General features: G+C 59.3%; 54 protein-coding genes and 1 pseudogene (1 of these 55 running past the window's edge). 22 read left to right on the forward strand and 33 right to left on the reverse strand.

Annotated features, from left to right (window positions below):
• Window positions 1-146 precede the first annotated feature (146 nt).
• The 13 genes from tolB to CFE47_RS25140 form a co-directional block, all read right to left on the reverse strand.
• The gene (tolB, locus tag CFE47_RS25080; RefSeq protein WP_185708067.1) at window positions 147-1427 is read right to left on the reverse strand and encodes a Tol-Pal system beta propeller repeat protein TolB; all 1281 of its coding nucleotides are present in this window, start codon (window positions 1425-1427) and stop codon (window positions 147-149) included.
• Between the two features lie 17 nt (window positions 1428-1444).
• Window positions 1445-2518 (reverse strand): cell envelope integrity protein TolA, encoded by a 1074-nt coding sequence (gene tolA, locus CFE47_RS25085; RefSeq protein WP_185708069.1) that lies wholly within the window; start codon window positions 2516-2518, stop codon window positions 1445-1447.
• Window positions 2518-2970, reverse strand: coding sequence for a protein TolR (tolR, locus tag CFE47_RS25090; RefSeq protein ID WP_161634127.1), 453 nt, complete (start codon window positions 2968-2970; stop codon window positions 2518-2520). The genes tolA and tolR overlap by 1 nt, the downstream gene beginning before the upstream one ends.
• Before the next feature lie 23 nt (window positions 2971-2993).
• Window positions 2994-3689 (reverse strand): protein TolQ, encoded by a 696-nt coding sequence (gene tolQ / locus CFE47_RS25095; RefSeq protein ID WP_010208111.1) that lies wholly within the window; start codon window positions 3687-3689, stop codon window positions 2994-2996.
• A gap of 1 nt (window position 3690) precedes the next feature.
• The gene (gene ybgC, locus CFE47_RS25100) at window positions 3691-4146 is read right to left on the reverse strand and encodes a tol-pal system-associated acyl-CoA thioesterase (RefSeq protein WP_025854760.1); all 456 of its coding nucleotides are present in this window, start codon (window positions 4144-4146) and stop codon (window positions 3691-3693) included.
• 138 nt (window positions 4147-4284) lie between these two features.
• Entirely contained in the window at window positions 4285-5343 is a 1059-nt protein-coding gene (gene ruvB, locus CFE47_RS25105; protein WP_003193867.1) for a Holliday junction branch migration DNA helicase RuvB, read from the reverse strand.
• Window positions 5344-5955 carry a Holliday junction branch migration protein RuvA gene (ruvA, locus tag CFE47_RS25110; protein ID WP_003175802.1) on the reverse strand — a complete coding sequence of 204 codons (612 nt, stop codon included), beginning with the start codon at window positions 5953-5955 and terminating at the stop codon, window positions 5344-5346.
• A gap of 68 nt (window positions 5956-6023) precedes the next feature.
• Window positions 6024-6548 (reverse strand): crossover junction endodeoxyribonuclease RuvC, encoded by a 525-nt coding sequence (ruvC, locus tag CFE47_RS25115; RefSeq protein ID WP_005790910.1) that lies wholly within the window; start codon window positions 6546-6548, stop codon window positions 6024-6026.
• Between the two features lie 141 nt (window positions 6549-6689).
• Window positions 6690-7436, reverse strand: a complete 747-nt coding sequence (locus CFE47_RS25120; RefSeq protein ID WP_286841163.1) for a YebC/PmpR family DNA-binding transcriptional regulator — start codon at window positions 7434-7436, stop codon at window positions 6690-6692.
• Between the two features lie 135 nt (window positions 7437-7571).
• Window positions 7572-9347: an aspartate--tRNA ligase gene (aspS, locus tag CFE47_RS25125; RefSeq protein WP_105524020.1), complete on the reverse strand. Its 1776-nt coding sequence runs from the start codon at window positions 9345-9347 to the stop codon at window positions 7572-7574.
• 107 nt (window positions 9348-9454) lie between these two features.
• A complete protein-coding gene (locus CFE47_RS25130) occupies window positions 9455-9676 on the reverse strand; it encodes an FmdB family zinc ribbon protein (RefSeq protein ID WP_010208103.1) in 222 nt (73 codons plus the stop codon).
• A gap of 171 nt (window positions 9677-9847) precedes the next feature.
• The gene (locus tag CFE47_RS25135) at window positions 9848-10177 is read right to left on the reverse strand and encodes a ribbon-helix-helix domain-containing protein (protein ID WP_286841166.1); all 330 of its coding nucleotides are present in this window, start codon (window positions 10175-10177) and stop codon (window positions 9848-9850) included.
• A gap of 180 nt (window positions 10178-10357) precedes the next feature.
• Window positions 10358-10831 carry a Dps family protein gene (locus CFE47_RS25140; RefSeq protein ID WP_286841168.1) on the reverse strand — a complete coding sequence of 158 codons (474 nt, stop codon included), beginning with the start codon at window positions 10829-10831 and terminating at the stop codon, window positions 10358-10360.
• Window positions 10832-11258: 427 nt separating this feature from the next.
• Between CFE47_RS25140 and CFE47_RS25145 the strand changes: the two genes are divergently transcribed.
• Window positions 11259-11861 (forward strand): cold-shock protein, encoded by a 603-nt coding sequence (locus tag CFE47_RS25145; protein WP_025854767.1) that lies wholly within the window; start codon window positions 11259-11261, stop codon window positions 11859-11861.
• 74 nt (window positions 11862-11935) lie between these two features.
• Here CFE47_RS25145 and CFE47_RS25150 read toward each other — a convergent pair whose 3' ends face one another.
• Both CFE47_RS25150 and CFE47_RS25155 read right to left on the reverse strand, forming a co-directional pair.
• Window positions 11936-12142 carry a SlyX family protein gene (locus CFE47_RS25150; protein ID WP_027605535.1) on the reverse strand — a complete coding sequence of 69 codons (207 nt, stop codon included), beginning with the start codon at window positions 12140-12142 and terminating at the stop codon, window positions 11936-11938.
• Between the two features lie 3 nt (window positions 12143-12145).
• Window positions 12146-12571 (reverse strand): HIT domain-containing protein, encoded by a 426-nt coding sequence (locus CFE47_RS25155; RefSeq protein ID WP_185708075.1) that lies wholly within the window; start codon window positions 12569-12571, stop codon window positions 12146-12148.
• Between the two features lie 873 nt (window positions 12572-13444).
• On the opposite strand from CFE47_RS25155, the gene CFE47_RS25160 reads away from it, so the two are divergent.
• Window positions 13445-14770 carry an OprD family porin gene (locus tag CFE47_RS25160; RefSeq protein WP_286841172.1) on the forward strand — a complete coding sequence of 442 codons (1326 nt, stop codon included), beginning with the start codon at window positions 13445-13447 and terminating at the stop codon, window positions 14768-14770.
• 191 nt (window positions 14771-14961) lie between these two features.
• Here CFE47_RS25160 and CFE47_RS25165 read toward each other — a convergent pair whose 3' ends face one another.
• Both CFE47_RS25165 and CFE47_RS25170 read right to left on the reverse strand, forming a co-directional pair.
• The gene (locus CFE47_RS25165) at window positions 14962-15804 is read right to left on the reverse strand and encodes a mechanosensitive ion channel family protein (RefSeq protein WP_185708078.1); all 843 of its coding nucleotides are present in this window, start codon (window positions 15802-15804) and stop codon (window positions 14962-14964) included.
• Between the two features lie 136 nt (window positions 15805-15940).
• Window positions 15941-16426 (reverse strand): YajQ family cyclic di-GMP-binding protein, encoded by a 486-nt coding sequence (locus CFE47_RS25170; protein WP_003175814.1) that lies wholly within the window; start codon window positions 16424-16426, stop codon window positions 15941-15943.
• Between the two features lie 123 nt (window positions 16427-16549).
• On the opposite strand from CFE47_RS25170, the gene CFE47_RS25175 reads away from it, so the two are divergent.
• From CFE47_RS25175 to CFE47_RS25185, 3 genes are read left to right on the forward strand one after another with little or no spacing between them, the layout of a single operon-like run.
• Window positions 16550-17467 carry a putative 2-dehydropantoate 2-reductase gene (locus tag CFE47_RS25175; protein ID WP_286841175.1) on the forward strand — a complete coding sequence of 306 codons (918 nt, stop codon included), beginning with the start codon at window positions 16550-16552 and terminating at the stop codon, window positions 17465-17467.
• A 46-nt stretch (window positions 17468-17513) separates the two neighbouring features.
• Window positions 17514-19550 (forward strand): sensor histidine kinase, encoded by a 2037-nt coding sequence (locus tag CFE47_RS25180; protein ID WP_286841177.1) that lies wholly within the window; start codon window positions 17514-17516, stop codon window positions 19548-19550.
• Between the two features lie 2 nt (window positions 19551-19552).
• Window positions 19553-20131: a cob(I)yrinic acid a,c-diamide adenosyltransferase gene (locus CFE47_RS25185; protein ID WP_185708081.1), complete on the forward strand. Its 579-nt coding sequence runs from the start codon at window positions 19553-19555 to the stop codon at window positions 20129-20131.
• Between the two features lie 116 nt (window positions 20132-20247).
• Here CFE47_RS25185 and CFE47_RS25190 read toward each other — a convergent pair whose 3' ends face one another.
• From CFE47_RS25190 to secA, 3 genes are all read right to left on the reverse strand, one after another.
• Window positions 20248-21192, reverse strand: a complete 945-nt coding sequence (locus tag CFE47_RS25190; RefSeq protein WP_286841179.1) for a Nudix family hydrolase — start codon at window positions 21190-21192, stop codon at window positions 20248-20250.
• A 20-nt stretch (window positions 21193-21212) separates the two neighbouring features.
• The gene (gene argJ, locus CFE47_RS25195; RefSeq protein WP_185708083.1) at window positions 21213-22430 is read right to left on the reverse strand and encodes a bifunctional glutamate N-acetyltransferase/amino-acid acetyltransferase ArgJ; all 1218 of its coding nucleotides are present in this window, start codon (window positions 22428-22430) and stop codon (window positions 21213-21215) included.
• A 124-nt stretch (window positions 22431-22554) separates the two neighbouring features.
• Window positions 22555-25290, reverse strand: a complete 2736-nt coding sequence (secA, locus tag CFE47_RS25200; protein ID WP_185708084.1) for a preprotein translocase subunit SecA — start codon at window positions 25288-25290, stop codon at window positions 22555-22557.
• Window positions 25291-25595: 305 nt separating this feature from the next.
• Between secA and CFE47_RS25205 the strand changes: the two genes are divergently transcribed.
• A complete protein-coding gene (locus tag CFE47_RS25205; RefSeq protein WP_185708085.1) occupies window positions 25596-26051 on the forward strand; it encodes a DUF721 domain-containing protein in 456 nt (151 codons plus the stop codon).
• 4 nt (window positions 26052-26055) lie between these two features.
• Here CFE47_RS25205 and CFE47_RS25210 read toward each other — a convergent pair whose 3' ends face one another.
• Window positions 26056-27534, reverse strand: coding sequence for a helicase HerA-like domain-containing protein (locus CFE47_RS25210; protein ID WP_286841250.1), 1479 nt, complete (start codon window positions 27532-27534; stop codon window positions 26056-26058).
• Between the two features lie 203 nt (window positions 27535-27737).
• Between CFE47_RS25210 and CFE47_RS31870 the strand changes: the two are divergent.
• Window positions 27738-28769, forward strand: a pseudogene (locus CFE47_RS31870) (HAMP domain-containing protein); the annotation flags it as partial.
• A gap of 93 nt (window positions 28770-28862) precedes the next feature.
• Window positions 28863-29627: a methyl-accepting chemotaxis protein gene (locus tag CFE47_RS31875; protein ID WP_376750111.1), complete on the forward strand. Its 765-nt coding sequence runs from the start codon at window positions 28863-28865 to the stop codon at window positions 29625-29627.
• A gap of 13 nt (window positions 29628-29640) precedes the next feature.
• Here the strand turns inward: CFE47_RS31875 and CFE47_RS25220 are convergent, their stop codons facing one another.
• Both CFE47_RS25220 and purU read right to left on the reverse strand, forming a co-directional pair.
• Window positions 29641-29811, reverse strand: coding sequence for a hypothetical protein (locus CFE47_RS25220; protein ID WP_185708087.1), 171 nt, complete (start codon window positions 29809-29811; stop codon window positions 29641-29643).
• An 86-nt stretch (window positions 29812-29897) separates the two neighbouring features.
• Window positions 29898-30746, reverse strand: coding sequence for a formyltetrahydrofolate deformylase (gene purU, locus CFE47_RS25225; RefSeq protein WP_015885632.1), 849 nt, complete (start codon window positions 30744-30746; stop codon window positions 29898-29900).
• Window positions 30747-31096: 350 nt separating this feature from the next.
• On the opposite strand from purU, the gene mvaT reads away from it, so the two are divergent.
• Window positions 31097-31471, forward strand: coding sequence for a histone-like nucleoid-structuring protein MvaT (gene mvaT, locus CFE47_RS25230; RefSeq protein WP_005790963.1), 375 nt, complete (start codon window positions 31097-31099; stop codon window positions 31469-31471).
• A gap of 91 nt (window positions 31472-31562) precedes the next feature.
• Here the strand turns inward: mvaT and sbcB are convergent, their stop codons facing one another.
• Window positions 31563-32990: an exodeoxyribonuclease I gene (gene sbcB, locus CFE47_RS25235; protein ID WP_286841191.1), complete on the reverse strand. Its 1428-nt coding sequence runs from the start codon at window positions 32988-32990 to the stop codon at window positions 31563-31565.
• Between the two features lie 167 nt (window positions 32991-33157).
• Here sbcB and CFE47_RS25240 point away from each other — a divergent pair, with 167 nt between their 5' ends.
• From CFE47_RS25240 to CFE47_RS25265, 6 genes are read left to right on the forward strand one after another with little or no spacing between them, the layout of a single operon-like run.
• The gene (locus tag CFE47_RS25240) at window positions 33158-33850 is read left to right on the forward strand and encodes an RDD family protein (RefSeq protein WP_286841193.1); all 693 of its coding nucleotides are present in this window, start codon (window positions 33158-33160) and stop codon (window positions 33848-33850) included.
• Entirely contained in the window at window positions 33847-34827 is a 981-nt protein-coding gene (locus CFE47_RS25245) for a stage II sporulation protein M (protein ID WP_286841195.1), read from the forward strand. Before CFE47_RS25240 ends, CFE47_RS25245 begins: the two co-directional genes overlap by 4 nt.
• On the forward strand, window positions 34814-36328 hold the full coding sequence (locus CFE47_RS25250; RefSeq protein ID WP_286841197.1) for a DUF4129 domain-containing protein: 1515 nt from the start codon (window positions 34814-34816) through the stop codon (window positions 36326-36328). The genes CFE47_RS25245 and CFE47_RS25250 overlap by 14 nt, the downstream gene beginning before the upstream one ends.
• Complete coding sequence (locus CFE47_RS25255) at window positions 36328-37485, forward strand: DUF4350 domain-containing protein (RefSeq protein WP_286841199.1); 1158 nt, start codon at window positions 36328-36330, stop codon at window positions 37483-37485. The genes CFE47_RS25250 and CFE47_RS25255 overlap by 1 nt, the downstream gene beginning before the upstream one ends.
• Window positions 37482-38477, forward strand: a complete 996-nt coding sequence (locus tag CFE47_RS25260) for an AAA family ATPase (RefSeq protein ID WP_286841200.1) — start codon at window positions 37482-37484, stop codon at window positions 38475-38477. The genes CFE47_RS25255 and CFE47_RS25260 overlap by 4 nt, the downstream gene beginning before the upstream one ends.
• A gap of 7 nt (window positions 38478-38484) precedes the next feature.
• Window positions 38485-39816, forward strand: a complete 1332-nt coding sequence (locus tag CFE47_RS25265; RefSeq protein ID WP_286841201.1) for a DUF58 domain-containing protein — start codon at window positions 38485-38487, stop codon at window positions 39814-39816.
• A 63-nt stretch (window positions 39817-39879) separates the two neighbouring features.
• On the opposite strand, the gene CFE47_RS25270 is transcribed toward CFE47_RS25265, so the two are convergent.
• Both CFE47_RS25270 and CFE47_RS25275 read right to left on the reverse strand, forming a co-directional pair.
• Entirely contained in the window at window positions 39880-40239 is a 360-nt protein-coding gene (locus CFE47_RS25270; RefSeq protein ID WP_286841202.1) for a PilZ domain-containing protein, read from the reverse strand.
• Window positions 40240-40466: 227 nt separating this feature from the next.
• Window positions 40467-40841 (reverse strand): tol-pal system YbgF family protein, encoded by a 375-nt coding sequence (locus CFE47_RS25275; RefSeq protein ID WP_071496513.1) that lies wholly within the window; start codon window positions 40839-40841, stop codon window positions 40467-40469.
• 173 nt (window positions 40842-41014) lie between these two features.
• Here CFE47_RS25275 and pyk point away from each other — a divergent pair, with 173 nt between their 5' ends.
• On the forward strand, window positions 41015-42466 hold the full coding sequence (gene pyk / locus CFE47_RS25280; protein WP_185708095.1) for a pyruvate kinase: 1452 nt from the start codon (window positions 41015-41017) through the stop codon (window positions 42464-42466).
• Between the two features lie 168 nt (window positions 42467-42634).
• Here the strand turns inward: pyk and CFE47_RS25285 are convergent, their stop codons facing one another.
• Window positions 42635-43384, reverse strand: coding sequence for an enoyl-CoA hydratase-related protein (locus CFE47_RS25285; RefSeq protein ID WP_286841203.1), 750 nt, complete (start codon window positions 43382-43384; stop codon window positions 42635-42637).
• Window positions 43385-43414: 30 nt separating this feature from the next.
• Window positions 43415-44347, reverse strand: a complete 933-nt coding sequence (locus CFE47_RS25290; protein ID WP_286841204.1) for an iron-sulfur-binding ferredoxin reductase — start codon at window positions 44345-44347, stop codon at window positions 43415-43417.
• Window positions 44348-44564: 217 nt separating this feature from the next.
• On the opposite strand from CFE47_RS25290, the gene CFE47_RS25295 reads away from it, so the two are divergent.
• The 4 genes from CFE47_RS25295 to CFE47_RS25310 all read left to right on the forward strand — a co-directional run bounded on the left by CFE47_RS25295 (window position 44565) and on the right by CFE47_RS25310 (window position 50946).
• Window positions 44565-46088 carry a fumarate hydratase gene (locus CFE47_RS25295; protein WP_016971118.1) on the forward strand — a complete coding sequence of 508 codons (1524 nt, stop codon included), beginning with the start codon at window positions 44565-44567 and terminating at the stop codon, window positions 46086-46088.
• Between the two features lie 168 nt (window positions 46089-46256).
• On the forward strand, window positions 46257-48023 hold the full coding sequence (locus CFE47_RS25300; protein ID WP_286841205.1) for a sensor histidine kinase: 1767 nt from the start codon (window positions 46257-46259) through the stop codon (window positions 48021-48023).
• The gene (mifR, locus tag CFE47_RS25305) at window positions 48017-49342 is read left to right on the forward strand and encodes a two-component system response regulator MifR (RefSeq protein ID WP_286841206.1); all 1326 of its coding nucleotides are present in this window, start codon (window positions 48017-48019) and stop codon (window positions 49340-49342) included. Before CFE47_RS25300 ends, mifR begins: the two co-directional genes overlap by 7 nt.
• 284 nt (window positions 49343-49626) lie before the next feature.
• Window positions 49627-50946, forward strand: a complete 1320-nt coding sequence (locus CFE47_RS25310; protein ID WP_185708100.1) for an MFS transporter — start codon at window positions 49627-49629, stop codon at window positions 50944-50946.
• A gap of 111 nt (window positions 50947-51057) precedes the next feature.
• On the opposite strand, the gene CFE47_RS25315 is transcribed toward CFE47_RS25310, so the two are convergent.
• The gene (locus CFE47_RS25315) at window positions 51058-51813 is read right to left on the reverse strand and encodes a COG4705 family protein (protein ID WP_286841207.1); all 756 of its coding nucleotides are present in this window, start codon (window positions 51811-51813) and stop codon (window positions 51058-51060) included.
• A 194-nt stretch (window positions 51814-52007) separates the two neighbouring features.
• On the opposite strand from CFE47_RS25315, the gene CFE47_RS25320 reads away from it, so the two are divergent.
• Complete coding sequence (locus CFE47_RS25320) at window positions 52008-52640, forward strand: flavin reductase family protein (protein ID WP_286841208.1); 633 nt, start codon at window positions 52008-52010, stop codon at window positions 52638-52640.
• 125 nt (window positions 52641-52765) lie between these two features.
• Here the strand turns inward: CFE47_RS25320 and CFE47_RS25325 are convergent, their stop codons facing one another.
• Window positions 52766-53044 (reverse strand): hypothetical protein, encoded by a 279-nt coding sequence (locus tag CFE47_RS25325; protein WP_286841209.1) that lies wholly within the window; start codon window positions 53042-53044, stop codon window positions 52766-52768.
• Window positions 53045-53054: 10 nt separating this feature from the next.
• On the reverse strand, window positions 53055-53396 hold the full coding sequence (locus CFE47_RS25330; RefSeq protein ID WP_071484314.1) for an antibiotic biosynthesis monooxygenase family protein: 342 nt from the start codon (window positions 53394-53396) through the stop codon (window positions 53055-53057).
• 328 nt (window positions 53397-53724) lie between these two features.
• Here CFE47_RS25330 and CFE47_RS25335 point away from each other — a divergent pair, with 328 nt between their 5' ends.
• On the forward strand, window positions 53725-54654 hold the full coding sequence (locus CFE47_RS25335; RefSeq protein ID WP_185708104.1) for an AraC family transcriptional regulator: 930 nt from the start codon (window positions 53725-53727) through the stop codon (window positions 54652-54654).
• Between the two features lie 25 nt (window positions 54655-54679).
• Here the strand turns inward: CFE47_RS25335 and CFE47_RS25340 are convergent, their stop codons facing one another.
• Window positions 54680-56149 carry an ATP-binding protein gene (locus CFE47_RS25340; protein ID WP_286841210.1) on the reverse strand — a complete coding sequence of 490 codons (1470 nt, stop codon included), beginning with the start codon at window positions 56147-56149 and terminating at the stop codon, window positions 54680-54682.
• Window positions 56139-56291, reverse strand: partial view of a response regulator gene (locus CFE47_RS25345; protein ID WP_185708106.1) — the 3' portion only. Its footprint extends 582 nt past the window's final position; 153 of the gene's 735 nt are visible here — the last part of the coding sequence; the start codon falls outside the window, past its right edge; it ends in the stop codon at window positions 56139-56141. Before CFE47_RS25345 ends, CFE47_RS25340 begins: the two co-directional genes overlap by 11 nt.

Below are 56291 nucleotides of genomic sequence, written 5' to 3' on the forward strand. Positions count from 1 at the left end.
CACCGGCATTGTCGCCGCCTTTAGACGAGCAACCAACGGCTACGGACAGAGCCAGAGCCAGAGCAGCAAACTTACCAAACTTCAGCATTTCCATCGTGAAACTCCTAATGAACCCCAGTGTGTTAAGCAAATCTTGTAGCGCCGCGTCAGTTCAGGTAAGGGGACCAGGATGGTTCTCTGACTTCGCCTTGAGCGGTAGGAAGTGGGAGCCTTACGCGTCCATTAATGGACACGAGCATCAAGACTCCCCGGCCCTGCTGGCGGGTGGCGTAGATTACCATGGTGCCGTTGGGCGCAACAGTGGCTGACTCATCAAGGTTGGTATCTGTAAGGATTTTTACTGTTCCACGCTGCAAATCCTGGGCCGCAACCCGGAAATTAGTGAAACCATCCTGACGGTGAATCATCACCAACGTCTTTTCATCAGCCGAAAGCTTAGGGTTGGCGTTGTAGTTACCAATAAAGGTCACGCGTTCTGCGCCACCGCCACCCACGCTTGTTTTATAAATCTGTGGCTTGCCGCCCCGGTCGGAGGTGAAGTAGATGGTCGAACCATCCTTACCCCAGAACGGCTCGGTGTTGATGCCTGGGCCGCTGGTAACACGGCTGATCTGGCGCGAAGCCATGTTCATCACGTAGATATCAGGGTTACCGTCTTTAGACAGCACGAATGCCAGGCGCGAACCATCCGGCGACCAGGCTGGTGCACCGTTGAGGCCTTCGAAGTTGGTGATCTGCTCACGACGGCCAGTATCGATGTGCTGGACGAAGATACGCGGACGCTTCTGCTCGAAGGATACGTAGGCAATACGCTTGCCGTCCGGCGCAAAACGCGGCGACAGGATTGGCTCGCGCGATTGCAGCAAAGTTACAGCCCGTGCACCGTCATAGTCCGAGCGCTGCAAAGTGTAACGAGTGTTGTCTACGGAGAAACGCTCAGCCGTTACATACAACAGACGTGTCGAGAAAGCACCCTTGATACCTGTGAGCTTTTCAAACGATTGGTCCGAGATGTAGTGGGCCATGTCGCGCAGCTGTTCGGCGGTGCCCGATACGCTGCCGGTCAGGACCTGCTGCTCGGTGGCCACGTTGAACAACGTGTACTGGATCTGCAGGCGACCGCCGGCCGGCACGATATTGCCGACCATCAGGTACTGGGCGCCAACGGCCTTCCAGTCACGGAACACAACTTCGCTGGCCTGGTTCGGCTGGCTGATCATGTTGCCTTTCGGAATCGGCGCGTAGTAGCCGGAGTTGCGCAGGTCGTCACTGACGATCTGGGCCATGTCGTCCGGCAGCACGCTGCCGCCCTGCCAACCGAACGGTACCACCGCGATCGGGGTAGCCCGATCACTACCGCTGGTGACCAGGATGTTCTTTTCATCCGCCGCCGCTATCCCTGCCATACAGCAAATAACGACAAGCATTCCTCGAAGAAGGTTTCTCACAAGGCTAGATCCTCAGGTGTGAATGTCATCTTGAATGAACGATAGGGAGCGAAGTCGCTTGGTTTCATTCCCTGCATCTCGGTCAACCGGCCAATGTTCTTGACCGCGGCAACCGCCGAACTGTCGAACGAACCGTCACCACTGGACTTGGACACGCTGACCGAAGTCACCGTACCGTCCGGCAACATGCCGATCTGCAGCACTACTGTCATGCCTTTGCGTGCCGAAGGTGGACGTGTCCAGCCCTCTGCTGCCCGCGCCCGGATCAGGTCGTCGAAACTGCCCGCGACTTCATCACCACGTTCATCGGCCAAGGCCTGCTGACGCTGCGGCGTGTCGGAGAGCAAATCTGCCAAGGCCTGGGCCTTTTTCTCTTCGGCGGATTTACGCGCTGCTTCCTGGGCCTTTTTCTTCTGGGCGTCGGCGGCAGCTTTCTTTTTCGCGTCGTCGGCGACTTTCTTCTTCGCCTCGTCTGCTTCAGCTTTTTTCTTGGCGTCTTCGGCGGCTTTCTTCTTCGCGTCTTCGACAATCTTTTTCTTGGCGTCTTCAGCGGCCTGTTTCTTGGCCTCTTCTTCGGCAGCTTTCTTCGCTTCGTCTTCGGCTTTCTTCTTGGCTATATCAGCCAATTGTTTCTCTTCGGCTTTTTTAGCTTCGGCAGCTTTCTCGGCTTTCTTGGCTTCATCAGCCTTTTTCGCCTCGTCGGCCTTCTTCGCTTCGTCAGCCTTTTTCGATTCCTCGGCCTTTTGAGCCGCCTCTTCTTTCTTTTGTTCCGCAGCAGCCTTCACCGCTTCCTGCTCGACCTTCTTCTGTTCCATCTGCTCGACTTCAGTCTGGCGCGCAGCCGACTTCTGAGCCTCACCCGCAATCTTCTGATTGGTCTGGGTGGTGGCCTGACTTTTCGATTTCAGCTGATACAGGGTCGCCTGCACGATCGGCTTGGCTGGCGGCAAGTCCGGGGTCATGGCAAAGCTGACGAACAGCATGCCAAACACCAGGACGTGCAGGGCAATTGCCCAAACGCTAGGCCAGAAGTAGCTTTCCGAGGCGGACGGCTCTCGCTGTTGCTGCATCAGGGCGCCTCGGTAATCAAGCCAACGTTACCGACGCCGGCCTTCTGCAGCCCGCCCATGGCACCCATGACGGAGCCGTAGTCGACTGCCTTGTCACCACGGATGAAGACTTGGGTGTGCTTGCCGCCTTCGTTGCCCGAGCGAATGATCTTGGTCACGGCATCAGTCATCGCCGGCAAGGTCAGGGCCTTGTCCTGCTGCTTCTGAGTGTCGACTTCGCTGCCAAGGTTCCAGTAATAGGTCTTGTCGGACTTGATCGAAATGGTCAGCACCTGGGTGTTGTTGTCCTGGGGCAAGGCTTCGCTGGAAACCTTGGGCAGATCAACCTTTACACCCTGGTTGAGCATCGGCGCGGTCACCATGAAGATAACCAGCAGCACCAGCATCACGTCGATGTAAGGCACTACGTTCATCTCGGCGACCGGCTTGCGCTTGGTTCGAGCTCGAGTGATTAAAGCCATCGGGGAGTACCTGCTTATTCTTCGCTGGTGTGCACTTTACGGTGCAGGATCGCCTGGAATTCATCGGCGAAGGTGTAGTAACGGCCAATCAGGTTTTCGCCGCGAGCGGCAAAACGGTTGTAGGCGATTACTGCCGGGATAGCAGCGAACAGGCCGATCGCGGTGGCGATCAGGGCTTCGGCGATACCCGGGGCCACGGTGGCCAGGGTCGCTTGCTGGGCCTGGGCCAGGCCGCGGAAGGAGTTCATGATGCCCCATACGGTACCGAACAGACCGATGTACGGGCTCACGGAACCAACGGTGGCGAGGAACGGCAGGCTCTGCTCCAGTTTTTCTTCTTCACGGGAGATGGCAACGCGCATGGCACGGGCCACGCCTTCCATCACCGCTTCCGGGTCAACGCCTGGCTGCTGGCGCAGACGGGAGAATTCCTTGAAGCCAGCGCGGAAGATCTGCTCGACGCCCGAATCCGGGTCCGGGTTGCTGCCGGCCTGACGGTACAGCTTGGACAGGTCGATACCCGACCAGAAGCGCTCCTCAAAGCTCTCCAGGGCACGTCGACCGGCACGCAGCAGGTTGCTGCGCTGAAAAATCATGACCCAAGAGGTAACCGATGCGGCTACCAGGGTCAGCATGACCAGTTGAACCACAACACTGGCATTGCTGACCAGGCTCCACATGGAGGAATGGTCGACGACGGTAGGTTCCACGCTAAATCTCCTGCTTTGATTGTTTACCCGCGCCGCTTACGTCGGCAAAGGCCGCACGTAGAGCTTCGGGAATGGCCCGGGGTTTCAAACTATTGGTGCGCACACAGGCCACCAGGAACTGCCCCTCACAGAGCAGCGTTGCATCCGTTGCCCGCCTGACCTGCTGTTTAAAGCGCAGGCTGACACGGTTCAATTCGATTACTTCAGCGCTGACCAACAACTCGTCGTCCAGCCGCGCCGGCGCGTGGTAGCGCGCCTCGCTGGAGTGCACGACGAATAACAGGTCCTCCCCTGCCAACTCGGACTGGGCAAAGCCCAGCTCCCGTAGCCGCTCGGTTCGAGCCCGCTCCATGAACTTGAGGTAATTGACGTAATACACGATGCCGCCGGCATCGGTGTCCTCGTAATAAACGCGACAGCGATGTGCGAACGACTGATCCCCGTTTTGCGCGCGCATACTCTAGTGCTTACTCCTCAGGTTGCCAATTGGCTGGGCAACTGTTTTTTCATTCTCGAGAATACTTCGAGTGACTGAATGACGACGCCAGCCACTAGGACAGCACAAACTTCAGATAAATCGACTGGCGTGACCTTTTTAATCGTCCACTGCATCGAGGAATTCGTCTACCACGGGCATCTCACCCAATCGTGACGGAATGTTTAACCCGAAGTGCAGATAGGCATGGCGCGTCACCACCCGCCCCCGTGGCGTGCGCATGATGTAGCCCTGCTGGATCAGGTACGGTTCCAGCACGTCCTCGATGGTATGGCGCTCCTCGCTGATGGCCGCCGCGAGGCTGTCGACGCCCACCGGGCCGCCGTCGAACTTCTCGATCATGGTCAAGAGTAGACGTCGATCCTGGTGATCGAAGCCATGCTCGTCCACATCCAGCAGGTTCAGCGCCAGGTCGGCCACGGCCTTGGTGATATGCCCCTTGGCCCGCACTTCGGCAAAATCGCGTACACGACGCAGCAGGCGGTTGGCGATTCGCGGCGTGCCACGGGCCCGACGGGCGATTTCAAATGCGCCTTCCGGGTCCAGGGGCAAGCCGAGAATGCTCGCCGAACGGCTGACGATGGTCGCCAAGTCTGCGGTGCTATAAAACTCTAGACGTTGAACGATGCCGAAACGGTCTCGCAATGGGTTGGTCAACATGCCGGCGCGAGTGGTGGCACCCACCAGGGTGAACGGTGGCAGGTCGAGCTTGATCGAGCGCGCCGCCGGGCCTTCGCCAATCATGATGTCGAGCTGAAAGTCTTCCATCGCCGGGTACAGCACTTCCTCGACGATCGGCGACAACCGGTGAATCTCGTCGATAAACAGCACGTCATGCGGTTCAAGGTTGGTCAGCAGTGCTGCCAGGTCGCCTGGCCGCTCCAGCACTGGGCCGGAGGTGGACTTGATCGACACGCCCATTTCCTGGGCAATGATGTTGGCCAGGGTGGTTTTACCCAGCCCCGGCGGGCCGAAGATCAGGGTGTGATCGAGGGATTCACTGCGCCCGCGCGCGGCCTGGATAAACAGCTCCATCTGCTCGCGCACGGTAGGTTGACCGATATATTCAGCCAGGCTCAGGGGCCGGATGGCGCGGTCCTGGACTTCTTCACGGTCGCGCGGGCCGGTGGCCGCGATCAGACGATCTGCTTCAATCACTTAAATCATTCCCTTCAGGGCACGGCGGATCATGTCTTCACTGCTCAGGTTCTTGTCCTTGATGGCCGACACGGCCTTGCTGGCCTCCTGCGGCTTGTAGCCCAGGGAGATCAGCGCGCTGACAGCGTCGCTTTCGGCACTGGCGACCTGGCCGGCCGGCATGTCTGGCTGGTTCGGCACCAGCGCGAACATGCTCGGTACAACTTCCCAGGCCTTGAAGCGGTCCTTGAGTTCCACTAGCAGACGTTCGGCGGTTTTCTTGCCGACACCCGGCACCTTGGTCAGTGCCGACGTATCCTGGGCCGACACGGCACGCACCAGCTCGTCCACTTCCAGGCTCGACATCAGCGCCAGTGCCAGTTTCGGCCCCACGCCATTCAAGCGGATCAGTTCACGAAAGAAGTCACGGTCGCGCTTGCCAATGAAACCATAGAGCAATTGCGCATCTTCGCGCACCACCAGATGGGTGTGCAGCGTAATCGGCTCGCCGACAGACGGTAGGCGATACAGGGTGGTCATGGGCACTTCCAGCTCATACCCCAACCCATTTACATCCAGAATCAGGTGCGGCGGCTGTTTCTCAGCCAGGGTGCCGCGCAAGCGTCCAATCACGGTTCAAATCCTTAAAGCTTGAGGGTCAGCCAAAGGCCTGACCGGGAAACACGATTGCGCTGATGCTATCAGAGACGCAGCCGCCCGCCACGACTGCGTGCCGTACCCAGACCGTGGGGCAGCAGACTGGAACGGGTGTGCGCATGGCAAATGGCAATGGCCAGAGCGTCGGACGCGTCAATCTGTGGTTTTGAGGTGAGCTTGAGCATGTGCATGACCATCATCTGCACCTGCTCCTTGTTGGCGGCGCCAGTACCGACCACGGCCTGCTTGACCTGGGTCGCGGTGTACTCGGCGATTTCCATGCCCTCCTCCGCGCCCGCGACGATAGCAGCGCCCCGGGCCTGGCCAAGCTTCAGCGCCGAATCGGCGTTTTTGGCCATGAACACCTTTTCGATGCCCATGGTGACCGGCCCGTAGGTCTGGATCACTTCACGCACGCCGCGATAGACGATCTGCAAGCGCTCGGCCAGCTCGCCCGCACCGGTGCGGATGCAACCCGAGGCCACGTAGATGCAGCCGCGTGGGGTCTGCTGCACCACGCCAAAACCGGTGATGCGCGAACCGGGGTCGATACCTAGGATTAAAGTCATAACGCCTGCGGTTTTGTGGATACGCAAAGACCCATGTGGGAGCCGGGCTTGCCCGCGATTGCGGTGTGTCAGTGAACAAATCTGTATTTGATACACCGCAATCGCAGGCAAGCCAGCTCCCACATTGGACTTTCATGGATCTTAAGACAGTTGCTCGGCGACGGATTCCGGGATGTCAGCATTCGAATACACGTTCTGCACATCATCCAGGTCCTCAAGCATGTCCAACAGCTTCAGCACCTTCTGCGCGCCATCCAAATCCAGCTCGGCACTGGTGGTTGGCAGCATCACGATTTCTGCGTCGGTGCCTTTGAAACCAGCGGCTTCCAGCGCATTACGCACCGCGTAGAAACTGCCAAACGAGGTGAACACGTCGATGGAGCCATCTTCGTTGGTCACCACGTCATCGGCGTCCGCTTCCATCGCGGCTTCGATCAGCGCGTCTTCATCCACACCCGGCGCAAAGGAGATTTGCCCCTTGCGCTCGAACAGGTAGGCCACCGAACCATCGGTACCGAGGTTGCCGCCGCACTTGCTGAAAGCGTGACGCACAGCGGCTGCGGTGCGGTTGCGGTTGTCGGTCATGCATTCGACCATCACCGCCACGCCGCCTGGGCCGTAGCCTTCGTAGGTCAGTTCGACCATGTCGTCGGTATCGGCAGCACCGGCACCACGGGCCACGGCGCGATCGATGATGTCGCGGCTCATGTTGGCGCCAAGCGCCTTGTCCAGCGCCAGGCGCAGGCGCGGGTTGGAGCCGGGGTCACCACCGCCCTGGCGGGCAGCGACGGTCAGCTCGCGGATCCACTTGGTGAAGATCTTGCCTTTCTTGGCATCCTGTCGCTCTTTGCGGTGCTTGATGTTCGCCCACTTGGAATGGCCAGCCATAACACAACTCCGAAATTCTGTAGAAACCTTATCAATCCCGCCCCAGGCAGGATGCAACCCTTGTAACGCAAAGGCGCATCCGAAGATGCGCCTTTTTAGACTGCGTAAACCTCAGTGCGCTTTCACGCAGTAGCCTTACTCAGCCTTCGGCGTCTCGCGCAGACGAATGTGCAGCTCGCGCAGCGCCTTGGCATCCACCACACCTGGAGCCTGGGTCATGACGTCCGCAGCACTCTGGGTTTTCGGGAAGGCGATCACTTCACGGATCGACTGGGCACCGGTCATCAGCATCACCAGACGGTCCAGGCCAAAGGCCAGGCCACCGTGCGGCGGCGCGCCGTACTTCAAGGCGTCGAGCAGGAAGCCGAACTTCTCTTCCTGTTCCGCTTCGTTGATGCCCAGCAGGCGGAAGACCGCTTGCTGCATCTCTTTGCGGTGGATACGGATCGAACCGCCACCCAGCTCAGTGCCGTTAAGCACCATGTCGTAGGCACGGGACAGTGCGCCTGCCGGGTTGGCTTCCAGCTCGGCCGGCGAGCACTTCGGTGCGGTGAACGGGTGGTGCAAGGCGCTGAAGCTGCCGTCGTCGTTCTCTTCGAACATCGGGAAGTCAACGACCCACATCGGGGCCCATTCGCAGGTCAGCAGGTTCAGGTCGTGACCGAGCTTGATGCGCAGCGCGCCCAAGGCTTCGCTGACGATCTTGGCCTTGTCGGCACCGAAGAACACGATGTCGCCGTCAACCGCACCAACGCGATCCAGGATCGCGTTCAGGTTGTCCAGCGGAATGTTTTTCACGATCGGCGATTGCAGACCGTCAACACCATTGGCGCGCTCGTTGACCTTGATGTATGCCAGGCCCTTGGCACCGTAGATGCCGACGAACTTGGTGTAGTCGTCGATCTGCTTGCGCGGCATGCTTGCGCCGCCAGGCACGCGCAGGGCGGCGATGCGGCATTTAGGGTCGTTGGCCGGGCCGCTGAACACCTTGAAGTCGACTTCTTTCAGTTGATCGGCCACGTCCACCAGTTCCAGCGGGTTACGCAGGTCTGGCTTGTCGGAACCGTAGCGGCGCATGGCCTCTTCGAAGGTCATGTGCGGGAAATCGCCGAACTCCAGGTCCAGCACTTCCTTGAACAGGTTGCGGATCATTTGTTCGGTCAGGCCCATGATCTCTTTTTCATCGAGGAAGCTGGTCTCGATGTCGATCTGGGTGAATTCCGGCTGGCGGTCAGCGCGCAGGTCTTCGTCGCGGAAGCACTTGGCGATCTGGTAGTAGCGGTCGAAGCCAGCCACCATCAGCAGTTGCTTGAACAGCTGCGGCGATTGCGGCAAGGCGAAGAAGCTGCCAGCGTGGGTACGGCTCGGCACCAGGTAGTCACGCGCGCCTTCCGGGGTAGCCCGGGTCAGGATCGGCGTTTCTACGTCGAGGAAGCCGTTTTCGTCGAGGAAGCGGCGGATGCTGGTGGTCATGCGCGAGCGCAGGCGCAGCTTCTCGGCCATTTCCGGACGACGCAGGTCCAGGAAGCGGTAGCGCAGGCGGGTTTCTTCGCCCACGTCGGAGAATTCGTTGAGTGGGAACGGCGGGGTTTCCGACTCGTTCAGCACTTCCAGTTCATAGCCCAGCACTTCAATGCCGCCGGAGGCCATGTTCTTGTTCACGGCACCGGCCGGACGCAGGCGAACCTTGCCGGTGATCTTCACGACGTATTCGCTGCGCACGCGGTCGGCGGCGGCGAAGCTTTCAGCGCGGTCCGGGTCGAACACCACCTGGGCCAGACCATCACGATCACGGATGTCGAGGAAGATGACCCCGCCGTGGTCGCGGCGACGGTGAACCCATCCGCAAAGGGTGATTTCCTGACCTTCCAGGGTCTCGTTCAGTTGGCCGCAATAGTGGCTGCGCATCATGGTAGTGGTTTCACTTCTCGTAATTCGAAATTCGGTGGAGGCCTGCCTCGTCACCGTACATTAAAGCAGGGGACGGATAATGCAGGAGCCTGCGCGTAGAGTTCAACTCAGTCTGCTTTGTCGCCGCCCGCCAGATTCTTCTTCGAACCTGTCTTGAAATCGGTCTCGTACCAGCCGCTGCCGCTCAGGCGGAAGCCAGGCATGGACAACATCTTCTTGAGCTCCGGGGCCTGACAGGCCGGGCAATCGACCAGCGGCGCTGCGCTGATCTTCTGAATGGCTTCCAACTGATGACCACAGGAAGCACATTGATAGTCGTACATGGGCATGGCGATGTCTCGGCGATCAGAACATTACTGCGCCACGCCTGCTCCGGGACAACCCCGGCACGCGCAGCAAAGCGCGGGATTATATCTGGTAAATCGAGGCAGCGCAGCCGGCTTTCTGCCCGAAGCCTTGCCCACCGGGACGATGGGCCGGCTCCGGGGCCATTTGATGGTTCAGGGCTCAACACAGCCCTTGAGTACATGCTCCACGCACACCACCCTGACCAACCCGCTGAAGTTCTTCACTCCCCCATAACGCAAGTGCACCTCCCGATCGACGTAAGACAACAACGCACTGACAGAGCAGGCATTGATCCTGGCTATTTCCGTGAGGATATTCCAATAGATCTGCTCCAGCCGCAGGCATGTCGAAAACCCATTGAGCCTGACCGATCGGGACAATGGCCTGGCCAGCCCCATGTCGAAACCCTTCACAAAAGGATCGACTTTGATTTTATGAAAACCAGCGGTTTCCATGACCCCATTACCCTCTCCACGCGACATACACCTGACACTCCATTGCCAAACAGCAGCCCATGGGCTCTCCCATGGGGCGATGGCCCTATAAAACAGCAGGCGCAAGGAAGCGGCCAGAAGACGGGGAGTTGATAGTCGTAGGACAACGCCAGGAAATGCGTGGAAACAAGCGAGCGGCGCCAGGACGGCGCCACTGCGGGTTGACGATTATTTGTTTTCGAGGAGGGAACGCAGCATCCACGCGGTTTTTTCGTGAACCTGCATACGCTGGGTCAGCAGGTCGGCGGTCGGCTCATCACTGACTTTATCGAGCAATGGGAAAATACCGCGCGCAGTGCGAGTGACCGCTTCCTGGCCGGCGACCAGTTGCTGGATCATTTCTTCGGCACTGGGCACACCCTCCTCCTCTTTGATGGAGGAAAGACGCGCATAGATCGAATAGGCACCCGGCGCCGGGAAGCCCAGGGCACGGATGCGCTCGGCAATGGAGTCCACCGCCAGCGCCAGTTCGTTGTACTGCTCTTCAAACATCAAGTGCAGCGTACGAAACATGGGGCCCGTAACGTTCCAATGAAAGTTGTGGGTCTTCAGATACAGTACGTAGGTATCGGACAGCAGTCGCGAAAGCCCATCGACGATGGATTTACGATCTTCTTCACTGATACCAATATCGATTGCCATGTTTTTCCCCTTCAATTGAGAGCATTCATTGATCAGGTGCAGGACCACTCTAGCAAGAGTGCCGGTAACGTGCCGTTCTATACACCCAGGCGATGTGCGGCAAATTGCCCTGGCGCTATCCGCCAGGCATTGCAGGACAAGCCTTAGGACGGCATAGGAAATTTCCTCAAAAAACACTCAAAACGCCTGCACCTCTCTAGGACAAGCGTTTGGCGCAGAAATGCCCACCCCCTTGCAACCCCCGCAAATGCTTGATTTGAGTAGGCACAGCCTTTGCTGTTAAATAGGCGGCGTGTCGCTGCGGTTCATTTCTGCAGCAGCGACATAGGCTGATACCCGCGCACGTGCCCAACGCCTCCCATAGTTCAGAAGCGAACCGTGCCAGTCAGCTCTTCCTCGTGATCCGTCTTAACGTGAGTTAATCAAAATGTTGAAAATCGTCCACCTGCTAACGGGCGTTGCAGCTTTGCTGCTGTCCTTTATACCGAGCTTGCAACAGGGAAGCCCTCCCTACCTGGAACAACACGACGCTCTGTACCTGGCCTTGTTCGGCCTTCTTAACCTGACGCTGGCACCGGTCATTCCTTACTGGAACAAAGGCACACGTCATCAACTGCAAAACCTGGTCAGCGCGCTGCTGGTTCTGACCGTTGTTGTACAAACCCTCACCCTCCTGGCGCCCATGCCTGAAGTCGGTGGCCACCCGGCCATTCTGCTTAGCCTGGTGATTGCTGTGGTCGCCATCGTTCTTCACCTGGCCATCAGCTTCTACCGTTCGTCCCCTGCGGCCTCGTCGCAAACCTACGACATGACCAATCGGGATACCGGTACCGTCAAGTGGTTCAACACATCCAAAGGCTTCGGCTTTATTTCCCGTGATTCGGGCGACGATATCTTCGTCCACTTCCGGGCCATTCGCGGCGAAGGCCATCGCGTCCTGGTGGAAGGCCAGCGCGTGGAGTTTTCCGTGATGAATCGCGACAAAGGCCTACAGGCAGAAGACGTGATAGCTGCACTGCCGCGTCGCTGATCCCAGCCTTCGCAGCAAAAAAAACCGCGATCCAGCGTTGACTGGATCGCGGTTTTTTATTGCACTCGCATTCATCAGTAGTGCGGAGGCGGCGCTTCTTCTTCCGACGTTTCGAACTGCCCACCCATCTCTTCCTGGCGCTTGAGCAACGCGGTCATCTGCAACTGCAAGCGCTCAACGGCCCGTTGCTGGGCCACCAGAATGTCATTGAGGGTCTCAATGGTGTCGTCTTGAAAGGCCAAGCGGCTTTCCAGGTCGGTTACACGGTCTTGCAAATCCATAATTCAGCCCTGGGTAAACGTGAAGTCGGCGGGCAACAGTTCGCGCAGACGTGCACGGATAGCCTCCACCTGTGCGTCGCTATAAGGCTTGGCCGGGTGCTTGCCCCACACCGGCGCAGGCCAGGCGGCGTCGTCACGTTTGCGCACGATGACGTGCACGTGAAGTTGGCTGACCACATTGCCCAAGGCGCCAATATTCATTTTATCGGCCGCGAGGCCTTCATTCAGCAACTGCGCCAAGGCGGTCGTTTCCTGCCACAGCCGCTGTTGGTCGGCGACACCCAGCTGAAACACTTCGCTGATACCGTCGATGCGCGGTACCAGGATGAACCAGGGGTAGTTCGAATCATTGGACAACAGCAGGCGGCTCAGGGGGAAATCCCCGATGACCAGTGTGTCTTGTTGAAGGCGTTGATCTAAAGCGAACACCGCAGGCACTCCGTTCGGCAGGTCAGGTTCAAGGCTGCAGCATACCTGCGAATGGCTGACGCTTCACGCAGACCCCATGTGCGTCCATGTAGAACGGTGCGAAAAAAAACGCACCATTTCGAGACAGGCGGTTTTTTCGTCTACGCTGAAAGACCAATCAACCTGCCATCAATCAGGTACCGACAAAAATACAAGCATAAGAACCCCGATACAGAGGCCTCTCGAAACAAGGCACTAAGCCACTATCGAGACCTGCGGCACATCATGGTCATGCACCAAAATGACCCACTTGCGCCTCAAAGAGATCCGCCGATTACCCACTGAATGGGGTGAACGGGTAACGTTTTTCCAAGGATCAGGATTTATGCACAACCGATCAGGCACACAACACGCACGTCAAGGCCTAACCAATCGGCGTAAAAACCCCGTGCTTATGCGGTTTTCATCAAACCGTAACGGTTTTCACGAAAAAATGACATTCGGTTACCGATTTGGGCGCGCTTGTTGCATTCATCCCCACATCGTCGGCAACGGCACCTAAACGGAAGCGGGTGTTTCGCGATGAAAAACAACAGCGGTTCAATGCGTGCCAAGGAAGATTTTAAACCTTCGAAAGTGATGCCCAAGGTGCTCTTTTAATGGTTTAAAACAGTATTGAAGTTGTCAGCCTCGTTACAGTGAGGCTGTGGAATTGCGACATGGACATAGCAATTTACGACTGGCTCGTAAAGAAGCTGAAAGGAAAGTTGGGCAAGTATCGCCAATATTGTCAGCGTGATATAACTTTGCGCCGACACAAAAAGAAAGAGCCGCCCAGACAAAAATATAGGTGGGACGGCAGTACTCTTCCTAAAACCAAAGGAGCAAATCACGATGCGCGTGATGAAGTGGAGCATGATCGCCCTGGCTGTTTCAGCAGGCACCTCGCAGTTCGCAATGGCGTCCGCCCAGGATGATTCCAAGGGTTTTGTGGACGACAGCACTTTCAGTATCAATACCCGTGCGCTGTATTTCAGCCGTGACATCCGTAACGAACCCGCTAGCGGTTACGGTACCGTCAACGGTAAGAGAAAGAGCCGCTCCGAAGAAACCGGCCTGGGCTTTAACGCCCTCTATCAGTCGGGCTTTACCCAAGGCACCATTGGCGTTGGTGTGGATGCTATCGGCCTCCTGGGCTTGAAACTCGACAGCGGCAAGGGCCGTGCAGGTACCGGTCTGTTCCCTAATGGCTCAGATGGTCGCGCACAAGACGATTACTCCAAAGGCGGCGCTGCGGTTAAATTCCGCATCTCCAACACCGTGCTGAAGGTGGGTGATCAATACACCACCGCCCCAGTATTTGCCTCCGATGACAGCCGCTTGCTGCCGGAACTGCCGCAAGGCATCTCCATCACCAGCAACGAAATCAAAGACCTGAAACTTGAAGCGGGTCACTTCACTTCGATCGTTGCCCAGGACCACACCTACAAAGACAGTATCTCCAGCTACGAACCTATCACGGAGCGTGGGCTGCGAGACGCGAACTTCGTCGGCGGCGTTTATTCCTGGACTCCAGAGTTCACCACCAGCCTCTACTACTCCAAAGTGGAAGACTACTGGAAAAAACTCTACGCCAACGTGAACTGGACCCACGCGCTCAGTGATGACCAATCCTTGGCCGTTGACTTCAACATCTACAGCACCAAGAGCGACGGCGCAGGCCTGCAACGCGCAGAAAAAGACAACACCACCAAGCTCGACAACCGTGCATTCAGCTTGCAAGGTGCGTACACCATCGGCGCGCACACCTTCACCCTGGCAGCACAAAAGGTTAGCGGTGACGGCGACTACGGTTACGGCGTAGACGGCGGCGGCACGATCTTCCTGGCCAACTCTGTCGCTCGTTCCGACTTCAACGCCGAAGGCGAGAAATCGTTCCAGGCTCGCTACGACATCAACATGGCGACCTTTGGCGTTCCTGGCCTGAGCTTCATGACTCGTTACATTACCGGTAGCGGCGCTGATACTGGCGTTACCAACAACGGTAAAGAGTGGGAACGCGACATCGAAGCCAAATACGTGATCCAGAGCGGTCCAGCCAAAGACCTGAGCCTGCGCGTACGTCAAGCGACCTATCGTTCGTCTGACGGCGTTTACTACGGTTCGGCTTCCTTGGACGAACTGCGTCTGATCGCGCAATACCCGCTGAACATCCTGTAATTGATCGTTTGATTACAATGATGACTTAAGGCTTAGGCCTTAAATAAAAAGCCGCCCCCTTGCAACAAGGGGGCGGCTTTTTTATTTCAGTATTGTTTCAGTCGAAAAATAACTAGCAAGCTAACTAACGACATTAAACACGTTGCACCGAACCTGACTCATCAGCCAAGTTCGGCGCTGTTTACTGTCGACTACTTCGCCGCTGTTTCCTGCATTACGCGAATAACCCGCTGCGGAAATGGAATATCAATCCCCGCTGCTTTCAAACGATCCCGCGCCAGTTCATTGAGCATGAACACGACGTCCCAATAATCCGGTGTCTTGGTCCAGCAACGCAGGGAAACAGTAATAGAGCTGTCGCCCAGCGTCGAAACTACCGCCGCAGGTGCCGGGTCAGCCAGTACACGTGGATCCTTTGCCAGCTCCAGCAATACTTCACGGGCTTTCTGCAGGTCGGCCTCGTAGTCCACGCCTACGTCAAACACCACCTTGCGGGTGGGTTGGCGGTTGGTGTTGGTGATGAGGCCGTTGGACAGGCTGCCGTTCGGAATGATCACCGTCTTGTTGTCGCCGGTGCGCAAAACGGTGTGGAAGATCTGGATGCTGTCGACCGTACCCGACGTGCCTTGAGCCTCGATCCAATCACCGATGCGGAACGGGCGGAACAACAGAATCAGTACACCACCCGCGAAATTCGCCAGGCTGCCTTGCAACGCCAAGCCGATGGCCAAGGTGGCGGCGCCGATTGCGGCAACGAACGAGGTGGTTGCCACGCCGATCATCGAGGCCACGTTGACCACCAGCATGACTTTCAACGCGATGTTCGCCAGGCTGGTGATGAAGTGCTGCAGCGCCAGGTCCGCATTACGCAGAGCCAGCAAACGCCCCACGCGGTGGGTCAATACGTTGATCAGCCACCAACCAATGGCCAGCGTCAGGATGGCCAGCAAAAACCGGCTGCCATATTCCATGATCATCGGGATCCAAGACTGTGAGGTCGTGATCAAGTGATCCACTTCAGCGTTCAAATCCATCTACATTCTCCTGTCGAGCGGATGTTCGGTATTTTCTAGTGCCCAAAAATGCAATTGAGCCCCGTAGGGCTCAATCGCTGGCGCAGGCTCTGGGGCGTGGGACGTCAAAAACGTGCTCAGGTTCCCCAAATGGCCATCAGTCGCGGAAGTTATTGAACTGCAGCGGCATATCGAAGGTCTTGGCACGCAAGGCAGCAATCGCCTCTTGCAGGTCATCACGCTTCTTGCCGGTAACCCGAACCTGCTCACCCTGGATGGCCGCCTGGACTTTCAGCTTGGCATCCTTGATATGGGCGACGATTTTCTTCGCCAGCTCCTTGTCGATGCCTTCCTTGAGCACGGCTTCCTGCTTCATCAGCTTGCCCGAAGCGTAGGCGTCCTTGATTTCAAGGCACTGCGCGTCGATCTTGCGCTTGACCAGCGACAGCTTGAGTATCTCGATCATCGCTTCCAGCTGGAAATCGGCTTCAGCGGTCAGGTTGACGGTCAGTTCCTTTTCCTTGAATTCGAAGCTGCCCTTGCCTTTCAAGTCATAGCGACGGTCCAGTTCCTTGACGGCGTTCTCGACGGCGTTGGTGACTTCGTGTTTGTCCAGTTCGGATACCACGTCGAACGAAGGCATGTCATTTCTCCAATATAAGGGGCGGGCTCAGTAGAGATGGAGCGCGCCCGAGCTAAAATGCCGAGGCATTATAGCGGTTCTTTCGTCCCGTTCACTGCGGGCAGCCTTACGGAGCACAAACTGATGTCGACCACCTGGCACATTCTCGGCGCAGGCAGCCTGGGCACACTCTGGGCTGCGCGCCTGGCCCGTGCCGGCGTGCCCGTGCGGTTGATTCTGCGCGATGAGGCACGCCTGGCCAGTTATCAGGCGGCACAAGGCCTGACGCTGGTGGAGCATGGTGTGGCGCACACCTACCCGGTAATCGGCGAAACGCCCCACAGCCCGCAGCCAATCCACCGCCTGCTGGTGGCGTGCAAAGCCTACGACGCCGAAAACGCGGTCGCACAACTGCAACACCGATTGGCGCCAGACGCCGAACTGATCCTGCTGCAAAACGGCCTTGGCAGCCAGGACGCGGTGGCCGCACAACTGCCCCAGGCTCGCTGCATCTATGCGTCCAGTACCGAGGGTGCATTTCGCGACGGCGATTGGCGCGTAGTCTTTGCAGGCCATGGCTACACCTGGCTGGGGGACGCGAGCCATCCTACGCCGCCATTGTGGCTGGACGACCTGGAAGCCGCCGGTATCCCACACGAATGGAGTACCGATATCCTGACGCGCCTGTGGCGCAAGCTGGCGCTCAATTGCGCGATCAACCCGCTGACCGTGCTGTATCAATGCCGCAACGGCGAACTGCAGTCCCATCAATGCGAAGTCGCCACCCTGTGCGCCGAACTCGCCGAACTCCTGGAGTGTTGCGGCCAACCCGCCGCCGCCGTGGACCTGCAGCACGAAGTAGAACGCGTGATCCACGCCACTGCCGCGAATTACTCCTCGATGTACCAGGACGTGGCCAACGCCCGACGCACCGAAATCAGCTACCTATTGGGCTATGCTTGCCAGGCGGCGGCTCGTCACCAGTTGAACCTGCCGCATTTGCAACAGCTGCACATCCGCCTGGTCGACCAGTTGCTTGCACGCGGATTGCCCCGCGACTGAGCCACGCGCTACCCTGCCCGCCTGTCTATCACCTGGGAAAACCCTGATGCCGCTGCGCCAGCGTCTTGAAAATCTACCGGTAGGGCAGAAACTGCTGGCCGCCCTGCTGGTGTTGTTGACCACCGTATTGCTGGTGGCCAACCTCACTTTTATCAGCGCCGCCTACTGGATATCCCAGGAAAGCATGGCCCCCCAGGCCTTGCAGGCCATCGGGCGCCTGGTGTCCAACCCGGCCCTTGCCGTCGAAGCGCTCGAGTCGCCGGCCAAAGCCGACGCACTGCTCAATGAACTGACCAGCTATTCGCCATTGCGCGCCGCCGCCTTGTATGACGGTGAAGGCAACCGCCTGGCGCAGATGCAACACGGTGACCGCCTGCACCTGCCCGACAACTACCGGCATATCGAAGCCTGGCGTCTAACCGAATTTCGCAGCAACCAGGTCATCACCCTCCCCCGCGCGGGCCAACCGTCCGGGCACCTGCTACTGGTTGCCAGCAGTGAGTTGCCGGTGGCGTTCTATACCGGCACGTTGACCGCCAGCCTGGGCATCCTGATCTTCAGCGTGTTGCTGTGGCTGATCATCGCCCGCCAGATCAAGCGTCTGATCACCCGGCCCATCCATGAGCTGGAAGAGCTGTCACGCCAAGTCACCCGCGAAGAGAACTATGCCTTGCGCGCCGGCCGTGGCAACCACGATGAAATCGGCAGCCTGGCCGAAGCCTTCAACACCATGCTGTCGCGCATCGAAGCCCGCGAGCAGCAGCTCAAGCGCGCACGGGATGACTCCCAGGCGGCGTACGATCAAGCCCAGGGCTTGGCCGAAGAGACACGCCACACCAACCGCAAGTTGGAACTGGAGGTCCAGGTACGCAGCAAGATCGAGAAAAAACTCACCGGTTTCCAGAACTACCTGAACAGCATCATCGACTCGATGCCCTCGGCGCTGATCGCCCTGGATGAACAGCTCTACGTTACCCAATGGAACCAGGAAGCCAGCGCGCTCTCCGGCACTCGCCTGGACGAAGCCTTGAACCAGCCGATCTACCTGGCGTTCCAGCCGCTCAAGCCTTACCTGCCGCAGATCCGCGCCACCGTAGAGCAACACACCGTGGAACGCATTGAGCGCGTCACCTGGACCAAAGACGACGAACCCAAGCATTACGCCCTGACGTTTTACCCGCTGATGGGCGGTGCCGGGCGCGGCGTGGTGATCCGGATCGATGACATCACCCAGCGCCTGTCCCTGGAAGAAATGATGGTGCAGTCGGAGAAAATGCTCTCGGTGGGCGGGCTTGCCGCTGGCATGGCCCACGAGATCAACAACCCGCTGGGCGCGATCCTGCATAACGTGCAGAACATCCGACGCCGCCTGTCGCCCGACTTGCCGAAGAACCTGGAACACGCCGAACAGGCTGGCATCGAGCTGGAAACCGTCAACCGTTACCTGCAAAGCCGCGAAGTCCCGCAACTGCTGGACGGCATTCAACAGGCCGGGGCACGGGCAGCGAAGATAGTCACCCACATGCTCAGCTTCAGCCGCCGCAGCAACCGGCAGATGGCCCCCTGCGACTTGCCAGCGTTGATCGACCAGGCTGTGGAAATCGCCGGTAACGACTTCGACCTGGCCATCGGTTTCGACTTCAAGGGCCAGGCGATCATTCGCCAGTTCGACCCTCAACTGGGACCGGTGCCAGGCACCGCCAACGAGCTGGAACAGGTGCTGCTCAACCTGCTGAAAAACGCCGCCCAGGCCATTCACCTGCGCGAAGACGACAGCGAGCCCGGGCGCATCATCCTGCGCACGCGCCTCAACCCGCCGTGGGCCGAGATCCAGGTGGAAGACAACGGCATCGGCATGAGTGAAAACGTGCGCAAACGCACCTTCGAGCCCTTCTTCACCACCAAGGAAATCGGCCAGGGCACGGGCTTGGGGCTATCGGTGTCGTACTTCATCATCACCAACAACCACAAGGGCCAGATGGAAGTGCACTCCACCCTCGGCCAAGGCACCTGCTTCACGCTACGCCTGCCCTTGGCAGGAAGCCAACTGCCACCTTACGAACTCACCCAACTGGAGCAATGACCATGGGCTTTCGCCTGTCGAAGATCTACACCCGCACCGGCGACAAGGGTGAAACCGGCCTCGGCGACGGGCGCCGTGTGCCCAAGGACCACCCGCGGGTGGAGGCGATTGGCGAAGTCGATACGCTGAACAGCCAGTTGGGGTTGTTACTGGCCAATCTGGAAGAACAGAGCGGCCAGCACCCTGAATTGAAAGATGTGATTGAAGTGCTCACGCCCTGCCAGCATCGATTGTTTGATTTAGGCGGCGAGCTGGCGATGCCGGTATACAAAGCGCTGAACGCAGCCGAGGTGGACCGGCTGGAAGCGGCGATTGACCGCTGGAATGAAGAAGTGGGGCCGCTGGAGAACTTCATCCTGCCCGGTGGCTCGGCGTTGATTGCCCAGGCCCACGTATGCCGCAGCCTGGCGCGCAGTGCAGAGCGACGCTGTCAGCAGTTGAATGCGGTGGAGCCGTTGGAAGGGGTTGGCTTGGCGTATATCAATCGCTTGTCGGATTTGCTGTTTGTGGCGGCGCGGGTGATCGCCAAGCGCCAAGGTGTTGCAGAAGTGTTGTGGCAGGCGGCTGCCAAGCCCCATTGATTATGCAGTGCCTGATCTGACGCCTTCGCGAGCAAGCCCGCTCCCACATTTTGATTTGTGAACACATTCAAAATGTGGGAGCGGGCTTGCTCGCGAAGAGGCCAGTCAAAACAACTTCAGACCTCAGGCCAAAACGCCCGAATCCCCGCTACACCCTGAGCCCCAGCCTCCCAAGCCTTCTCCCGCTCAGCCGGCCCAACCCCACCCAGCAGAAACACCGGTTTACTGAACCCACTGATCAACTGCGCCGCCTGCTCCCAGCCCAAAGGCTGCGCATCCGGGTGAGTCTGGGTCGGCTGCACCGGCGACAGCGTGACGAAATCCACGTCCATCAATTCTGCCAGCGCCAGCTCCTCGGCGTTGTGGCATGACGCCGCTAACCAACGATCCTTGGGCAGCGGCCGACCTTTACTCGCATATTTGCGCAACTGCGCCGAGGTCATGTGCCAGCCGGCCGAAGGAAAATCCCCCAGCCATTCGAACGGCCCCTTGAGCATCAACTGGGCCTTGCCGGCACACAGGCCAACCGCGTCCACCGCCAGGTCACGGTACTTGGGGTCGTAACCGTTTGGCGCACGCAGTTGAACCAGCTTGATGCCACCGGCAATGGCTTTCTGGATACCGCGCAACAACGTCGGGGTTTCCAGTTCGCCCGGCGTAATCAGGTACTCGGCAGGCAAGCGCGCAGCGGCAACGATAGGGGCATTGGCCGCCGGAAATTCATAGTTGAGCAGGTCCCGAGGGGCCACCCATTCCAACGGTTGTCCTTCGGCGCCATGGGGCTCGCCGGTAAACGCCGAAACCTCCCAGACATCCAGCAACACCTGTTTGTCCGGGTAGTCATGCTGCACCTTGATCAACGGTCGCGCCGTGGTGACCTGAATGCCCAGCTCTTCCTGCAATTCGCGGGACAGCGCGGTGGCGACCGACTCGTCGGCCTCCACCTTGCCACCAGGAAACTCCCAGAAGCCGCCCTGATGCTGGGTATCGGCACGGCGCGCCAGCAGAATCCTGCCGTCGACACCGCGGATCACCGCTGCTGCTACATGCACTCGTTTCACCGCGCTTATCCTCTTCGCTATCAGGTACGGTATTCCGCGTTGATCTTCACGTACTCGTGGGACAGGTCAGTGGTCCAGATGGTTTCGCTGCACTCACCGCGGCCCAACTCGATACGGATGGTGATTTCTTCCTGCTGCATGACCGCCGAGCCTTGGGCTTCGGTGTAGGTCTCGGCACGCGCGCCACGGCTGGCGATGCACACATCACCAAGGAACACGTCGATCTTGCTCACGTCCAGGTCTGGCACACCGGCACGGCCCACGGCGGCAAGAATGCGGCCCCAGTTCGGGTCGGAGGCAAACAGCGCGGTCTTGATCAGCGGCGAGTGCGCAACGGTGTAACCCACGTCCAGGCATTCCTGGTGGTTGCCACCGCCGTTGACTTCAACAGTGACGAACTTGGTAGCGCCTTCACCATCACGCACGATGGCCTGGGCCACGTCCATGCACACTTCGAACACGGCCTGCTTCAACGCCGCAAACAACGGACCGCTGGCCGACGTGATTTCCGGCAGGTTGGCCTGGCCGGTAGCGATCAGCATGCAGCAGTCGTTGGTCGAGGTGTCGCCATCGATGGTGATGCGGTTGAACGACTTGTTGGCGCCGTCCAGGATCAGGCTGTGCAGCACGTCACGGGAAACTTTTGCGTCGGTGGCGATGTAGCCGAGCATGGTGGCCATGTTCGGGCGGATCATGCCCGCGCCCTTGCTGATGCCGGTCACGGTGACGGTCACGCCTTCGTGCACGAACTGGCGGCTTGCGCCTTTTGGCAGGGTGTCAGTGGTCATGATGCCGGTGGCTGCGGCGGCCCAGTTATCCACAGACAGATCATCCAGCGCGGCTTGCAGTGCGCCTTCGATCTTCTCGACGGGCAGCGGCTCACCGATCACACCGGTGGAGTACGGCAGCACTTGGCTGGCATCCACGCCGGTCAGTTGGGCCAGCTTGGCGCAGGTACGCGCAGCCGCCACCAGGCCTGGCTCGCCGGTGCCAGCGTTGGCGTTGCCAGTGTTGGTCAGCAGGTAACGGATGTTGCCGGCAACGCGTTGCTTGGCCAGGATCACCGGCGCTGCGCAAAACGCGTTGAGGGTGAACACACCGGCGACGGTCGAGCCTTCGGCACAGCGCATCACCACCACATCCTTGCGCCCTGGGCGCTTGATGCCGGCCGAAGCGATACCGAGTTCAAAACCGGCAACCGGGTGCAATGTGGGCAAAGGACCAAGACCAACAGCCATGAATGCGCTCCTCAACAATTAGATGATGTCTGTGCCGTCGTGATCGACGGTGAAATTAATGGCAAAACGCCGCGACGGCAAAGGCCGGTCGCGGCGCGGGGTGTTGCAGCGTCAGGCAAAAATCTTAGTTGATTTCGCCGTGGCAGTGTTTGAACTTCTTGCCCGAACCGCACCAGCACAGTTCGTTGCGGCCCAGCTTCTGGTCATTGCGAACCGGCGTCTGAGCCAAGGCCACATCGACCTCTTCGCCCAATACTTCCGGAGCTTCCAGACCTGGTGCTTCGTCGTGCTGGAACTGCATGCGCGCAGCCAGTGCCTCGGCTTCCTGACGCAGGCGAGCCTCTTCCTCGATCGGGTCTTCGCGACGCACCTGAACGTGGGACAGCACGCGAATCGAATCGCGCTTGATCGAATCCAACAGCTCGGAGAACAGCGTGAACGACTCGCGCTTGTACTCTTGCTTCGGGTTCTTCTGGGCGTAGCCACGCAGATGGATACCGTGACGCAGGTGGTCCATGGTCGACAGGTGGTCTTTCCACAGGTCGTCCAGCACGCGCAGTACGATTTGCTTCTCGAAGGTGCGCAGCGCTTCGGCACTCGCTTGCTCTTCTTTCTCGTTGTACGCGGCCAGCAATTCGGCCATCAGTTTTTCGCGAAGGGTTTCTTCGTACAGGTGGTCGTCTTCGTCCAGCCACTGCTGAACCGGCAAGTCCACACCGAAGTCGCTCTTCAACGCCGCTTCCAGACCGGCTACATCCCACTGCTCAGGCAGGGATTGTGGCGGGATATGTGCGCTGACGGTGGCGTTAAGCACGTCCTGACGGAAATCAGCAATGGTCTCGCCAATGTTGTCAGCGGCCAACAACGTGTTACGCATGTGATAGATCACTTTACGCTGTTCGTTGTTGACGTCATCGAACTCCAGCAGTTGCTTACGAATGTCGAAGTTACGGCCTTCAACCTTGCGCTGTGCCTTCTCGATGGCGTTGGTCACCATGCGGTGCTCAATCGCTTCGCCGGACTGCATGCCCAGGGCCTTCATGAAGTTCTTCACGCGGTCCGAGGCAAAGATACGCATCAGGCTATCTTCCAGAGACAGGTAGAAGCGGCTGGAACCGGCGTCACCCTGACGACCGGCACGACCACGCAACTGGTTGTCGATACGGCGCGATTCGTGACGTTCGGACGCGATCACCTGCAAGCCGCCGGATTCCAGCACGGCTTGATGGCGTTTCTGCCAGTCAGCCTTGATCTGGGCGATCTGCTCAGGAGTCGGGTTGTCCAGGGAAGCAACTTCCACTTCCCAGTTACCGCCCAACAGGATGTCGGTACCACGACCGGCCATGTTGGTGGCGATGGTCAGTGCACCTGGGCGACCGGCCTGGGCGATGATCTCGGCTTCTTTTTCGTGGAACTTGGCGTTGAGGACCTTGTGCTCGATGCCTTCCTTGTTGAGCAGGTTCGATACGTGCTCGGAGGTCTCGATGGTGGCGGTACCCACCAGGATCGGACGACCCTGGGCCATGCCGTCCTTGATGTCGTTGATGATTGCCGCGTACTTCTCTTCGGCCGTCAGGAACACCAGGTCGTTGAAGTCTTTACGGGCCAGCGGCTTGTTCGGTGGGATCACCATCACGGCCAGGCTGTAGATCTGGTGGAATTCGAACGCTTCGGTGTCGGCCGTACCGGTCATGCCGGACAGTTTGTTGTACAGACGGAAGTAGTTCTGGAAGGTGGTGGATGCCAACGTCTGGCTTTCGGCCTGGATGTTGAGCACTTCCTTGGCTTCGATGGCCTGGTGCAGGCCTTCGGACAGACGACGACCCGGCATGGTACGGCCGGTGTGTTCGTCAACCAGCACCACTTGGCCGTCCTGCACGATGTATTCAACGTTGCGATGGAACAGCTTGTGGGCACGCAGGCCAGCGTAGACGTGAGTCAGCAGGCCCAGGTTATGCGCCGAGTACAGGCTCTCGCCTTCGGCCAGCAAGCCGATCTGGGTCAGCATGTCTTCGACGAACTGGTGACCGGATTCGTTGAGCTCGACCTGGCGGGTCTTCTCGTCGATGGTGAAGTGACCTTCTTTGGTCACCACGCCTTCCACTTCTTCGATGTGCTGCTCCAGGCGCGGGATCAACTTGTTGATCTCGGTGTACAGGCGCGAGCTGTCTTCGGCCTGGCCGGAGATGATCAGTGGGGTACGGGCCTCGTCGATGAGGATGGAGTCGACTTCGTCGATCACGGCAAAGTTGAGTTCGCGCTGGAATTTTTCATCCATGCTGAACGCCATGTTGTCGCGCAGGTAGTCGAAACCGAATTCGTTGTTGGTGCCGTAGGTAATGTCGCAAGCGTAGGCGGCGCGTTTCTCTTCCGGCGGCTGGAACGGCGTTACCACGCCGACAGTCAGGCCGAGGTATTCGTAGAGCGGGCGCATCCAGTTGGCGTCCCGGCGGGCCAGGTAGTCGTTCACCGTCACAACGTGCACGCCCTTGCCGGACAGTGCGTTGAGGTAAACACCCAGGGTTGCCACCAGGGTCTTGCCTTCACCGGTACGCATTTCGGCAATCATGCCTTCATGCAAGGTCATGCCGCCGATCAACTGAACGTCGAAGTGGCGCATGCCCATGACACGCTTGCCGGCTTCACGGGCGACCGCAAAGGCTTCGGGAAGCAGCTTGTCGAGGGTTTCACCTTTGGCTATGCGGGCCTTGAACTCTTGGGTCTTGGCGCGCAATTGCTCATCCGACAGGGCAACCATCTGCTCTTCGAAGGCATTGACCAGCTGCACCGTCTTGAGCATGCGTTTGACTTCGCGCTCATTCTTGCTTCCAAAAAGTTTCTTTAACAAAGGCGCAAACATATCGGCAGGTTCTTCCACACATAGGGATGGAGGGCGCACCGTGAGTGGCCCGAGCAGCCCTCACGGCCGCATGCGAACGCGCATTCTACCCGGATTCGTGGGTGAGGAAAGTGGCGTTATTCCCCGATGCTGGCATGGTGCTGTGAGAGGGCCTGTTTAAAATAAGGGCTTTTGCTGGAACTTCAACCCATGAAGCGCAGAAGTTAGCGATTGATTACACGGGCAAAGCCGCGCCGCTGCATTGCCTGGGGGCCCACAGACGCTTTCTGCTAAGATGGCCGCTCTGTTACTTAAGGTGTCTAATCATGGCATTTCGCCCTCTTACAGCCCGCGCTCCCGGCGTGTTGCTTCGCGAAGCCAAGCCGTTGAAAGCCATCTTTGGCCATGCGCAACGCTTGGGCCATTTGCAACGCCTGCTCGAAAGCCAACTGCAGCCGGCCGCACGTGAACATTGTCACGTGGCGTCCTGGCGTGAAGGAAATTTACTGTTAATTGTCACCGACGGCCATTGGGCAACCCGCTTGCGCTATCAGCAAAAACGCTTGCAGCGCCAATTAATGGCATTTGATGAGTTTGCCAGCCTGATGCGCATCCAGTTCAAGGTACAGCCCCCCACCGTCCAGCAAGGCGCGGTGGGGCATACCATGGACTTGTCGGAGAACGCAGCCGAAACCATTCAGGCCACCGCCGACGGTATCAGCGATCCAGGCTTGCGCGCGGCGCTTGAGCGACTGGCCGCCCACGCCAAACCCAAGGCCTGAGCCGCTACTTGCGCTTGTTACCGCCAAGCAACGACCCCAACAACCCACGCACCAACTGGCGCCCCATCTGATTGGCTGCCTGTTGCATGGCTGACTTGAGCGCCTTGCCCGCCGTAGTGCCCAGGAACGCACCGGCCTTGTCGGTAAAGCTCGGCTCTTCGGCGGCGGACTTGGCCTCTTCGGTCGGCCCCAGCTCCTTGCGCGCCATCAGCACTTCATAGGCAGACTCCCGATCGATCGGCTTGTCGTAGCGCCCCAGTAATGGCGAACTGGCGACTATCGCAGCGCGCTCGGCCTCGCTCAGCGGCCCGATCCGCGATTGCGGTGGTGCGACCAGGACGCGTTGGACGACTTCCGGCGTGCCTTTTTCCTGCAAGGTGCCCACCAATGCCTCACCTGTACCCAACTCGGTCAGCACCGCCAGGGCATCGAACGCCGGGTTGGGTCGGAAACCGTCGGCCACCGCCCGCAGGGATTTCTGCTCCTTGGTGGTAAATGCCCGCAGGCCGTGCTGAATACGCAGACCCAGTTGGGCCAGCACGCTGTCCGGTAGGTCGCCGGGCGATTGCGTGACGAAATACACGCCAACCCCTTTGGATCGAATCAACCGCACAACCTGCTCAAGACGGTCCTGCAACGCCTTGGGGGTATCGGCGAACAGCAAATGCGCCTCATCGAAAAACAATGCCAGCAAGGGTTTGTCCGCATCACCGCGCTCCGGCAGTTGTTCGAACAACTCCGCCAGCAGCCACAACAGGAAGGTCGCATACACCTTCGGTGCCTCGTGCACTAGGCGGCTGGCGTCCAGCAGGTGGATGCGTCCACGCCCGTCACTGGCCGGCTGCAAGATATCTTCGAGCTGCAAGGCCGGCTCGCCAAACAAGGCTTCGGCACCTTGCTGCTCAAGCACTGCCAGGCGCCGCAACAATGCCTGGCTGGAGCCGGTGGTCATCAGCGCCGCATCGTCGCCCAGCAGTTCTGGGTGATAACGCAGATGGTTGAGCAGCGCCTTGAGATCCTTGAGGTCAAGCAGCAACAGGCCTTCACGATCCGCAACCTTGAAGGTGGCGTAGAGCGCCGACTGCTGGCTGTCGGTGAGCTCCAGCAGAGCGCCGAGCAGCAACGGGCCCATTTCGCTGATGGTGGTGCGCAACGGGTGGCCGGACTGGCCGTGGATATCCCACAACGTCACCGGATAAGCCTTGGCCGTGTATTCAAGGAATGGCATGCCGGCAATACGCTCAGCGACCTTGCCCTGTGGGTTGGCTGCAGCACCCAGGCCGCAAAGGTCGCCCTTGATGTCGGCGGCGAATACCGCCACCCCCGCATCACTGAACGCTTCGGCCAGGCGCTGCAAGGTGACGGTCTTGCCGGTGCCAGTGGCCCCGGCAATAAGCCCATGGCGGTTGGCCAGGCGCATGGCCTGGGCGATTGGCTGGCCTTCAAGGTCGGCGCCGATCAAGAGTTGCGAGGCGTGAGGCATTTTGTCACCCATGGTTAATCTTTGGTTCCGCCAGGTCGATATAGACGGATGTGAGACCCACGAAGTCTAAAAATAGGTCAGATAGTTCCTACAGGAACCGGAGGAGCTATCACAAGAAGTATCACACCTTTTTTGACGCTGCCATTCTGCGCATCCCACAAGGGCGCGCATTGATATTAAGACCTTAGCGGACCCTACAAGCCATGAATAAAAATCTGCGCTTCAGCCACAAAATCCTGCTTGCAGCCTCCCTTATCGTCATCGCCGCTTTCGCGCTGTTCACCCTCTACAACGACTACCTGCAACGCAACGCTATCCGTGATGACCTCAACAACTATCTGCATGAAATGGGCGACGTCACCGCCAGCAATATTCAAACCTGGCTCACCGGGCGTATTGCCCTGGTAGAAAACGCCGCACAGAACATCGCCACCAATCCTGAACCTTCCGCCGTTGCCAGCCTGCTGGAACAGAAAACCCTGACCTCTTCGTTCATGGCCACCTACGTGGGTGACAGCAAGGGTGCCTTCACCATCCGCCCCGATACCAAGATGCCCGACGGTTTCGACCCGCGTGTTCGCCCCTGGTACAAGGGCGCACAGAGCAGCAACGGTTCGACCCTGACCGAACCTTATATCGATGCTGCCACCGGCAAGTTGATCATTTCCATCGCGACCCCAAGCACCAAGGCAGGCCAAAATATCGGCGTGGTCGGTGGTGACCTGAGCCTACAAACCCTTGTGGATAACATTGGTGCGCTGAAATTTGGCGGCAGGGGCTATGCGTTCCTCGTCAGTGCCGACGGCAAGGTGCTGGTGCACCCGGACAAAGACCTGGTGATGAAAACCCTGGCCGACATGTATCCGAAAAATACGCCGAAAATCAGCAGCGATTTCAGCGAAGTCGAGGCCAACGGCAAGGACAACATCGTGACGTTTACACCGATCAAGGGTCTGCCATCGGTGAACTGGTACCTCGGCATTTCGGTGGATAAAGACAAATCCTTCGCCATGCTCAGCGAGTTTCGCAACTCGGCGGTGATCGCCACCGTCATTGCCGTGGTGATCATCATCGCCCTGCTGGGCATGTTGATCCGGGTGCTGTTGCAACCCCTGCACCTGATGACCCGCGCCATGCAGGACATCGCTGACGGCGAGGGCGACCTGACTCGCCGCCTGACCATCCAGAATCACGACGAATTCGGCACGCTGGGTAACGCATTCAACCGCTTCGTAGAGCGGATTCACACATCGATCCGCGAAGTGTCCTCGGCCACCGAGCAGGTCAATGAAGTGGCACTGCGGGTGGTCAGCGCTTCAAATTCATCGATGGTCAACTCCGACGAACAGGCCAACCGCACCAACAGCGTTGCCGCCGCCATCAACGAACTGGGGGCCGCCGCTCAGGAAATCGCGCGCAACGCAGCACTGGCTTCGCACCAGGCCAGTGATGCACGGCACTTGGCCGAAGATGGCCAGCAAGTGGTTGAGCGCAATATCAAGGCGATGAACCAGCTGTCGGCGATGATCAGTGCTTCGAGCAGCAATATCGAAGAACTCAATAGCAAAACGGTGAATATCGGACAGATTCTGGAAGTGATCACCAGTATTTCCCAACAAACCAACCTGCTGGCGCTGAACGCAGCCATCGAAGCGGCCCGCGCCGGGGAAGCCGGACGTGGGTTTGCAGTGGTTGCCGATGAAGTGCGCAACTTGGCCCACCGCACCCAGGAGTCGGCACAACAAGTGCAAAAGATGATCGAGGAGCTGCAAGTCGGCGCCCGGGATTCAGTCAGCACCATGAGTGAAAGCCAGCGTCACAGCCATGACAGCGTGGACATCGCCAACCTGGCCGGCGAGCGCCTGAACAGCGTAACCCAGCGTATTGGTGAAATTGACGGCATGAACCAATCGGTCGCCACCGCCACCGAAGAACAGACCTCGGTGGTGGAGTCGATCAATATGGACATCACCGAGATCAACACCCTCAACCAGGAGGGTGTGGAAAACCTGCAATCAACCCTGCGCGCCTGCGCTGATCTGGAACAACAGGCCGCACGGTTGAAACAACTGGTGGGGAGTTTCCGAATCTGACGTCGACGGCCCGTTATTCGCCGCTGGGCTCGGGCTTGGCCTGCTCGCGCTCCCACAATTCGGCGGCACCTGGAAATTCGGTGCCGTCGTCACTGTCCAGGTCATCTGGGTCATAACGACTCAAACAGCCCTCCCCCAAAGTTGCCGGGGCTTTTGATGTGGCTTTATCCAGTGGGTCGCTCATCAGTCAATCCTCAATGGCACACAACGAAAAAGGGCCTGGGACGATTTAACGCCCAGGCCCTTTATTGTTCAATCACAACGCGTTGATCAGAACACGACGGTCTTGTTGCCGTGAACCAAAACGCGATCTTCCAGGTGATAGCGCAGGCCACGGGCCAGGACCATTTTTTCGACGTCACGGCCGAAACGCACCATGTCTTCAATGCTGTCGCTGTGGCTGACACGTACCACGTCCTGCTCGATGATCGGACCGGCATCCAGCTCTTCGGTGACATAGTGGCAAGTTGCACCGATCAGCTTCACGCCGCGCAGGGAGGCCTGGTGGTACGGCTTGGCCCCTACAAACGACGGCAGGAAACTGTGGTGAATATTGATCACCTTGCCGGCGTACTCGCGGCACAGTTCCGGCGGCAGGATCTGCATGTAGCGCGCCAGCACCACAACGTCGGCTTCGTGCTGCTTGACCAGACGCGACACTTCGGCGAACGCCGGCTCTTTATCCTGCGGGTTGACCGGCACGTGGTAGTACGGGATGCCGTGCCATTCGACCATGCTGCGAAGGTCGTCATGGTTGGAGATCACACAAGCGATCTCGCAATCCAGTTCGTCGCTGTGCCAGCGGTGCAGCAAGTCGGCCAGGCAGTGGGACTCACGGCTGGCCATCAACACCACGCGTTTTTTCTGCTCGGTGTCGGTGATGTGCCAGGTCATCGAAAACTCTTCGGCGATCGGCGCAAATGCCTCGCGGAAGGCCTCAAGGCCAAACGGCAGCGTATCGGCACGGATCTCGTGACGCATGAAGAACCAACCGCTGAGATTGTCCGAGTGATGGCTGGCCTCGGTGATCCAGCCGTTGTGGGACGCCAGAAAGTTACTGACTTTGGCAACGATACCTACCCGGTCCGGGCAAGCAATCACCAGCCGAAAAGTGCGCATTGGGGGGAGACTCCAGAACTTCGCAAAGGCCGCCATTCTAGCGATTGCGCGGCAAAACTGCATTATTCCTTAGCGCTTATTCTGACCGCCCGCTTTCGGTTTCCCCCTTAATAACCTAAGGGTTTACCACCTTTATATGAATCTACTGCGTCATTCTCAGCCCACCCCCACTATTTCAAGGCAATTATCTTTAGGCATACGACCTAGTAATTAATTCGATGGCAGGGGTTTGCTACAAACATCCAAAGTAAATCACATAAATACACCCTTAAATGTTTACTTGGGGAAACTGCCTGACTATTATTAGGCCACTCTCCCTGTCAATCAGCGCTCTACATAAGGTAGTCCACATGTCTCTGATCAACGAATACCGTGCCACCGAAGAAGCTATCAAAGAGCTGCAAGCCCGTTTGAAGAATCTGTCCCAAGACGACAAACTGCAAACCGAGCTGGAATTTGAAGGCAAACTGCGCACCCTGATGGGCGAATACTCCAAATCCCTGCGTGACATCATCGCGCTGCTGGATCCAGAGTCGAAAGTTAAGGCTCCTCGCGGCGCCGTGAAAACTACCGGCACCAAACGTGCTCGCAAGGTCAAGCAATACAAAAACCCGCACAACGGTGAAGTGATTGAAACCAAAGGTGGCAACCATAAAACGCTGAAAGAGTGGAAAGCCAAGTGGGGTGGTGACGTGGTTGAAGGCTGGGCTACCCTGCTGGGCTAAGCCTCGCGAGGCTCATGCCAGATACGCGACACATCAGAAAACGCCAGCTTGCTGGCGTTTTTTATTGCCTGCATGTTTTGTAAAAAATCGACTACAGATTCACACGGGCGGCTAAAGAGTCGGCATATTCCTGCCATTGGTCCAGCACCTCATGCTGAAAGGGCGTCGCACTAACGACTAACTCCTGCCTGGCCTGCTTAAATGCCTCCAAGGTATTGGGCGCGCCAAATTCCGGATTTGACAAACGCTGCTGACAGAAATGTTTCCAGCGCTGTTGCTCCTCGCTATTCAAGGTATCGGGGAAGTTACGCGCGCGGTAGCGGAACAATAGTTCGGGCAAACGCTGATCATCAAACGGCCACTGCTGGCGCGCTAGTTGTGCCGGTTCGGCCAGCCGGACTTGCTCACATAAACGCCGATCTCGATCACCGATAAAACCATCGTACAGCTGCTGTTCCGGGTCCGAGTTGGGCGCGAATTCCTCCTCGGCATAAATAGCCGCCAACTTACCTTGCCAAAGTTCTTGTGCGTCAGTTAGCCGCAGTGCTCGGGACTGGTAAATTCCCATGTCCAATTGCAGGCGCTCACGATCTTGGGCCCGCAGAACATTCAGCGGCGCGACCACTGGGCAACGGTTGATATGCACCAACTTGAGCGGTACGGGCAGTTCGCCCTCGGCCAGGTCATCACGGCGGGTATAAAGACGTCGACGCAAGGTGTCCGCATCCAATTCCAGCAACCCCTGAGGATCAAGCCCAAGGTCACAGACGATCAACGCGTTGCGATTGCGCGGATGCCAGGCCAGGGGCAGAACCACGCCCAGATAATGGCGCTCGGCAGAAAAACGCCCGGAAATATGCACCATGGGTTGCAGCAAGCGCACTTGGTCCATCACCCGCTGCTTGCTGCGCAACTGAAACAGCCAGTCGTACAGCTTGGGTTGTTTCTCGCGAACCAATCGAGCCAAGGCAATAGTGGCACGCACGTCGGACAACGCATCGTGGGCCTGGCCATGATCAATACTGTTGGCTTCGGTCAGACGCTCCAGCTTGAGCGTGACGCGGCCATCCTGTTGCGGCCATTCGATACCCTCCGGACGCAGGGCGTAGGCGGTGCGAACCACGTCGATCAGGTCCCATCGACTGTTGCCGCCCTGCCATTCTCGCGCGTAGGGATCAAAAAAATTGCGATACAGGCTGTAGCGCGTCATTTCATCGTCGAACCGCAAGGTGTTGTAACCGGCCCCGCACGTGCCAGGGGCGGCCAACTCGGCGTGAACCCGCGTCATGAAATCGGCCTCGGCGAGGCCTTTTTCCGCCAGGATCGCCGGGGTTATACCGGTAATCGCACAGGCAGCCGGATGGGGCAGGATATCGTCGGCAGGCTGGCAATAAAGATTCACCGGCTGGCCGATTTCATTGAGCTCGAGGTCCGTTCGGATGCCAGCAACTTGAAGGGGGCGATCGTTGCGCGGGTTAATGCCGGTGGTTTCATAGTCGTACCAGAAAATGGAGGTCACGGGCTATTCCTGTACTGAAGATCGACAAAGTCTAGGCCCCGAACGGTCCTCGCCGCCAGCGCCAAATACACTGTACAAACATCCAGCAAAATGTTGAGTGGTTGCTTCCATCGCCGACACTGCTAGCATCCGAGTCTCCCAGCCGTTTTGCACTGCCAAGGATCGCAATGCCATCAACCTCATTGGATACCCGCTACCAAATCGAGACCCCGGAGGGCATCGACCTGCCTTTGCGCCCGGCCGGCTTGGTACCACGCGCGCTGGCCTTCGCATTCGACCTTGGCGTACGCGGGCTAATGATGGGCGTACTCCTGGTGCCCTTGGCACTGTTGGGCAACATTGGCATCGGTCTGGGATCCCTGCTGCTGTTTTTAGTCAGTTGGTGGTACATGGTGCTTTTCGAGGTGCTTAATCAGGGCTGCTCACCGGGCAAACAGGTGATGGGGTTGCGCGTAGTCCAAGACGACGGCACTCCGGTCGGCTGGTCAGCGTCGCTGATCCGCAATTTGCTGCGGTTTGTCGACATGCTGCCGTTTGGCTACTTCCTCGGCGCCATCAGCTGCCTGCAGCACCCCCACTTCAAACGCCTCGGCGACTTGGCTGCCGGTACGCTGGTGATCTACCGCGAATCCCCCATGGTGCGGCCTAAAGTCCCGCAAGTGGCCGCACTGCGCCTGCCCTTTGCCCTGGACCTCAGCGAACAAAGGGCCCTCCTTGGCTTCGCCGAGCGCCAGGGTGAGTTGTCGGCCGAGCGGGTTCACGAACTCGCCTCGATTCTCGCAATGCCTTTGCAAGTATCCCCGAACCGTGCGGTGGAACAACTCAACGGTGTGGCTCGCGGCCTGCTGGGGCCGACATGAAACAGAGCATGTTCGAAAGCCGCCACCAGCCTCAATGGCAAGCCTTTGCCGAACAACTCAAGCAGTTGGAGCAAGGCAAAACCAAGCCCGGTGACGTGGCCCATTTCCCGCTTCAATACCGGCGCCTGTGCCAGCATCTGGCCCTGTCCCAGGAGCGCGGCTACAGCAGTTACCTGGTGGATTCGTTGCAACAACTTGCCCTGCGCGGGCACCAGCAAATGTACCGTCACCGCGGCCAATTGACGGCAACCGTGTTGGGTTTCGTGCTGGCCGACTTCCCTAGACTGGTTCGCGAACAGTGGCGTTTCGTGTTGATCGCCAGCCTGCTGTTTTTTGGCAGCCTGGTGGGCATAGCCCTGCTGGTCTACCTGTTTCCCGACCTGATCTACAGCATCGTCAGCCCGCAGCAAGTGGCCGAAATGCAGGGCATGTACGACCCCGATGCCAGCCGCCTGGGTCGCGCTGTCGAGCGAGCATCGAGCGAAGACTGGATGATGTTCGGCTACTACGTGATGCACAACATCGGCATTGCCTTCCAAACCTTTGCCGCCGGCCTGCTATTCGGCTTGGGCAGCGTGTTTTTTCTGATTTACAACGGCCTGATCATTGGTGCGATCTCCGGGCATCTGACCGAAATCGGCTACGGCCAGACCTTCTGGTCATTCGTCATCGGACACGGTGCCTTCGAGCTCACGGCCATCGCCCTGGCTGGCGCCGCCGGCCTGCAACTGGGTTGGGCACTGATCGCCCCCGGCCAACTGCCGCGCAGCGAGTCCTTGCGGTTGGCGGCACGTAAAAGCGTACAGATGCTATGCGGTGTCATGGTTTTTCTGCTGATTGCGGCATTTATCGAGGCTTATTGGTCGTCCACCACCCAGATCGCCCCCTGGGTCAAATACCTCGTGGGGGCAGCCCTTTGGCTGATGGTCGCCGCCTATCTCACCCTTGCCGGGCGGACCGATCATGCGCCTGAGTGATGCCAGCGTGGTGATTCGCCCGCGCAGTTCCTGGGAAGCCATGGACCTGGGGGTGTTAATGGCTCGGGAACATCGCCAACTATTGATGAGTAGTTGGGCCCTGGTGACATTGCCGGTGTTCGCTCTTATCACCGCACTGCTGTGGAAATACCCGTCCACAGCCATGTTCCTGCTCTGGTGGCTCAAGCCGGCGTTTGACCGTTTGCCGCTGTATATCCTGTCCAAGGCGCTGTTTGGTGAAACGCCCAGCCTCAAACAGGCCGTGCGCCAATGGCCACGCTTATTGAACGGCCAACTGCTCGCCAGTTTGACGTGGCGACGGTTCAGCTTGAGTCGCAGTTTCGTCATGCCGGTCAGCCAACTCGAAGGCCTCGACGGCCACTCCCGGCAAAAACGCCTTGGGGTGCTGCTACAGCACAATGCCGGCGCGGCGCGCTGGCTGACCATCATCGGCGCTCACCTAGAAATTGGCCTGTGGTTCGGCTGCATGGCGCTGTTCTATCTATTTATCCCGCAACAAGTCGAACTGGGCTGGGACTGGCAACGCCTGGCACTGTCGACCAGCAATGAAGCGTTGTGGCTGGAGCACTTGAGCAACGCCTTCTATGCCCTGGTCCTGGTGTTTTGGGAGCCGATCTACGTCGCCTGCGGATTCAGCCTCTACCTCAATCGCCGCACTGTGCTTGAGGCGTGGGACCTTGAACTGGTTTTCCGGCGCCTGCGAGAACGCCTGAGCAGCGTAGCGCCGCTGATGCTGCTGTTAATTGCGATGACGCTGCTGCCTTTCAGTCCGTCGGCCATGGCCAATGAGGCCAAACTGCCAAGCCCCGCCAGCGCGAGCCAATCGATCAAGTCCGTACTGGAAAACCCTCCCTTCAAGAATCCGGAAACCGTTACCCGCTATCGCTTTGACGGAGAAAAACCTGCGGCTGAAAACAAACCCCACGGTGACGGCAAGCTTCCTGCGTGGTTACAGGCGCTGCTGGATAATCTCAACAGCAACGCTTTCAAACATGTAGCCCAAGGCTTGGAAGTGCTGCTATGGAGTCTGCTGATTGCGGGCTTGGCACTGGTGGTCTGGCGCTACCGCGATTGGCTGCAAACCTTTGTCAGCCGACGTGGGCCACCACCTAACGTCGCCAAGCCTGCGCCTATGCAACTATTTGGGCTGCAACTGGGCACTGAAACCTTGCCCGAGGATATTGCCAGCACCGCCGAGCAACTGTGGGCCAGCCAACCACGGGAAGCCCTCGGTCTGCTCTATCGCGGCTTGCTCAGCAGGTTATTGCATGACTTCAACCTGCCATTGAAAAGCGCGGACACCGAAGGCCAGGTCTTGGACCGTGTTCACCAGTTGCAACAACCGCAGTTGCTGGCCTTCAGTAATGAACTGACGCAACACTGGCAAAACCTTGCCTACGGTCATCACCTTCCTCCCGCGTCTGTTCAACAAAAATTGTGCAGTGACTGGCGTGCTCTCTTCAGTTCGGGGGGAGCATGATGAATCGGCTATTACTGTGGCTTGGCGTGCTGTTGGCGTGCCTGCTCGGCGCGGGTGCCCTTTATGCCTGGCACAAGGCAATCCCTTATGAGGAAGTGATCGATCGCGGCCCTTCACCGGATGCAATGGCCAACCCCTATCTGGCGGCCGAGCACTTTCTGCGCCAGCAAGGGCTGGTCGTTGAGCATGCCGATAATCTTGAACGGCTGACCACCCTCCCCTCTAAAGACAACAGCCTTCTGCTGTTGGGGGAACGCAGCAATATGCCCCCCCGCCAGGTAGAACAACTATTGGACTGGGCAAAGGCAGGCGGCCACCTGGTGTTAGTGGCCGAAGCGCTGTGGGATGAAGAGACCGGCAAAAGCGGCGACTTGCTGCTCGATCGTCTGCAGGTTCACCAGCTATTGAGCGATGAACCTGATGAACCCGTCCAGGCCCGCAAAAAGAAAGCACCGGACCTGACCAAACTTTATGTCGACAACGAAACCGCTCCGACCTATTTCAGCTTCGACACAGACTTTAACCTCACTGACCCCAAGCACCTGGCGCAATTCTCAGCCAACAGCGCCCATTCTAGCCACCTGATGCAACTCAACCTCGGGGAAGGCCGTGTAACGGTCATCACCGACAGCGATCTGTGGAAAAACCCCAACATCGGCAAACATGATAACGCCTGGCTGCTGTGGTACTTGAACCAAGGTAATGCCGTGACCTTGCTGTTCAACAGCGACGTGGATGACCTGTTCACCTTGGTGGTGCGTTACTTTCCCCAGGCGCTGGTGGCACTGACTGCCTTGATCGCCCTCGCACTCTGGCACGCAGGGATGCGCCAAGGCCCAATCAAGACGCCTGCCCCCAAAGCCCGGCGGCAGTTGCAGGAACACTTGAAAGCCAGCGCCGACTTCCTGTTACGTCGCAGCGGCCAAGGCACCCTGTTACAGGCCTTGCAACGCGACATCCTGCGGGCCGCGCGGCGGCGCCATCCCGGCTTCGAGCATCTTGAAAACGTCGAACAGTGGCGGGTGCTTGAGCACCTGACGCATCAACCCTCTCACGTCATCAGCCAGGCCCTCGGCCCACTGCCGGATAAACGCCTTTCCAGCGCGGACTTCTGCCGACAGGTGGCGTGCCTGCAAACCCTCAGGAATGCCCTATGAGCGAATTTCCAACGGCCACTGCCCCGACGGGCGATTCCTTGCACCGCGCCAGCCAGCAGGCCCAGGCACTGCGTTCCGAATTGCGTAAGGCAGTGATCGGCCAGGATCAGGTGATCGACGATGTGCTTACGGCGCTAATTGCCGGCGGCCATGTGTTGCTCGAAGGCGTACCCGGATTAGGCAAGACCTTGCTGGTACGGGCACTGGCACGTTGTTTCGACGGCGACTTCGCGCGCATCCAGTTCACGCCGGACCTGATGCCCAGCGATGTCACCGGCCACGCCGTCTATGACTTGCACACCGAGCAGTTCAAGCTGCGCAAAGGGCCGGTATTCACCCACCTGTTGCTGGCCGACGAAATCAACCGTGCCCCAGCCAAGACCCAGGCGGCCCTGCTTGAAGCCATGCAGGAACGGCAAGTGACCCTTGAAGGTGAGGCGCTGCCTATCGGCCAACCGTTCATGGTGCTGGCAACCCAGAATCCCATCGAGCAGGAAGGTACCTACCCGCTGCCGGAAGCGGAACTGGACCGCTTCATGCTCAAGGTGCGCATGGACTATCCCGACGCCCGGCACGAACTGGATATGGTGCGAGAAGTGACGCGCTCATCCCGAGCCGACATGCTCGACGTACAGCCGTTACGCACGGTGCTGCAAGCCGAAGACGTGCTGCAACTGCAACAAATCGCCAGTGAGTTGGCGCTCGACGAACAAGTCCTCGATTACGCCGTGCGACTGGCGCGCGCTACCCGCAATTGGCCGGGGCTGGCCATCGGCGCCGGGCCCCGAGCGTCCATCGCGTTGGTTCGCGGCGCCCGCGCTCGTGCACTGTTACGCGGGGGCGAATTCGTTACGCCGGATGACATCAAGGGCTGCGCCCTCGCGGTACTGCGCCACCGGGTGCGTATAGCACCAGAGTTGGACATTGATGGGCTGGAGGTCGACCAGGTGCTCCAGCAGTTACTGGATCAGATTCCAGCTCCGCGGCAATGACCTGCCCATGAAACCAACCCGCCTGTTGTTGAGCTGGCTAAGTGTGCTGCTGGGTTTGAACATCCTGCTAGGTATTGCTGCAGCATTGCAGTTCAAACTGCCCGACACTCTGCACGCCGTCGCGTGGGGCTTGCTCCTCGCACTGTTGCTGCTCGCATTGCTGGATGCCGCACGCTTGCGCCGCCGCCCCTGCGTGCGGGTACAACGAAAAATGCCCGCCAGCCTGGCACTCGGACGCTGGGGCGAAGTACGCCTTACGCTAGAACATAACTACCTACAACCGCTGATGGTACGGGTGTTCGATCACACCCCCGACGGGCTGAACGTAGAGGGCATGCCCCAGTCCATCGAGCTGCGACCCGGTGAACGCAGTGAACTGGGCTATCGTTTGCGGCCTGTGCGACGCGGGCATTTCAGTTTCAGTCGCTGCGAAATCCACCTGCCCAGTGCCTTGGGGCTGTGGTCGGCTCGGCATTTTGTCGAGGTCAACGATTCCACCCGCGTCTATCCAGACTTCGCTCGCCTATACGGCGCTCAACTGCTGGGCGTGGACAACTGGCTGAGTCAACTCGGGGTGCGACAGCGCCAACGACGAGGGCTGGGGTTGGAGTTTCACCAGTTGCGCGAATTTCGCGAAGGCGACAGCCTGCGCCAGATCGACTGGAAAGCCACTGCACGCCAGCGCACCCCCATCGCCCGCGAATATCAGGACGAGCGCGACCAGCAAATCGTCTTCATGCTCGATTGCGGCCGACGCATGCGCAGCCAGGATGATGAGCTGTCACACTTTGACCACGCGCTCAACGCCTGCCTGTTGCTTAGCTATGTCGCGTTGCGCCAGGGCGATGCGGTGGGGCTGTGCACCTTTGCTGGCGAACAGCCGCGCTACCTGGCGCCGGTAAAAGGGAGCGGTCAATTAAACCTGTTGCTCAACGCGGTCTATGACCTGGACACCACTCGCCGAACGGCTGATTACCAGGCCGCAGCCAACCAGCTGTTAGCCCGGCAGAAACGCCGGGCGTTGGTGATCGTGGTTACCAACCTGCGGGATGAGGACGATGAAGCATTGCTGGCGGCGGTCAATCACATAAGTCGTCAACATCGGGTGCTGGTAGCCAGTCTACGCGAGGAAGTGCTCGATCAACTGCGTCAGTCCCCCGTGCAAACCTTGCCCGAAGCCTTGGCCTACAGCGGCACCGTCGATTACCTCAACACACGCGATGAACTGCACGACCGTTTAAGCGCCCACGGCCTGTCGATACTGGACACACGGCCATCCGAACTCGGCGCGGCCCTGGTCACGCGCTACTTGGGTTGGAAAAAAGCCGGGGTATTTTGAGAAGGGGGTGCACGACCACGGCTGGAGTGATAACACCCGAGCCGGGTCGACGACGCGCTGTAGCTAGGCTGAAGCCTGCAGGGGGTCAAAACTGAAGTAATGCAACAATACGTTGATCAGTTGCCCGTACTCCTCGGGCGCCTGAAGCACGCTGAACCCGGAATCATAATGCTGCGGGTTGATATCTTCATGACTCCACAGACAGGTCGCCGTGAGGTCAATTGCATGGAACAAGCCGTCAGCCGCTGGGATCTTCAAGCGCAGCTCGAAGTCCACGTCGACCATCATGGGCAACTGGCTGATTAACATAAGCCCGCCTTCCGAGACATTGCCCAAAAAGCCGATAGGCTTGTCAGTGAGACGATTAAACACTTGCAGGAAGTAAGGAAGCTGATGTCGCTCGATCCGTCGGTCGGTAAACATGGTGAGATCGCCATCCAGTGGCCATGACTCTGGCCGTGCCAGTGATTCGGAACGAGCAAAAAATCGCCCGCTCTCCCTGGATCTCGGTGTGACAACAGACGATGCTTTGTCACTAGACATCTGCCGAATCCGGGCCCTGCATTCGTTCAAGTAGAAACTTGTACAAACGAACTTCCAAAGAATAGCCCAAGACTGGCAGCGGGCCAGTTATGAAATGACGAATATCATCACAAAGAGGCCGGACGCGGTTGGGCAACGCTGGCACCAGGATAATGTCCCAATTGCTGCAAGGTATCGAGCCGCGCCCGGGCGCGGTAAGCGTACTCGCTCGACGGGTACTGATTAATGATGAATTGGTAGGTCTGCACAGCATCGACAAACAGTTTCTGCCGTTCAAGGCATTGTCCGCGCAACATCGAGACTTCCGGCTGCACATAACGTCGGGTGCGACTTTCACGGTCGACCTGGGACAATTCCAGGGTGACACGTTCGCAATCACCGACCTTGTAGGCGCGGTAGGCGTTGTTCAAATGGTGGTCCATCGACCATCGGGTGCAGCCGACAACACTGACGGCCAGGGCAGCAACGAGCAAAATTCGCATGAGGGTTCTCCTGTCTTGTGCAGTGTATCGACCCCTCGTCGAAAATCTTCAAGGTTGTTCGTATTCAGCCGCAACGAAAACAAGTCAATCGTCGATAAGTAGTGCAAAGGAACAATGACTACAACGAAAGAGCATAGTAGCCTTCCTCAGCGCTTGAACTCAGGAGTCTGTGCATGTCCGTCCGTCGCACCAAAATCGTCGCCACCCTTGGCCCGGCCAGCAACTCGCCGGAAGTCCTCGAACAGCTGATTCTGGCTGGTTTGGACGTCGCCCGTCTGAACTTCTCCCACGGCACCCCGGACGAGCACAAGGCTCGTGCCAAGCTGGTACGTGACCTGGCCGCCAAGCACGGCCGCTTCGTCGCTCTGCTGGGTGACCTGCAAGGCCCGAAAATCCGTATTGCCAAATTCACCAACAAGCGTATCGAGCTGAAGATCGGTGACAAGTTCACCTTCTCCACCAGCCATCCGCTGACCGAAGGCAACCAGCAAGTCGTGGGTATCGACTACCCGGACCTGGTCAAGGACTGCGGTGTCGGTGACGAGCTGCTGCTGGACGACGGCCGCGTGGTCATGCGCGTCGATACCGCGACCCCTACTGAACTGAACTGCACCGTGATCATCGGCGGCCCGCTGTCGGACCACAAAGGCATCAACCGTCGTGGTGGCGGCCTCACGGCGCCAGCCCTGACCGAGAAAGACAAGGCCGACATCAAGCTCGCCGCCGAAATGGAAGTGGACTACCTCGCCGTGTCCTTCCCGCGCGACGCTGCCGACATGGAATACGCCCGTAAACTGCGCGACGAAGCCGGCGGCACCGCCTGGCTGGTGGCGAAGATCGAACGCGCCGAAGCCGTGGCCGACGACGAAACCCTCGACGGCCTGATCAACGCGTCCGACGCCGTGATGGTTGCCCGTGGCGACCTGGGCGTGGAGATCGGTGACGCCGAGCTGATCGGCATCCAGAAAAAGATCATCCTGCACGCACGCCGCCACAACAAGGCCGTGATCGTGGCGACCCAGATGATGGAGTCGATGATCCAGAACCCGATGCCGACCCGTGCCGAAGTGTCCGACGTGGCCAACGCCGTACTCGACTACACCGACGCCGTGATGCTCTCGGCTGAAAGTGCTGCCGGCCCTTACCCGCTGGAAGCGGTGCAAGCCATGGCGCGCATCTGCGTTGGCGCTGAAAAGCACCCGACCAGCAAGACCTCCAGCCACCGTATCGGCAAGGTGTTCGAAAGCTGCGACCAGAGCATCGCCCTGGCTGCCATGTACACCGCCAACCACTTCCCAGGTGTCAAAGCGATCATTGCCTTGACCGAAAGTGGCTACACCCCGTTGATCATGTCGCGTATCCGTTCTTCGGTGCCGATCTACGCGTTCACCCCACACCGCGAAGCTCAAGCCCGAGTGGCGATGTTCCGTGGCGTGTACACCATCCCGTTCGACCCGGCTTCGCTGGCACCGAACGAAGTCAGCCAGAAGGCGATCGACGAGTTGGTCAAACGCGGCGTCGTAGAAAAAGGCGACTGGGTCATCCTGACCAAGGGCGACAGCTACCACACCACCGGTGGCACCAATGGCATGAAGATCCTGCACGTGGGCGACCCGCAGGTCTAATTGACCGGTCAATGAGGAAGCCCCGACTGGTTCGGGGCTTTTTTATGCCTATGGGTTTTGTGTTGCCAGGGAAGGCCTCATCGCGGGCAAGCCCGACCCCCACAGATGAACGCATTCCAAAGTGGGAGCTGGCTTGCCTGCGATAGCGCCAGACCAGCCAATGCAAACTCATCGACGGGTGACAAAAGCCGACAACGCCGCAACCGCCTCCGGCGACTTCAACCGCTGCGTAAACAGCGCCCCTTCCTCCTCGATCACCTGGCGCAACTGCTCGCGGTCCACGCTCTTCATCAACTGCTTGGTCACCTGCACCGCCCCGGGGGCCAGGGTTTCAAAACGCCCAGCCACTTCCCGCGCCTTGGCCAGCGCTGCGTCACCGCTGCCCAATGCCTCGGTGGCAATGCCCCAAGCCGCTGCCTGCTCGCCCGTAAAGCCCTCACCCAACAGCAACAGTTCGGCCGCCTTCGCATGCCCCAACAGGCGCGGCAAGATCAAGCTTGAACCAAACTCAGGGCACAGCCCCAGGTTGACGAACGGCATACGCAAACGCGCATCGCGGCTGATGTAAACCAAGTCGCAATGCAGCAACAGCGTCGTACCGATACCCACCGCCGCACCGGCCACGGCGGCGATCACCGGCTTTCGGCAATTGAGCAGGCTCTTCATAAAGTGAAACGGTGGGCTGTCGAGGTCGGCGGGCGGTTGTTCTAGAAAGTCGCCAATGTCGTTGCCGGCAGTGAAGCATTCGCTGCTGCCCTGGATCAGCACCGCGCTGATATCCGGGCTCGCATCCGCTTGCTCCAGCGCCTCGGCCAAGGACGTGTACATGGCACGGGTCAGGGCGTTTTTTTTGTCGGGGCGGTTGAGCTGCAAGGTCAGCAGCCCGCCTTCGCGGTGCTGCAAAATAGCGTCGGTCATGGCGAATCTCGCGACTGTGGAGTTCAGCGCTCAACCACGGGGCAGGAACACATCGGCCAGCAGTTGATTACGCGGCAGTCCCGCCAGGAACAGGCGCTTGGAGAACGCTTCGACATGGGCGGGGTGCCCGCAGAGTAAGGCCAGAGTTTGCCGCGAAACAAGCCGCAGTTGCGCCAATGCCTGGGCCGAGTCGGCCGCAGTCCAAAGCTGCACCTGCACGTTTGGATGCTGCGCGGCCAGTTGTGCCAAGGGCTCGGCCAGGTAGTGCCCTTGCGCATCATGGGCCAGGTGAATCACGCGGATAGGGCCTTGGTGATCCTGGCGCAGTGCTTCACGCAACACACCCCACAACGGCCCTAGGCCGGTACCGGAAGCCAGCAACCACAGCGGCCGGTTTTGCCAGTCCGCATCGTATTGCAACGCACCGCCGCGCAGCTCGCCCAGGCGTAAAAGGTCGCCGACCTGCAACTGCCGGGCACGATCACTGAACTCGCCCGGCAGCCGGCAATCGAGGTGAAACTCCAGGAACGGGTCTTCCTGGGGCAAGCTCGCCAGTGAGTAAGGGCGTGCTACCTGCCCTGCCCACACCACCAAATGCTGGCCCGCTCGATACCGCAGGCCCCGCTCAGGTTGCAGGCGCAAGCGCAGCACATTCGGGTTCAGCCAATCGGCACCCACCACTTGGGCGGCCAAACCGTCACGCGCCGGGTCAAACGCCTCGACCCGCACATCCCCACTCACGTGGCACTGGCACGCCAGCCGCCAGCCCTCCTGGCGCTGCGCCGGACTCAGGGCATCGGGCTGCTTGTCCTCGACTTCGCCGTGGCACCGCACCAGGCAGGCATGGCAACTACCGGCACGGCAACTGTAGGGCACGGCCACACCCGCCTGGTTCAGCGTATCCAGCAGATTGCTGCCGGTTGTGACCGACCAGTGGCGTTCGCCGACGTGCAGTTCAGGCATATAAAGGTCTCGATGACAGGGGACGCGCACAGGGAATCATGCCTGCGACAGTTTGACCATAGTCGGGTGTATCGGCCACCGTACCGGGTTATACTGCCGCGCCTTTTTAGCGTCGCGCCTGCACCATTTTGGCGTGCCTTGGAAAGGTGGCTTCAGCCGACCGATGCAACACTGACGCCACCTTTATTGAATGTTCCCTTATAGAGGAGCGCGACTCATGACCGTGATCAAGCAAGACGACCTGATTCAGAGCGTTGCCGACGCCCTGCAATTCATTTCCTACTACCACCCCGTTGATTTCATCCAGGCCATGCACGAAGCCTACCTGCGCGAAGAATCGCCAGCAGCTCGTGACTCCATCGCCCAGATCCTGATCAACTCACGCATGTGCGCCACCGGCCATCGCCCGATCTGCCAGGACACCGGTATCGTTACCGTGTTCGTGCGCGTGGGCATGGACGTGCGTTGGGATGGCGCCACCATGGGCCTGGACGACATGATCAACGAAGGCGTGCGTCGCGCCTACAACCTGCCGGAAAACGTCCTGCGTGCATCGATCCTCGCCGACCCGGCAGGCGCGCGCAAAAACACCAAAGACAACACCCCGGCAGTCATCCACTACTCCATCGTCCCGGGTAACACCGTGGAAGTGGACGTGGCGGCCAAGGGCGGCGGTTCCGAGAACAAGTCGAAAATGGCCATGCTCAACCCGTCCGACTCGATCGTTGACTGGGTGCTCAAGACCGTTCCGACCATGGGCGCCGGCTGGTGCCCACCGGGCATGCTGGGCATCGGCATCGGCGGCACCGCCGAGAAAGCTGCGGTTATGGCCAAGGAAGTGTTGATGGAGTCCATCGACATCCACGAGCTGAAAAAGCGCGGCCCGCAGAACCGTATCGAAGAGATGCGCCTGGAGCTGTTCGAGAAGGTCAACCAACTGGGCATCGGCGCCCAGGGCCTGGGTGGCCTGACCACCGTGCTCGACGTGAAGATCATGGACTACCCGACCCACGCCGCCTCGCTGCCGGTGTGCATGATCCCCAACTGCGCTGCCACGCGCCACGCGCACTTCGTGCTCGACGGCTCGGGCCCTGCGTCGCTGGAAGCGCCACCGTTGGACGCCTACCCGGAAATCGTCTGGGAAGCCGGCCCATCGGCTCGCCGCGTCAACCTCGACACCCTGACCCCGGAAGAAGTGCAGAGCTGGCAGCCGGGCGAAACCGTATTGCTCAACGGCAAGATGCTCACCGGTCGCGACGCCGCGCACAAGCGCATGGTCGAGATGCTGAACAAAGGTGAAACCCTGCCGGTCGACCTCAAGGGTCGCTTCATCTACTACGTCGGCCCGGTTGATCCGGTGCGCGAAGAAGTGGTTGGCCCGGCTGGCCCTACCACCGCGACGCGGATGGACAAGTTCACCCGTCAGATCCTCGAGCAAACCGGCCTGCTGGGCATGATCGGCAAATCCGAGCGCGGCCCGACCGCCATCGAAGCGATCAAGGACCACAAAGCCGTGTACCTGATGGCTGTTGGCGGCGCGGCTTACCTGGTGGCGCAAGCCATCAAGAAGTCCCGCGTTGTCGCGTTCGCCGAGCTGGGCATGGAAGCGATCTACGAGTTCGACGTGAAAGACATGCCGGTCACCGTTGCGGTGGACAGCAAGGGCGAATCCGTCCATATCACCGGTCCTGCCATCTGGCAGAAAAAGATCAGTGAAAGCCTGGCGGTAGAAGTGCAGTAAGCATTTTCCCGCTTGGATGAAGGCGACTGCGGCTCCACGGCCCAGTCGCCTTTTTTATGGCTGGCACTTTTGTTAAGCCGAGCGCGCTCCCACAAATACCCACCCGTCACAAGAATCAAGGTGCTCATGGTATGGTGCACTCCCCTCACTGCGCCTGTTCATCACCGTATGATCGTGATCCCTCGTCCCCTGCGCCTGACCTTCTTCTCCCTGTTGATCATCGCCGGCGCACTGCTGGCCGCGGCCCTGGCTACGCGCCATGCCGAACGCCAGGCCTTGGCGGACGACGCCGCCCGCGCCAGTCAGCAGCTCATGCTGTATGGCAACTCCCTGCATACCCTGATCGAACGCTACCGCGCCCTGCCGGCGGTGCTGGCGCTTGACTCGGAAATGATCAACGCCTTGAGAGGTCCGCTGGATGCCAGCACCCAGGATTTGCTCAACCGCAAGCTGGAACGCATCAACGGCGCCGCGCAGTCTTCTACCCTGGAGCTGATGGACCGAACCGGCCTGGCCGTGGCTGCCAGTAACTGGAACCTGCCCAGCAGTTATGTCGGCCACAATTACGCGTTCCGGCCTTATTTCAGCCAGACCCGAAGTCAGGGGACCGGGCGCTTTTTTGCCGTGGGCGTGACCACTGGAATACCGGGATATTTCCTCTCCAGCGCGGTGCTGGATGAACACGAGCAGTTCCTTGGCGCCATGGTGGTCAAGCTGGAATTCCCCGAGCTTGAACGCGAGTGGGCCCAGGGCAACGACCTGCTGTTAGTCAGCGATGCGCGGGGCATCGTGTTTATCGCCAACCAACCGGGCTGGCGCTATCGCAACCTGCGACCGCTGTCGGACACCGACCTGGCCGAACTCAAGGCCACCCGCCAATATGACAAGAAACAACTGCAACCGCTGGAGACCCAGTCGCTGCAACGCTTTGACGACAACAGCCACCTGATGCGCGTCAATGGCCCCGACGGCAGCGCCAATTACATCTGGGAATCGCTGCCGCTGAAAGCCGAAGGCTGGACCCTGCACCTGTTGCGCAAACCGCAATTCGCCTTCGAAGACCAACGCAACGCCGGCCTCGCCGCCGCCGGCTCGTGGCTTGCGCTGGTGTTCCTGGTGCTGTTCCTGACCCAGCGCTGGCGCTTGGCTCGCTTGCGTCAGCGCAGTCGTGAAGAACTTGAGCAGTTGGTGGAAGAACGCACCCAAGCCCTGCGCACAGCGCAAGACGGCCTCGTACAATCGGCCAAGCTCGCAGCACTGGGACAGATGTCCGCCGCCCTCGCCCATGAGATCAATCAACCGCTGACCGCCCAGCGCATGCAATTGGCAACCCTGCGCCTGCTGCTGGACCATGGCCGCGTAGACGACGCCTACAAGGCGCTGACGCCGCTGGACGAAATGCTCACGCGCATGGCGGCGCTCACCGGCCACCTCAAGACCTTTGCGCGTAAAAGCCCCAGCGGCTTGCGCGAACGGCTGGATTTGGCGTTAGTGGTCGACCAATCCCTGCATTTGCTTGATGCCCGCCTGCGCGATGAGGGCATCGGCGTGGTGCTCGACCTGACACGCCCTGCGTGGGTCCGTGGCGATGCGATCCGCCTCGAACAGGTGCTGATCAACCTGCTGCGCAACGCCCTCGACGCGATGGCCGACAAACCGCGTAAACGCTTGGAAATCCGCCTGCAGGCTGACCAGCAACTGTGGCAACTCACCGTCAGCGACAGCGGCGGCGGGATTGCCGAGGAGCACTTGAACAGCGTGTTCGACCCATTCTTCACCACCAAACCCGTGGGTGATGGGCTCGGCCTCGGGCTGGCGGTGTCCTACGCGATCGTGCATGAACTCGGCGGTCGCCTGATTGCCGGCAACCGTGGTGACGGCGCCGTGTTTACCCTGACCTTGCCTATCGCGCTGGAGACGCCCGACCTATGTTGAACGCGGTGATTGTGGTCGATGACGAAGCCAGCATTCGCACGGCCGTAGAGCAATGGCTGAGCTTGTCCGGGTTTGAGGTGCAACTGTTCAGCCGCGCCGAGGAATGCCTGGCGAAATTGCCCAAGGACTTTCCCGGAGTGATCTTGAGCGACGTGCGCATGCCCGGGCTCAGCGGGCTCGAGCTATTGGCCGAAGTGCAACGTCGCGATGCCGACTTGCCGGTGATCCTGTTGACCGGTCATGGCGACGTGCCGATGGCGGTGGAAGCCATGCGCGACGGTGCCTACGACTTCCTGGAAAAACCCTTCAGCCCCGACGCGTTGCTCAACAGCCTGCGCCGGGCCCTGGACAAGCGCGGGCTGATCCTGGAAAACCGCCGCCTGCATCAACAGGCCGATCATCGCGCGCAGTTGGAAACAAGCCTGCTGGGTGTGTCCCGGGGCTTGCAGAACCTGCGCCGCCAAGTGCTCGACCTGGCGAGCTTGCCGGTCAATGTGCTGATCCGTGGCGAGACGGGTAGCGGCAAGGAACTGGTCGCGCGCTGCCTGCATGACTTCGGCCCTCGGGCGAAAAAGCCCTTCGTGGCACTCAACTGCGCGGCGATCCCCGAGCAGCTGTTTGAGGCCGAGCTGTTCGGCCATGAAAGCGGCGCGTTCACCGGCGCCCAGGGCAAGCGCATCGGCAAACTGGAATATGCCCATGGCGGCACGCTGTTCCTGGATGAAATCGAAAGCATGCCCCTGGCCCAGCAGGTCAAACTGCTGCGGGTGTTGCAAGAGCAAAAGCTTGAGCGGCTGGGTTCCAATCAAAGCATTCATGTGGATTTGCGCATCATCGCCGCGACCAAGCCAGACCTGCTGGAAGAGGCGCGCGCGGGCCGGTTTCGCGAAGATTTGGCCTATCGGCTGAACGTGGCGCAGCTGCGCCTGCCGCCACTGCGTGAGCGGCGCGAGGACATTCCGCTGCTGTTCGACCACTTTGCCCATAGCGCGGGCGAACGGCTGGGCCGCAGCGTTGAGCCCTTGAGTGGCACGCAGCTGGGGCGAATGCTCGGCCATGATTGGCCGGGTAATGTCCGTGAATTGGCCAACTTCGCTGAACGCCAGGTGTTGGGCCTGGGCGATCCGGAGCCGGAAGGGATCGAGGCGGGGCAATCGTTAGCGGCGCAGCAGGAAGCGTTCGAGGCGCATTGCCTCAAGGCTGCGCTGGCCCGGCATAAAGGCGACATCAAGGCGGTGCTGGCGGAGTTGCAACTGCCACGGCGTACCTTGAATGAAAAGATGCAGCGGCATGGGCTGGTGAGGGATACGTTTCTCTAGACCGATCCTTGTGTTGCCTGCCAAGCCGCATCGCGGGCAAGCCCGGCTCCCACATTTTGATCTGCGAATACATTCAAGTGTGGGAGCTGGCTTGCCTGCGATAGGGCCAGCGGCCATAAGCGGATTTCCGCTCACCACCCGAAAATCATCAGCAACTTTCCGCTCAAAAAAATCCGCAAAGCCTTCTAGACCGGGCCTTCATCCACCTGGCACAGCTCCTGCTATAGCCCAGCCAGGCTGCGCTCAAGCGGCTCCATAAAAACAACTAGATGAAGGATCCTTCAATGGATAATTCCAACGCCCTGCCTCTGGGGTCGGCGGCCGCGCCGACGAAAGAGCGCACTACCTCCAGCCGCATCAAATCGATTTTCAGTGGCTCCGTCGGCAACATGGTCGAGTGGTACGACTGGTACGTCTATGCCGCCTTCTCGCTGTACTTCGCCAAGACCTTTTTCCCTAAAGGCGACACCACCGCTCAATTGCTGAACACCGCCGCGATCTTCGCCGTGGGTTTCCTGATGCGCCCTATTGGTGGCTGGTTGATGGGCCTGTACGCCGACAAGGTCGGGCGCAAGAAAGCCCTGATGGCCTCGGTGTACCTGATGTGCTTCGGCTCGTTGCTGATTGCCCTGAGCCCAGGCTATGAAATGATCGGCATCGGCGCGCCGATCCTGCTGGTGTTTGCCCGTTTGCTGCAGGGCCTGTCGGTCGGCGGCGAATACGGTACCTCCGCCACTTACCTCAGCGAGATGGCGACCAAGGAACGTCGCGGCTTCTACTCCAGCTTCCAGTACGTGACCCTGATCTCCGGCCAGCTCATCGCCCTGGCGGTGCTGATCGTGCTGCAGCAGCTGCTGACCACCGAACAACTGTACGACTGGGGCTGGCGTATCCCGTTCGCCATCGGCGCACTGTGCGCGGTAGTCGCGTTGTACCTGCGTCGTGGCATGGAAGAAACCGAGTCGTTCACCAAGAAGGAAAAGGCCAAGGAAAGCGCCATGCGCACCTTGATGCGCCACCCCAAGGAGCTGATGACGGTGGTTGGCCTGACCATGGGCGGCACCCTGGCGTTCTATACCTACACCACCTACATGCAGAAATACCTGGTGAACACGGTCGGCATGAGCATTTCCGACTCCACCACCATTTCGGCGGCGACGCTGTTCTTGTTCATGTGCCTGCAACCCATCATCGGCGGGCTGTCGGATAAAGTCGGCCGTCGGCCGATCCTGATCGCCTTCGGCATCCTTGGCACGCTGTTCACCGTGCCAATCCTCACCACCCTGCACACCATCCAGACCTGGTGGGGCGCGTTCTTCCTGATCATGGCGGCGCTGATCATCGTCAGCGGCTACACCTCGATCAACGCGGTGGTAAAGGCCGAACTGTTCCCGACCGAAATCCGCGCACTGGGTGTAGGCCTGCCGTATGCGCTGACTGTGTCGATCTTCGGCGGTACGGCTGAATACATCGCGCTGTGGTTCAAGAGCATCGGCATGGAGACCGGGTATTACTGGTACGTGACGGCGTGTATTGCGGTGTCGCTGCTGGTCTATGTGACCATGAAAGACACCCGCAAGCACTCGCGGATCACCACTGACTAACAGCTGAGCGCGGCAAAAAATGTGGGAGCGGGCTTGCTCGCGAAAGCGGTGGATCAGTCGATACCGTCGGCGACTGACACTCCGTATTCGCGAGCAAGCCCGCTCCCACTTTTAGTTTTGCAGCGTCTGGTTGACCGAGCCATACCGCCGTTGCGCATACGACGCCCCCGCAATCATCACCACCAGCACCGCCGCCAATACCGCCGATGATCCGATTGTGCCGAAATCCAACCCGCCTTTCTCATGGGGCTTGGTGAGGAAGTCGCCCAAGGTCGCGCCAAACGGACGGGTCAGCACAAACGCCACCCAGAACAACAACACCGACGAAATCTGCGTGAAGTATTTGAGCGCCACCACGGCCGCAATGGTCGAACCGATCAGCAACGCGCCTCCGGCAAACCCAAGCCCCGAATCGTCCGCCAGGAAATCACCCAATGCGGTGCCCAGGGTGTTGGAAAACAGGATGGCCATCCAGTAGAACAGCTCGCCGCGAAAGGTCTGCACCTTGTTCACATTCAGCGAGTCGCCACTGAGGTGCCACATGGCAAAGATGATCATCAAAATCACGATCAGAATCATCGACCCCGTCGCATACCCCAGGCCCAGGGAGCGATCCATAAAGTCCGACATGGTAGTGCCAGCGGTGCTGGTGGACAGGATCACGATCCAGTACAGCACCGGGTTGTAGGTTTTCGACCAGAGCTGCGTCACCAACGTGACCAGGAACACGCTGATCAGAATCATCGAGCTGATGGCATAGCCGACATTCAGGGTCATCGACAGCAAGTCACCTGCGGTTTCGCCCAGGGTGGTCGCGCAGATTTTCATGACCCAGAACGCCAGGGTGATCTGAGGAAGTTTATTCATTGGGGGGAAGGCTCCAGAGCTCAGTCATTCAATTGGCCGACTGATGAGGGGTGCCGACCTTGGGGCGCAGACTGAACGTGGCGCTGTGAAAAATAGGTGGGGAGCGCATGAAAATTCCATATCGTCGATGGAAATTCGCCGCCATGCCTTGCAGTATGGCCACCTCAGCGAACTCAACTGCAGGAACCCCGGCCATGCCTGACGATATCCACTTCTACGAACCCGCCAACGGCCACGGCCTGCCCCATGACCCGTTCAATGCCATCGTCGGCCCACGGCCCATTGGCTGGATCTCGTCGCACGACAGCGAAGGCCGCCTGAACCTGGCGCCCTACAGCTTCTTCAATGCGTTCAACTACATTCCGCCGATCATTGGGTTTTCCAGTGTCGGGCGCAAAGACAGCCTGAACAACATCGAACAGACTGGCGAGTTTGTATGGAACCTGGCGACCCGCCCGCTGGCCGAGCAGATGAACCAGAGTTGCGCGGCGGTATCACCCGAGGTGAATGAGTTTGAGCTGTCTGGCCTGACGCCGGTGGCGTCAAAAATCATCAGCGTGCCACGGGTCGGCGAGAGCCCGGTGTCGTTCGAGTGCAAGGTGACGCAGATCATTCAACTGCAGCGGGCCGACAAGGGACTGGTGCCAAGCTGGCTGGTACTGGGTGAGGTGGTTGCGGTGCATATCGCCAAGTGGCTGCTCAAGGATGGCATTTATGACACGGCGGCGGCTGAGCCGATTCTGCGGGGGGGTGGGCCAGCGGATTACTTCCAGTTGGGGCCGGAAGCGTTATTCAAGATGTATCGCCCAGGTGCCACAAAAACCTGACTGAAATGCGATTAAAACTGTGGGAGCGGGCTTGCTCGCGAACGCGGTGTGTCAGGCACAACAGTGTCACTGACAGACCGCATTCGCGAGCAAGCCCGCTCCCACATTGGGTTCAGCGGTGTTGGTTAGATTGATGCCGTTGCCCAGGCCAACTGGCCTTCTTCATCCACATCCACCAACCGCTCCAATTGCAACGCCGCCGCGTCATCGGCATCGGAAGCGGTCTTGAACGTCTGTCCATCAAGGATCTTGTGAAAGCGCGGTGCGCCCATGCCATCCAGTGCCTTGACGGCGACGGCGGCGCTGTAGCCACCCTCTCCCGGCACTACGGCGGAAACGGCTTCGTGGTGGGTAAATTCTTTACGTGCCATGTTGCAGGTCCTGGCCAATGGAAAGTCGGCCATTCTACCCCCGTCAACCAGCGAGTTGCAGGTACTCGCCGTAGGCATGCACGGCGGATGCGTCGGTGAAGGTCTGGAAGTCCATGCTACGAACCACCATGTCATTCAACAGCTCGGTAAAGATCATCAGGGCTGGCGAGTTGAAGTAGGCGCTCATCGCCTGCTCGCTGCTCCAGAAACCCGAGACCAGCCACACATCGGGATCAACTTGGGAATGCTGCAACGAGAATTGCAGGCAACCCTGAGCCTGACGGCCCGGTTCGATCAAACTGCTCAAGCGTGCACCGAGTTCGGTGCTGCACCCGGTACGGGCACGGATAAAGGCCATATGGCTCGCGGGAATGGGGGTGGACATGTTCGACTCTCCCGTTGAGAAGTGATGCTCGGCAAGCACTGTGAGGGCGTGTTGCCACAGGATCAAAGATAACGGCGCGGGTAGCCGCGCAGTTAGTCGATTCCTGCAGGCTTATTGCACAATCCTGCGAGAAGCGTAGATAGGACGTTACAGCCTCGGGTTTTATTCCAAGCCCATGCTCAGTGTTTCAGGGAGATGACAGGCGCTTTGCTTGCCTGATTCACGACTTATCGCAGGATCAGGCAAGGATTGTGCAGAATCGACGTAACACTTTTTGAAAAGCCACCGCTAAGCTGAGCCCATCAAAAAAGCCTGTAGAGGACACCCCATGTCGTCGCCTGAACATCAGTCCATTCCCCTCGATGCCGAGATGGAAAAGCAGCGCGCCGAACTGGCCAGTATCGTGCACCGGCACACCTGGGAAGATGGCTCCTACGGCACGGCAATCACCTCGCTGTACCTGAACCGCCACAACACGCCGCGCGATTTTATGCCGGTGCTGGTGGAGCCCGCGCTGTGCATCCTGGCCAGCGGTAGCAAGGAAGTACGCCTGGCCGACGAAATCTTTGCCTACGACCCGCTCAATTACCTGGTGTTCTCGGTGGCGATGCCAGTGGCGGGCCGGATCATCGAGGCCACACCCGAAAACCCGAACCTGTCGGTGCGCATCAATATCGACCCGGCGCAGCTCACCGCGCTGATCGCCGAAGCCGGCCCGATGGGCGTGCCTTCGCGCCCTACTTCTCGCGGAATGTACGTGGACCGTATCGACAGCCAACTGCTGGACGCGGTGCTGCGCCTATCGCGCCTGCTGGATACGCCCAAAGACATCGCGATGCTGGCGCCATTGATCAACCGGGAAATCCTCTACCGCCTGTTGCGTGGGCCGCAGGGTTATCGGTTGTATGAAATTGCCGTGGCCAACAGTCAGAGCCATCGTGTCAGCCAGGCGATTACCTGGTTGAACGGCAACTACGAACAACCCCTGCGCATCGATGACCTGGCCAAGGAAGTGAACCTGAGCGTGTCGACCTTGCATCACCGCTTCAAGGCGATCACCGCGATGAGTCCATTGCAGTATCAGAAGCAGCTGCGCTTGCAGGAAGCACGACGCTTGATGATTGCCGAAGGGTTGGAAGCGTCGGCGGCAGGGTATCGGGTAGGGTATGAAAGCCCATCGCAGTTCAGCCGGGAGTACAGCCGGTTGTTTGGTGCGCCACCTTTAAGAGATTTGGCCCGGCTGCGCCAAAGCATCTGACACACCACATGGGTTCAGCGTGCAATCAGTCCAATCCACGGGGTAGTTGCAACGTCACCCGCAACCCACCTTCGCGCAAATTCTGCAAACTCACCTCGCCGCCATGGCTATGGGCAATGTTTCGCGCAATCCCCAACCCCAAACCATAGCCCTGTTGCTGCCCGGCCAGCCGAAAGTGCGGTTCGAACACCTGCTCCAACCGCTGCTCCGGCACCCCGGGGCCCTCATCATCCACATGCAGGATGAAATCAACGCCATCGTCTTCGATGTGCAAATGGGCGTTCTGCCCGTACTTCAAGGCGTTGTCGATCAGGTTGCCGATGCAGCGCTTGAGCGCCAGCGGCTTGCCCGGGTAGGTCGTCAGTGCTCGACCCTGCTGGGTCACGCGGCCATTGCCGTTCGGCGCCAGGTACGGCTCCACCAGGCAGTCGAGTACGTGGTTCAGGTCTACCGGTTCGATGTTTTCGTGAATGTCGGTGTCTTTTACGCATTGCAGCGCGCCTTTTACCAGCAACTCCAACTCATCCAGGTCGCGGCCGAACTTGGTTTGCAGGTTCTCGTCTTCGAGCAGTTCCACACGCAGTCGCAGGCGAGTGATGGGTGTGCGCAGGTCGTGGGAAATCGCGCTGAACAATTGGCTGCGTTCAGTCAGGTAGCGGCTGATGCGCTCGCGCATCGCGTTGAATGCGCGGCCCACTTCCACCACTTCACTGCCGCCACCTTCGGCCACCGGCTCCACATCGGCGCCCAGCGACATATCCCGCGCCGCCCGCGCCAGGCGCTTGAGCGGTCGGCTTTGCCAGTGCACCAACAGGCCGATAAACAGCAGTAAAAAGCCGCTGGTCAGCACGATAAACCACACCTGTTGCGACGGCAGGCCCTGTTCTTCCAAGCTGGTGTAGGGCTCAGGCAGCAGCGAGGCGATGTACAGCCATTCGCCGGGCGCGAGCTGGATCTGCGTAACCAGCACCGGCGGGTTCACCGGTTCCAGGGTCAGCGCGTAATGCGCCCAGGAGCGTGGCAATTCATCGAGCTTCAAGCCGGCGTTGAAAATGCGCAGGTCCTCGGCGCTGACGAACTCCACCGAGATATGCACGTCGGCGCCCAAGGTCTGGCGCAGCACTTCATCCACCGCTTGCAGCACCGCTTGTTTGCGTGGGGTCTGCGGCAGAATCGCCATGTCCAAGGGGCGGTCGTTGAGGGTCACCACAAAGCGCGTGCCGCCCATGCTGCGCAGTTGGTCGAGGACCAACGGGCGATAGGCCACCGGCAACGAACGGAAGTAACTCACGCTGGCGGTCATCGAATGCGCCAGGCTGCGGGCGCTGGTGACCAGGCCTTCAAGCTGCGTGGCGCGTAACTGCGAAACCCAGATCACGCTGGACAGCGCCTGGGCGAACAACACCGCGAGCAAGGTCAGCAGCAACATCCGTCCCAGCAATGAGCGCGGTACCGGAAAGCGCCGGCGGCGCTCGCTCAGTTGCTCAGTGCGCATTGCCGGCAACCACGCTGGCTGCCAATTGATAACCGCTGCCACGCACGGTGCGAATCAGTCGCGGCGGCTTTTCGGTATCGCGCAGCCGTTGGCGCAAGCGACTGACAGCCATGTCGACGATACGGTCCAGGGGCATCAGGTC

Source organism: Pseudomonas sp. PGPPP1, from assembly GCF_002255865.1.
GTDB lineage: Bacteria > Pseudomonadota > Gammaproteobacteria > Pseudomonadales > Pseudomonadaceae > Aquipseudomonas > Aquipseudomonas cremoris.

Excerpts from the sequence above, each read along its gene's own strand:
- tolB (WP_185708067.1), bottom strand. The coding sequence starts at position 1,427 with ATGCTTGTCGTTATTTGCTGTATGGCAGGGATAGCGGCGGCGGATGAA.
- tolA (WP_185708069.1), bottom strand. The coding sequence starts at position 2,518 with ATGCAGCAACAGCGAGAGCCGTCCGCCTCGGAAAGCTACTTCTGGCCT.
- ybgC (WP_025854760.1), bottom strand. The coding sequence starts at position 4,146 with ATGCGCGCGCAAAACGGGGATCAGTCGTTCGCACATCGCTGTCGCGTT.
- ruvC (WP_005790910.1), bottom strand. The coding sequence starts at position 6,548 with ATGACTTTAATCCTAGGTATCGACCCCGGTTCGCGCATCACCGGTTTT.
- CFE47_RS25120 (WP_286841163.1), bottom strand. The coding sequence starts at position 7,436 with ATGGCTGGCCATTCCAAGTGGGCGAACATCAAGCACCGCAAAGAGCGA.
- aspS (WP_105524020.1), bottom strand. The coding sequence starts at position 9,347 with ATGATGCGCAGCCACTATTGCGGCCAACTGAACGAGACCCTGGAAGGT.
- CFE47_RS25130 (WP_010208103.1), bottom strand. The coding sequence starts at position 9,676 with ATGCCCATGTACGACTATCAATGTGCTTCCTGTGGTCATCAGTTGGAA.
- CFE47_RS25135 (WP_286841166.1), bottom strand. The coding sequence starts at position 10,177 with ATGTCGCGTGGAGAGGGTAATGGGGTCATGGAAACCGCTGGTTTTCAT.
- CFE47_RS25140 (WP_286841168.1), bottom strand. The coding sequence starts at position 10,831 with ATGGCAATCGATATTGGTATCAGTGAAGAAGATCGTAAATCCATCGTC.
- CFE47_RS25145 (WP_025854767.1), top strand. The coding sequence starts at position 11,259 with ATGTTGAAAATCGTCCACCTGCTAACGGGCGTTGCAGCTTTGCTGCTG.
- CFE47_RS25150 (WP_027605535.1), bottom strand. The coding sequence starts at position 12,142 with ATGGATTTGCAAGACCGTGTAACCGACCTGGAAAGCCGCTTGGCCTTT.
- CFE47_RS25160 (WP_286841172.1), top strand. The coding sequence starts at position 13,445 with ATGCGCGTGATGAAGTGGAGCATGATCGCCCTGGCTGTTTCAGCAGGC.
- CFE47_RS25165 (WP_185708078.1), bottom strand. The coding sequence starts at position 15,804 with ATGGATTTGAACGCTGAAGTGGATCACTTGATCACGACCTCACAGTCT.
- CFE47_RS25170 (WP_003175814.1), bottom strand. The coding sequence starts at position 16,426 with ATGCCTTCGTTCGACGTGGTATCCGAACTGGACAAACACGAAGTCACC.
- CFE47_RS25175 (WP_286841175.1), top strand. The coding sequence starts at position 16,550 with ATGTCGACCACCTGGCACATTCTCGGCGCAGGCAGCCTGGGCACACTC.
- CFE47_RS25180 (WP_286841177.1), top strand. The coding sequence starts at position 17,514 with ATGCCGCTGCGCCAGCGTCTTGAAAATCTACCGGTAGGGCAGAAACTG.
- CFE47_RS25185 (WP_185708081.1), top strand. The coding sequence starts at position 19,553 with ATGGGCTTTCGCCTGTCGAAGATCTACACCCGCACCGGCGACAAGGGT.
- argJ (WP_185708083.1), bottom strand. The coding sequence starts at position 22,430 with ATGGCTGTTGGTCTTGGTCCTTTGCCCACATTGCACCCGGTTGCCGGT.
- secA (WP_185708084.1), bottom strand. The coding sequence starts at position 25,290 with ATGTTTGCGCCTTTGTTAAAGAAACTTTTTGGAAGCAAGAATGAGCGC.
- CFE47_RS25205 (WP_185708085.1), top strand. The coding sequence starts at position 25,596 with ATGGCATTTCGCCCTCTTACAGCCCGCGCTCCCGGCGTGTTGCTTCGC.
- CFE47_RS25210 (WP_286841250.1), bottom strand. The coding sequence starts at position 27,534 with ATGCCTCACGCCTCGCAACTCTTGATCGGCGCCGACCTTGAAGGCCAG.
- CFE47_RS31875 (WP_376750111.1), top strand. The coding sequence starts at position 28,863 with ATGGTCAACTCCGACGAACAGGCCAACCGCACCAACAGCGTTGCCGCC.
- CFE47_RS25220 (WP_185708087.1), bottom strand. The coding sequence starts at position 29,811 with ATGAGCGACCCACTGGATAAAGCCACATCAAAAGCCCCGGCAACTTTG.
- purU (WP_015885632.1), bottom strand. The coding sequence starts at position 30,746 with ATGCGCACTTTTCGGCTGGTGATTGCTTGCCCGGACCGGGTAGGTATC.
- mvaT (WP_005790963.1), top strand. The coding sequence starts at position 31,097 with ATGTCTCTGATCAACGAATACCGTGCCACCGAAGAAGCTATCAAAGAG.
- CFE47_RS25240 (WP_286841193.1), top strand. The coding sequence starts at position 33,158 with ATGCCATCAACCTCATTGGATACCCGCTACCAAATCGAGACCCCGGAG.
- CFE47_RS25245 (WP_286841195.1), top strand. The coding sequence starts at position 33,847 with ATGAAACAGAGCATGTTCGAAAGCCGCCACCAGCCTCAATGGCAAGCC.
- CFE47_RS25250 (WP_286841197.1), top strand. The coding sequence starts at position 34,814 with ATGCGCCTGAGTGATGCCAGCGTGGTGATTCGCCCGCGCAGTTCCTGG.
- CFE47_RS25255 (WP_286841199.1), top strand. The coding sequence starts at position 36,328 with ATGAATCGGCTATTACTGTGGCTTGGCGTGCTGTTGGCGTGCCTGCTC.
- CFE47_RS25260 (WP_286841200.1), top strand. The coding sequence starts at position 37,482 with ATGAGCGAATTTCCAACGGCCACTGCCCCGACGGGCGATTCCTTGCAC.
- CFE47_RS25265 (WP_286841201.1), top strand. The coding sequence starts at position 38,485 with ATGAAACCAACCCGCCTGTTGTTGAGCTGGCTAAGTGTGCTGCTGGGT.
- CFE47_RS25270 (WP_286841202.1), bottom strand. The coding sequence starts at position 40,239 with ATGTTTACCGACCGACGGATCGAGCGACATCAGCTTCCTTACTTCCTG.
- CFE47_RS25275 (WP_071496513.1), bottom strand. The coding sequence starts at position 40,841 with ATGCGAATTTTGCTCGTTGCTGCCCTGGCCGTCAGTGTTGTCGGCTGC.
- pyk (WP_185708095.1), top strand. The coding sequence starts at position 41,015 with ATGTCCGTCCGTCGCACCAAAATCGTCGCCACCCTTGGCCCGGCCAGC.
- CFE47_RS25285 (WP_286841203.1), bottom strand. The coding sequence starts at position 43,384 with ATGACCGACGCTATTTTGCAGCACCGCGAAGGCGGGCTGCTGACCTTG.
- CFE47_RS25290 (WP_286841204.1), bottom strand. The coding sequence starts at position 44,347 with ATGCCTGAACTGCACGTCGGCGAACGCCACTGGTCGGTCACAACCGGC.
- CFE47_RS25295 (WP_016971118.1), top strand. The coding sequence starts at position 44,565 with ATGACCGTGATCAAGCAAGACGACCTGATTCAGAGCGTTGCCGACGCC.
- CFE47_RS25300 (WP_286841205.1), top strand. The coding sequence starts at position 46,257 with ATGATCGTGATCCCTCGTCCCCTGCGCCTGACCTTCTTCTCCCTGTTG.
- mifR (WP_286841206.1), top strand. The coding sequence starts at position 48,017 with ATGTTGAACGCGGTGATTGTGGTCGATGACGAAGCCAGCATTCGCACG.
- CFE47_RS25310 (WP_185708100.1), top strand. The coding sequence starts at position 49,627 with ATGGATAATTCCAACGCCCTGCCTCTGGGGTCGGCGGCCGCGCCGACG.
- CFE47_RS25315 (WP_286841207.1), bottom strand. The coding sequence starts at position 51,813 with ATGAATAAACTTCCTCAGATCACCCTGGCGTTCTGGGTCATGAAAATC.
- CFE47_RS25320 (WP_286841208.1), top strand. The coding sequence starts at position 52,008 with ATGCCTGACGATATCCACTTCTACGAACCCGCCAACGGCCACGGCCTG.
- CFE47_RS25325 (WP_286841209.1), bottom strand. The coding sequence starts at position 53,044 with ATGGCCGACTTTCCATTGGCCAGGACCTGCAACATGGCACGTAAAGAA.
- CFE47_RS25330 (WP_071484314.1), bottom strand. The coding sequence starts at position 53,396 with ATGTCCACCCCCATTCCCGCGAGCCATATGGCCTTTATCCGTGCCCGT.
- CFE47_RS25335 (WP_185708104.1), top strand. The coding sequence starts at position 53,725 with ATGTCGTCGCCTGAACATCAGTCCATTCCCCTCGATGCCGAGATGGAA.
- CFE47_RS25340 (WP_286841210.1), bottom strand. The coding sequence starts at position 56,149 with ATGCGCACTGAGCAACTGAGCGAGCGCCGCCGGCGCTTTCCGGTACCG.